Below are 57,671 nucleotides of genomic sequence, written 5' to 3'. Positions count from 1 at the left end.
TTTTTTGGCTTTGGCTGTATTTCGTTTAAAAGGTAGTATTGCAGGTACTGGAACAGTCATTATTGCACTGTTAATAGCACTCTTTTTCTATCAAATGCCGAGTCAAATGGCCTTTGCGTCAATCATTTACGGTTTTTTCTACGGTCTATGGCCAATTTCATGGATCATTATTGGGGCAGTCTTTCTATATAAAATTTCGGTAAAAACAGGTCAGTTTGAGGTGATTCGCTCAAGCATTTTGTCAATTACCGAAGATCAGCGGCTACAAATGTTACTGGTTGGCTTTGCTTTTGGTACTTTCCTTGAAGGGGCTGCCGGTTTTGGTGCTCCTGTCGCAATTACCGCTGCATTACTCGTTGGTTTAGGTTTCAAGCCACTTTACGCTGCTGGTCTATGCTTGATTGTAAATACAGCGCCAGTTGCATTTGGTGCGATGGGTATTCCAATTATTGTGGCAGGGCAGGTTTCTGGTGTAGATACCATGGAAATTAGCCAGATGGTTGGACGTCAGTTGCCGTTTTTAACGCTGATTGTGCTGTTCTGGATTATGGCCATTATGGATGGCTGGCGTGGTGTTAAGGAAACTTGGCCTGCTGTACTGGTTGGTGGTGGCGCTTTTGCGATTGCACAATATCTTACATCTAATTTTATTGGTCCTGAATTACCCGATATTACGGCGGCAATTGCTTCATTGGTCAGCCTGACTGTGTTGTTCCGTTTTTGGAAACCAAAACATATTTTCCGTTTTGAACCTGAAGCTGGTCAAACTCTAGCTCAGCAACCTACAACGATTCAACGTTATAGCATTGGAAAAATTGCTAAGGCTTGGTCTCCATTTGCAATCTTAACGGTTATGGTAACCATCTGGAGTGTTAAGCCGTTTAAAGCATTATTTGCAAAAGATGGCGCACTGGAACATTTAATTTTCAAAATTGAAGTGCCTTACTTGCATAAATTGGTCGAGAAAATGCCACCGATTGTGGCAGAGATGAAGCCATACGAAGCGATTTATAAGTTTGACTGGTTCTCTGCAACAGGTACTGCAATTTTTATTGCTGCAATCATCACTGCTATTTTCTTGAAAATGAAAGCAAGTGAGGCAGTAACGACTTTTGGTGAAACAATCAATGAGTTAAAAACACCAATTTACTCGATTGGTATGGTGTTGGCTTTTGCTTTTATTGCGAACTATTCAGGTTTATCTGCAAGTTTGGCTTTGGCTCTATCGCATACGGGTCATGCGTTTACTTTCTTCTCGCCATTTTTGGGTTGGCTTGGTGTGTTCCTTACGGGCTCAGATACATCTTCAAATGCTTTGTTCTCCGCATTACAAGCGACCACTGCTCAGCAGATTGGTATTCCCGAAGTATTGCTTGTAGCAGCGAATACCAGTGGTGGTGTGACAGGTAAGATGATTTCTCCACAGTCAATTGCAATTGCGTGTGCAGCAGTAGGCTTAGTTGGAAAAGAATCTGACTTGTTCCGTTTCACGGTAAAACATAGCATCATATTCACTGTCTTTGTTGGCATCATTATTACGGTTCAGGCTTATCTGGTTCCGTGGATGATTCCATAACTCCAGTGAAGGAAACGCGATGAGAATCTCAGATCAAGTGGTCATGAAATTGCAGGCATTAATTGAAGAGCGTCACATGAAAAAAGGTGAACGTTTGCCTGCCGAGCGCCAGCTTGCAACTAGCTTAGGAGTTTCTCGTCCTTCTTTGCGTGAAGCGATTCAACAGCTCAATAGTCAAGGTGTGCTTATTAGCCGTCGGGGTGATGGTACTTATATTCAACAGTTACCTGAACAGTGGCCACAGCAACTCATTGTGAACCCGATTAGCAACCTGATTGAAGAAGATCCGTTGTACCGTTTTGATGTGCAAGAGGCGCGGTTATTACTTGAAGGTGGCACGGCATGGTATGCCGCATTGCGCTCAACGCCTGAAGATCGCGCCAAAATCCGTCATTATTTTAATGAAATTAGTCGCCATCAAAATGCGGGTGACTCAGCACAGGCTGCGGTGGCAGATGCTGAGTTTCACTTAGCGATCGCAGAAGCATCTCATAATGTTGTACTGATTCAGATGATGCGTAGCTTGTTTGATTTACTGCAATACAACGTCTTGTTGGGGCGTAAAAAAGTTTATAACGATCCAATAAATAGTGACTTGCTGAGTGAGCAGCATTTTCAGGTCATGGATGCGATCGATCGTAAAGATCCCGAGGCCGCGCGCCAAGCTGTCTGCGGTCATATTGAATTTGTAATTAATCATGTACGTTCTCTGAATGAAGACGAAGCTCGTCAGAAACGTGCAAATCGTTTAAATAGAGTTGATTCAAAATGATTATTTCTTCTGGCAATGATTATCGTGCTGCGGCACAGCGTCGCTTACCCCCGTTTTTATTTCATTACATTGATGGTGGCGCGTATTCGGAACATACCTTAAAGCGTAACGTACAAGATTTGTCAGAAATTGCATTGCGTCAACGTGTGCTCAATGACATGTCAGCGTTAAGTTTAGAGACAAAACTGTTTAATGAAACATTGTCGATGCCGGTTGCATTAGCTCCAGTGGGTTTAACAGGCATGTACGCGCGCCGTGGTGAAGTTCAAGCCGCGATGGCAGCCGATAAAAAAGGTATTCCATTTACGCTTTCAACGGTTTCGGTATGTCCGATTGAAGAAGTTGCACCTGCAATTAACCGCCCAATGTGGTTTCAACTTTATGTATTACGTGACCGTGGTTTTATGCGTAATGCTTTGGAACGTGCAAAAGCGGCGGGCTGCTCAACACTGGTGTTTACTGTAGATATGCCTGTGCCGGGTGCGCGTTATCGTGATGCTCATTCGGGAATGAGTGGACCAAATGCTGCAATGCGCCGTTATATGCAGTCAATGTTCCATCCGCATTGGTCGTGGAATGTCGGCTTAATGGGCCGTCCTCACGACTTGGGCAACATCTCTAAATATTTAGGTAAACCGACTGGGCTTGAAGACTATATTGGCTGGTTAGGCTCGAACTTTGACCCATCGATTTCATGGAAAGATCTTGAGTGGATTCGTGAATTTTGGGATGGCCCAATGGTGATTAAGGGCATTTTAGACCCTGAAGATGCCAAAGATGCTGTGCGGTTCGGTGCAGATGGTATTGTGGTGTCGAATCATGGTGGTCGTCAATTAGATGGCGTGATGTCATCGGCTCGTGCATTGCCTGCAATTGCTGATGCAGTTAAAGGTGATTTGGCGATTTTGGCAGACTCTGGCATTCGTAATGGTCTAGATGTGGTGCGTATGCTGGCACTCGGTGCCGATACAGTTTTACTCGGCCGAGCATTTGTGTATGCCTTGGCAGCAGCAGGTGGGCAAGGGGTGTCGAACTTGCTTGATTTGATTGATAAAGAAATGCGTGTTGCGATGACGCTCACAGGTGCTAAGTCGATTTCGGATATTAATGCGGATTGTTTAGTACAGGCGATGAAGCTCTAACGTTTCCGTCTTAACTTTGATGATATTGGCACGACAGAGCCTTATCGGGAAAAGTTCAATGTAAGTAGCTAATTGACGTTACTTTTTTAAAAAAGTAACCAAAAACCTTTGTTTCGATGACGGTACGTCCTTGCTACCGCATCGAAACGGCAGCATCCCTGCCGCCAACGCGTAGCCACTTTGGTTAAGAAATTAGCTGCTGGTGCTAAGCGTCACTTACAGCCTGCGTAGTATGAGCAAGGTTTTGTTTTTGCAATATAACTTGAAAAATGGATACAGCGAACAGGTTCTGTAAGTGACAATGGTTTTGATCTTGCGTAGCTTTAGTTGCTACTCATGCCAAAACAAAAGTAATGGAATTAGCTACTTTAAATATTATTTTTAAACGGTAAGACGCCGTCGTGTTGGTCTAATTTGATAAATGGATGACCAAAAGGAAACCATCATGCAAACATTTTCTCCTCAAGTAGTGATCGAACGTTTACAAAACATTGTAGGGCATTCGCATGTTTTGACCGATGATCAAAGCACGCGCCAGTACCGTCAAGGTCGTCGTTTTGGTGAGGGAAAAGTGCTTGCTGTGGTAGTGCCGGGGACATTGCTAGAGCAATGGCAGGTGCTTCAAGCTGCCATTGATGCAGACTGTATTGTGATTATGCAGGCGGCCAATACAGGACTCACTGGCGGTTCAACCCCGTATGGCGATGATTATGATCGTCCTGTTTTGGTCATGAGTACCCGCCGATTAAAGGGCATTCAGGTCATTCATGACGGCAAGCAAGTGATCTGCTTACCTGGTGCGACTTTAGACAATTTAGAGCAAATTTTAAAAGGTTATGACCGTGAGCCACATTCAGTGATTGGTTCATCTTGTATTGGTGCATCGGTACTTGGCGGTGTGTGTAATAACTCTGGTGGTGCGTTGGTACGCCGTGGTCCTGCATATACGGAACTGGCGTTATATGCTCAGGTGAATGCCGCTGGTCAACTAGAACTGGTGAACCATTTAGGCGTAAATTTAGGTTCGACTCCCGAAGAAATTTTGACTCGTTTAGAGAAGCAACAATACCAAGCCATAGATATTTTAGATGATGGTGAAAAGCAGGCATCAGACCATCGCTATGCCCACGATGTGACGCAAGTCGATGAAGATTCACCAGCACGTTTTAATGCTGATCCGTCACGTTTGTTTGAAGCATCTGGTTCAGCAGGTAAAGTCTGTGTGTTTGCTGTACGCCTTGATACCTATGAAAAAGTAGAGAGCAATGTCTTTTATATTGGTAGTAACGATGCAGACGATTTAACTGCCATTCGCCGTTATTTACTGACCTCGTTGCCAAGCTTACCGATTGCGGGCGAATATATTCACCGAGATGCTTATTTAATTGGTGAGAAGTACGGAAAAGACACGTTCTTGTTTATTGAGAAATTTGGCACAGCTAATGTTCCAAAAGCCTTCGCGATGAAAGACAAAGTCGATGGCTTCTTAGAACGATTTAAAATTAAAGGCTTAACGGATCATATTTTACAGGCTATTACGTTCTTTTTACCGAGTCATTTGCCTAAGCGTATGACCGAATATCGAGATCGTTATGAGCATCATTTAGTCTTACGTGTTGAAAATAATTCAAAAGCTCAGACCGAGCAGTTTTTAAAAGAATATTTTGCAGTGCATCAGTCAGGTAGCTATTTCGTATGTAGCGAAGAAGAAGGCCGAAAGGCTTTCTTACACCGTTTTGCGATTGCAGGGGCTGCAATTCGTTATCGTGATACACACCGTAGTGAAGTTGAAGATATTGTGGCGCTTGATATTGCGTTACGTCGTAATGACCGTGAATGGGTAGAGCAACTGCCAGCCGAGATGGAAAAGAACATCCTCCATAAACTCTATTATGGGCACTTCTTTTGTCATGTTTTCCATCAGGATTATATTCTGAAAAAGGGCCATGACCCTTTAGAAATGGAACATCAAATGTGGAAGTTGCTCGATGCGCGCCGTGCTGAGTATCCGGCAGAGCATAATGTTGGGCATCTCTACATTGCCAAACCTGCATTAGCCAACTTTTATCAAAAACTTGACCCAACCAATAGCTTTAATGTGGGTATTGGGCATACCTCAAAACTGAAATATTGGGGCAAAACCAAATCTTAATATCGAGAAATAAAAAAAAGGCGCCGAAGCGCCTTTTCTTTTAAATCTGTTTTATGCTGCTTCTGTTGATTTAGCAAGCACTTCTGCAACTGCTTTAGCAACAGTGTAAACATTGTTCATGTTTAAACCCGCCACACAAATACGACCACTACGTACTAAGTAGATTGCATATTCTTCACGCAAAATATCAACTTGCTCAGCAGTTAGACCTGTGTAGCTGAACATACCTTTTTGGTTTACAAGGTAGCTAAAGTCACGGTCTGGTAATGCTTTAGTCAGTTCATCTTTTAAGATGCTACGCATTTTGATAATACGTTCACGCATCTCTTTCACTTCACCTTGCCATTGTTGGTTAAGTTCAGCGTCATTTAACACTTCATCAACTAACCAAGCACCTGTTGTCGGTGGGCTAGAGTAAATACGGCGTACAGTTGCTTTTAACTGACCGAATGTGCACTGAGCAGCTTCTGCATCGTCACAAACGAAAGTTAAGCCGCCAACGCGCTCGCCATATAAAGAGAAGATTTTAGAGAACGAGTTGCTCACAATGAAGTTTAGACCCGCTTGGTCTAAAGCACGGATTGCATACGCATCTTCTTCCATACCATTGCCAAAACCTTGGTAAGCGATGTCTAGGAAAGGAATAAGGTTACGATCTTTTAATACCGCAATCACTTGATCCCATTGCGCTGGGTTTAAGTCAGCACCAGTTGGGTTGTGGCAGCATGGGTGCAACAACACAATGCTTTGCTCAGGCAAAGTTTTAAGTGTAGACAACATACCGTCAAAATCTACACCACGAGTTTCGTTGTCGAAATATGGGTAGAAATGAGTCTTGATGCCAGCGCCATTGAAAATCGCAACGTGGTTATCCCAAGTTGGTTGGCTTACCCAAACGTCTGAATTTGGGAAATAGTTTTTTAAGAAGTCCGCACCAACTTTCAATGCACCTGAACCACCAAGCGTTTGGATGGTTACAGCACGACCCGCTTTAACTGCGGGGCTGTTTGCACCAAATAAAAGTGCTTGAATTGCTTCTCGGTAAGGTTTGAAGCCTTCCATTGGCAAATAAAGTTTGGTTTTACCGTTTTTAGGCTCAATACGCTTTTGCGCCTCAAGAATGGTCTCTAACTGAGGAACAATACTGTCTTCGTTATAATAAAGACCAATACTCAAGTTTACTTTTTCAGAACGAGTATCAGCATTGAACTGTTCCATTAAAGATAAAATTGGGTCGCCTGCGTATGGGGGGATATGTTGAAACATCAAAAAAGTCCTTTCATTCAACAATATGCATAGTGTTCGGTTTTTTCTGTCTCGAAAAATACGCCACAACTATGTCGATGTTCAATAATGTATCAATAAAGCTACCGTGAAGCACCTGATAATTTCACTAATATCGATATTTCCAAGAAGAAACGATAAAAAAGATGTAAAAGAAATTACGGTAAATAGATACTAATTTATAACTCCTGATTTCATTTAAATAGATTGTCTACAATCTTGCTGTAATACATGCCTTGTAGACTAAAGTTTGAAACAAAAGTTTAGCGCCCAAAAAACACTTGAGAAAGAACCATAAAACTATAGATAAATTTATATTAAATCTTTGTTTTATAAATACTAATAGATAGGCGGCGTAATAGTCTAAATATAAGGTGAAATGACAGGTCAAACGATAAAAATTGACCTGATGCGTTCTGTAAAGTGTCAACAATCACCTTGATTTTTTTCATTCATACCGCTATAAAACTCATAATTGATTAAAAATTGTCGACAATATGCAAGATTTGACCTTCGCACCAGAGCCATTACAAAGTCAGGGAAGAACACTGACAGAGAATGTATTTAAACAAATACAGACGGCGATTGTTTTGGGTCAAATTCCGGCAGGTAGCAAAATTTCTGAGCCTGAACTGGCGAGGACTTATGGCATTAGCCGTGGGCCTTTGCGTGAAGCGATTCATCGCCTTGAAGGGCAGCGTTTGGTTGAGCGAACTGCACATGTGGGCGCGCGCGTGGTTTCGCTTTCACTGCAACAGTTCAAAGAGCTTTACCAAATTCGAGCTTCTTTAGAAGGTTTGGCCTGTAATCTTGCTGCACAGCATATTGATAAAAAGCAAATTTTGGCGCTGCGTGATGTTTTGCGTATGCATGCTGAAGATGAAAACTTTAAAGCAGGTAAAGGATATTACTTGCAAGAAGGGCAGGACGATTTTCACTACTGCATTATCAAAAGTAGTGGCAATAAAACCCTAGAAAAAATGCTATGCGATGAGCTTTATCATCTCATCCGTATGTACCGAATTCAGTTTTCAAACACACCCGATCGACCGAGCAAAGCTTGGGACGAACACATCCGTATTTTAGATGCAATTGCAGAAGGCGATGGTGAACTTGCCGAGCTGCTCATGCATCGACATATCAATGCTTCTTACAAAATTATTGAGCAAACACTGCTACAAGCACAAGGAGAACATAACAATGGCTAAACAATCCGCAGGTCAGCTATTTCGCGATGCAGTAGCCCAAGAAAAGCCATTACAAGTGGTTGGAACCATTAACGCCAATCATGCACTTTTGGCAAAACGTGCAGGTTATAAAGCGATTTACTTATCAGGTGGTGGTGTAGCCGCTGGTTCTTTAGGTTTACCTGATTTGGGAATTAGTAACCTTGATGATGTGTTGACAGACGTACGCCGTATTACCGATGTATGTGATCTTCCATTATTAGTCGATGCTGACACAGGTTTTGGTGCTTCTGCATTTAACATTGCCCGTACTACAAAAGCACTGATTAAGTTTGGTGCTGCAGCAATGCACATTGAAGACCAAGTGGGCGCAAAACGTTGTGGTCACCGTCCAAACAAAGCCATTGTGACTCAAGAAGAAATGGTTGACCGTATTAAAGCAGCGGTCGATGCGCGTGGTGATGACAGCTTCGTGATTATGGCGCGTACCGATGCATTGGCAGTAGATGGTTTACAAGCTGCAATTGACCGTGCGGGTGCCTACATTGAAGCGGGTGCAGACATGTTGTTCCCTGAAGCAATTACCGAGCTTGATATGTACAAGCAATTTGCTCAGAAGACTGGCGCACCAATTTTGGCAAACATTACCGAGTTCGGTTCTACACCACTGTTTACCACTGAAGAGTTAGCATCTGCCGATGTAAGCCTTGCGCTTTATCCGCTTTCTGCTTTCCGTGCTATGAACAAAGCAGCCGAAACTGTATATGAAACCTTACGTAAAGAAGGCACACAAAAGAACGTGGTTGATATTATGCAAACGCGTAAAGAGTTGTATGAACGCATTAATTACTATGCGTTTGAAGACTACTTAGACAACGCATTTGCTAAAAAGAAATAAACTAACCCTCTTTTAAAAAAAAAGGGGAAACGATGGTCTTGGCTATCGTGAGGGCGGCATGGATGCCGCTACGTTGGACTGCGATATAGGGATATATCGTCAGCCCAACAAAGGATTTTTGCTTACTTTTCATCCGTGAAAAGTAAGGCGAACCTGAGCAAGTCAAAGCGGTTAAAGCTTTGACGAGGCGCAAGACGAAGTGGTTAATCTCGAAATAAGAAGTGGAAACGGTGCGACTCGGTCGTGCTTAATAAATAAATTCAGATAGATAGGAAAGGAAAATCTTATGAGCTCAAATGAAACAACAACAGGCTTCAAACCAAAAAAATCAGTTGCACTTAGCGGACAAGTTGCAGGCAATACAGCACTTTGTACCGTAGGACGTAGCGGTAACGACTTGCACTACCGTGGCTATGACATTCTTGACCTTGCAGCAGGTAGCCAGTTTGAAGAAGTGGCTCACTTGCTCGTACATGGCAAATTACCAAACAAAGCTGAACTCAAAGCCTATAAAGCAAAATTAAAAGCACTTCGTGGTTTACCGGCAGCACTTAAAATAGCACTTGAACAACTTCCTCCATCTGCACACCCTATGGATGTGATGCGTACAGGTGTTTCAGTTTTAGGTTGTTTAACACCAGAACACGAAGACCATAACGAAGCGGGCGCAAAAGATATTGCTGATAAATTAATGGCAAGCCTAGGCTCAATGTTGCTTTATTGGTACCACTTCAGCAACAACGGTCGTCGTATTGAAGTTGAAACAGATGACGACTCAATTGCAGCGCATTTCTTGCACTTACTTCATGGCGAAAAACCATCTGAAGAATGGATTCAAGCAATGCATACCTCTCTGATTTTGTATGCTGAGCACGAGTTCAACGCATCTACATTTACTTCACGTGTGGTTGCAGGTACAGGTTCAGACATGTACTCGGCAATTACGGGCGGTATTGGTGCACTTCGCGGGCCTAAGCACGGTGGTGCAAACGAAGTTGCATTCGTGATTCAACAACGTTATGACAATGCAGATGAAGCAGAAGCAGACATCCGTAGCCGTGTTGAGAAGAAAGAAGTTGTGATCGGTTTTGGTCACCCAGTCTATACAATTTCTGACCCACGTAACGAAGTGATCAAGAAAGTGGCGCACGACTTAGCACAAGCGCAAGAGAACACCAAAATGTACCTCATCGCTGAGCGCTTAGAAGCAGTGATGAAAGAAGTGAAAAACATGTTCCCGAACCTCGACTGGTTCAGTGCGGTGAGCTATCACTTAATGGGTGTTCCAACTGCAATGTTCACACCATTGTTCGTGATTGCACGTACAGCAGGCTGGTCAGCGCACGTGATTGAACAACGTCAAGACGGCAAAATCATTCGTCCAAGCGCGAACTACACAGGCCCTGAAAACCTCAAATTCAAACCATTGGCGGAGCGTGGTTAATGAACACAAAATACCGTAAACCGCTGGCAGGTACCCAGCTTGAATACTACGACGTGCGTCAAGCCGTTGAAGATATTCAGCTAGGCGCATACGAAAAACTGCCTTACACCTCTAAAGTACTCGCAGAGCAATTGGTACGCCGTGCCGATGCCGAGAACTTAACTGCTTATTTAACGCAGTTAATTGAGCGTCGTCAGGACTTGGACTTTCCTTGGTACCCAGCGCGCGTGGTGTGTCACGACATCTTGGGTCAAACTGCTTTGGTTGACCTTGCAGGCTTGCGTGATGCAATTGCCGACAAAGGCGGTGACCCATCTAAAGTCAATCCAGTTGTACCGACTCAGCTCATTGTCGACCACTCTTTAGCAGTGGAATATGGCGGTGCTGACCCAGACGCTTTTGCAAAAAACCGTGCTGTTGAAGACCGCCGTAACGAAGACCGTTTCCACTTTATTGAGTGGACTAAAACTGCATTTAAAAATGTCGATGTGATCCCTGCGGGGAACGGCATTATGCACCAGATTAACTTAGAGAAAATGTCTCCGGTGATTCAGGCGCGTGATGGCGTGGCATATCCAGACACTTGCGTAGGTACAGATTCACACACTCCACATACAGACGCTTTGGGCGTAATTTCTGTGGGCGTTGGTGGTTTGGAAGCTGAAAACGTGATGTTGGGCCGTGCATCTTGGATGCGTCTACCAGACATTATTGGTGTTGAGTTTGTAGGTCAGCGTCAGGCAGGTATTACTGCAACAGATATCGTACTTGCTTTAACTGAGTTCTTGCGTAAAGAACGTGTGGTTGGTGCATACCTTGAGTTCTTTGGTGAAGGCGCTGACAGCATGTCTGTGGGCGACCGTGCAACCATTTCGAATATGACACCAGAATATGGCGCTACAGCTGCAATGTTCTACATCGACCAAAACACGATTGACTACTTACGCTTAACAGGTCGTGAAGATGCTCAAGTGGCGTTGGTTGAACAATACGCAAAAGAAATTGGCCTTTGGGCTTCTGACATGACCAAAGCAGAGTACCCACGTGTACTACGTTTTGACCTATCAGAAGTAACACGTAACATTGCTGGCCCATCAAACCCACATGCACGTGTTTCAACTGCGGACCTAAAAGAAAAAGGTATTGCGGGTGTTGTTGAAAACCGTTCTGATGGCTTAATGCCAGATGGCGCAATTATTATTGCTGCAATTACTTCATGTACCAACACGTCTAACCCACGTAACACTGTGGCAGCAGGTTTGTTGGCACGTAAAGCAAATGAACTAGGTTTAGTTCGTAAACCTTGGGTGAAATCATCATTTGCACCGGGTTCAAAAGCGGCTGCACTTTACCTTGAAGAAGCGGGTGTTCTAAAAGACTTAGAGCAACTTGGTTTTGGTATTGTGGCTTATGCTTGTACGACGTGTAACGGTATGTCGGGTGCGTTAGATCCAGTCATTCAACAAGAAATTATTGACCGTGATTTGTACGCAACAGCAGTACTTTCTGGTAACCGTAACTTCGATGGCCGTATCCATCCATATGCAAAACAAGCATTCTTGGCATCTCCACCGCTTGTTGTAGCGTATGCAATTGCGGGTACGATTCGTTTTGACATTGAAAAAGATGCGTTAGGTCATGACAAAGAAGGTAACCCGATTTACCTCAAAGACATCTGGCCATCTGACGCTGAAATTGATGCGTTAGTAAAACAAGCTGTGAAGCCTGAACAGTTCCGTAAAGTCTACATTCCAATGTTTGACTTAGGCGTAACCGTAGAGGCCGAAAGTCCACTTTATGACTGGCGTCCACAAAGTACTTACATCCGCCGTCCACCATATTGGGAAGGGGCGTTGGCTGCACCACGTACTTTAGCGAACATGCGTCCACTTGCAATTTTGGGTGACAACATCACCACTGACCATTTGTCGCCTTCAAACGCGATTTTGATGGACTCGGCTGCGGGTGAATATCTTCATAAAATGGGTCTACCAGAAGAAGACTTCAACTCATACGCAACGCACCGTGGTGACCATTTGACTGCACAACGTGCAACATTTGCTAACCCGAAACTCTATAACGAAATGGTAGTTCGTTCAGACGGTACCATTAAGCAAGGTTCAAAAGCGCGTGTAGAGCCAGAAGGCGAAGTCATGCGTATGTGGGAAGCGATTGAAACCTACATGAACCGTAAACAGCCATTAATTATTGTTGCGGGTGCTGACTACGGTCAGGGTTCGAGCCGTGACTGGGCTGCGAAAGGTGTGCGGCTTGCAGGTGTTGAAGCGATTGTAGCAGAAGGTTTTGAGCGTATTCACCGTACCAACTTGGTGGGTATGGGCGTGTTACCACTTGAGTTTAAACCGGGTGTAAACCGCAAGACTTTGAAGCTGGATGGTACAGAGCTTTATAGCGTGATTGGTAATATCGCGCCGCGTTCGACTTTAACTTTAGTGATTGAACGTGCCACAGCGGATGGTAAAGAAGAGATTGTTGAAGTGCCAGTGACTTGCCGTTTAGATACAGAAGAAGAAGTTTCTGTATATGAAGCAGGCGGTGTATTACAACGTTTTGCGCAAGACTTTTTAGAAGGCCAAGTGGCTTAATATTTAGTCTATAACTGATTGAAATTTATTCAGAAGAGCCCTATCTTAATGATGGGGTTTTTATTTTTTAGTGATTGAAATGATTAAAAATATTAAATTGAAGTTTGGTCGAGCACCAGATTTGGAGCAAATGACAGTAAATGCATTACCAATTACTGTATTTGTAGGACCTAATAATTCAGGTAAAAGTCAGATTCTTAGAGAAATACATCAATTTTGTATAAGTGGTAATCAAAATACAAATAATAAGATAATAGATAATATTGAATTAGAAGCAGTCTCAGAAGTTGATGTTAATAATATTATAAATAAAATTAAACAAGAACCAATGATTGGAGAAATGATTCATCAGGATTATATCTTGATTGGTAAAAATGGTGAGAGGCAGCAAGTTCATTTGCAGTCACTTAAAGTGGCATTAGTTAACCCTAGTACATCACTTCACCTATTTTGTAATTCATACTTGAAGTACAGTACTTTGATTCTAAATGGAAGCAATAGAATTAATCTTGTAAATATGCAACCTGCTGGAAATCTTCAAGCTCCTCCTCATACAAGTTTTCAGGTGTTGTTCAGGGATAATGCAAAAAGGGATGAGGTGAGAAGAATTATTCATGAAGCATTTGGTCAATATTTAGTTATAGATCCTACTAATTTAGGTAATCTTTCTTTACGTCTATCTTCAAAAGAACCAGAAAATGAAGTAGAAGAAAGAGGGATTCACGAAGCTGCTGTCAATTTTCATAAAAATGCAATGCCGATAGACTATGCGAGTGATGGAGTTAAGGCTTTCACTGGGATGATTACTGAAATGGTGGCTGGGGATCCATCTATTCTTTTAATGGATGAACCAGAAGCTTTTTTACATCCTTCCTTAGCATTTAATTTGGGCAAAGAAGTTGCTGGGATTATGTCTCATTCTGAAAAGCGCTTATTTGTTGCAACTCATAGTCCTAATTTTATTATGGGGTGTATCCAATCAGGGGCCCCAGTAAATATAGTTCGTTTAACTTATCGCGATAATGTTGCTACTTCTCGAATTCTACCAAATGAAGATATTTTGAGATTGATGCGAAACCCATTATTACGTTCAACTGGTGTATTAAGCGGTCTATTTTATGAGTTTGTAGTTGTTACAGAGTCAGATGCTGATCGTGCGTTTTATCAGGAAATTAATGATAGGCTTTTAAAATTTACTGATTTTGGAATTCCTAATTGTTTATTTCTGAATGCTCAAAATAAACAAACTGTTAAAACTATTATTAAGCCTTTACGCGAGTTGGGTATTCCAGTCGCAGGTGTAGTTGATATAGATATACTTAAGGAAGGTGGAAGTGTTTGGGGGGAGTTTTTAGAAAGTGGTTACCTTCCAGAGCTCGAAAAAAATGCTTTGGCTCATACTAGACAGGCCATTAAGCAAAAATTTGATCAATCTGGTCAAAACATGAAAAGAGATGGTGGGATAAACATTTTAACGGGATCAGATAGAGAAGCACTTTCAAATCTTTTTGAAAAACTTGCAGAATATGGATTATTTGTAGTTCCTTATGGCGAACTCGAGTCTTGGTTAAAAGAGTTGAATATAAGCGGCCATGGACCAAATTGGTTGATAGGAATTTTTGAGGCAATGGGAGAGGACCCCTCTTCTGATAGCTATATTAAACCTAAAGAAGAAGATGTATGGGCATTTATAACTAGCATTAGAAACTGGTTTTTAAATTCTATGCGCAAAGGAATTCCTAATTAAATTTTATTAAGCATATGTAATAATCATAAATATTTCTAATAAAAAAACCCGACATCCTGTCGGGCTTTTTCGTATTTGGTTGCTAGATATGACTCCTGTCGTATCTCACGATCCTGATGCATGAACCTATTATTGTTGTTTTGTGTTCTGGAACATCCTGTTCCTGTATGAACTCATCATAGGAAAAAAGTGGGGAGTCGCCAATCCGCAAAATCCCTAAAAGTTTGTAAGATAAATCGTACAAATAACATTTTTTGCATTTATGCCATCATCATCGGGCGAAATGGACAATTGACAATCACTCTAACTGGGTTATATTTCTGTTTAATATCTATACGATTATAGGAATGCAATCATGGTAACAGCTGGCGAAAAACCCGGAACAGGCTTCTATTTCTGCGCTCAATGTGGCCAGAGAGTGTTTTTAGAAATTAATACAGATCGTTTACCACCATGCACTAAATGCTATTGCACTGAATTTAAACGTTAAGAATAAAATAATATTTGCGTTCGCATTTAACAAAAAGCCCTGTCACCCGATGGGGCTTTTTGTTAATTTAAAAATAAGACTTACATAACAAGACCCGCGATGGGCATGAAAAGGAAACCGTTATGGAAACAATATTAGGTTTATGTATTGGTGTGGGGCTGAGCGCTGCCTGCGGTTTTCGCGTGTTTGTACCGTTGTTGGTCATGAGCATTGCAACGATGATGGGATGGTTTGAGCCATCAAAAGGTTTTGAGTGGTTAGCTTTGCCATCGGTTTGTTTGGCTTTAGCTGTGGCAACGGTGTGTGAAATTGCAGCCTACTACATTCCGTGGGTCGATAATGCCTTAGATACAGTCGCAACCCCTGCCGCCATGATTGCGGGCACACTCACCACGATGGCTGTGAGTAGTGGAGAAATGTCTCAGTTTGCTGCTTGGGCGGCAGCCATTATTGTCGGTGGTGGTACGGCAGGTGTGGTGCAAATGAGTACTGTTGCTGCACGCGGTGTTTCAACTGCAACCACAGGTGGTTTAGGAAATTTTGTAGTCTCAACAGGTGAGTGGATTGGAGCAATCTTACTTTCAGTTTCAGCAATGCTAGTGCCTGCGCTTGTTGTAGTTGTGGTGCTGATTGCGGTTATTTGGGTAGTGCGTTGGATTCGCCATAAAAAACAAGAACAGGCGCATAGCCCGCTATAGGTTAGCGCAAACATCATTTTTAAATGACCATAAAAAAAGCCCAACATCCTGTTGGGCTTTTTCGTATTTGGTTGCTAGATATGACTCCTGTCGTATCTCACGCTCCTAGTGCATGAACCTATTATTGTTGTTTTGTGTTCTGGAACATCCTGTTCCTGTATGACTTCATATTAGGAAAAAAGCGGGGAGTCGCCAATCCGCAAAATCCCTAAAAGTTTGTAGGCTAAAACGTACATTCAGAAATAATTTAACTTTTCAAAGTGAATATGAATAATAGCCACCTTGTTACTTTAAGAAAAAAATCAAATGCGTATTAGAAAATCTTCAAGACTATTAGTTATTAATGAAAATCATCAAATTTTGTTATTTCAATTTACCCATACAAATGATGCCTTAGCTGGACAATCGCATTGGGCAACCGTAGGCGGAGGATTGGAAGAAGGGGAAACCTTCGAGCAAGCAGCTTGCCGAGAACTTTATGAAGAGTTAGGTGTAGTTAGGCAAAATGTAGGCACTCATGTTGCAACACGCAATTTTGAAATGATGCTACCAAGTGCGGAAGTTGTGACTTCTGATGAAAGGCTCTTTATTGTTTTTATTAAAAATGAAGAAGTGAATACAGCAAACTGGTCAGAACACGAAAAGCATGTGATTAGTAAAAGCCGTTGGTGGACGTTTGAAGAGCTAAGCCAAACCGATGAGATTGTTTATCCAAACAATATTCCTCATATTCTTGCAGATAGTCTGCCTGAAATTTTCAAACTATAAATTTTTTCTCAATATTCAGATATAAAAAAAGCCCAACATCCTGTTGGGCTTTTTCGTATTTGGTTGCTAGATATGACTCCTGTCGTATCTCACGCTCCTAGTGCATGAACCTATTATTGTTGTTTTGTGTTCTGGAACATCCTGTTCCTGTATGAACTCATCATAGGAAAAAAGAGGGAAGTCGCCAATCCGCAAAATCCCTAAAAGTTTGTAGGTTAAAACGTACAAGCCATTATTCGTTTTGAGGTAAAGGCCAAAGAATATCTTTGTTTTGCTTGAATTTTTGATACCAATATTGGCTTATAAGCGCTTTGTCATCTCTATCGAAATGATAAACAAATATATCTAAAGCTTCGTTTAATTCGAGGTCATACCGAAATTTGGCAGTAGCTAAATGCGCCTGTATTTCATATAACTGATTAAATTTAGGTAAAGAATCTTCATAAGTTAATAATTGAATTTGTTGAAGGAGTTCTTTTATTTGAAGTTCATACGCATCTAAGATTCTTTCAAGATCAATCGTTACATCTCTGTAGGTGATAAGTCTTTGCTCAAACTCATCCCATGTGTAGTTCATTCTAATAAAAGTTCAAAAGTTGAATGTAAGCACAGCATAGCTTGATTGGTTTGAAAGTTGATGTGATTTTTTAAAAATACAAGCTCAACTAACCAAACAACTTTTGGCCCCTGTGCCACAACAGACTTTAATCTTTTGCGCTGATTTAAAGTAAAACACCATTGCAACACAGAGATAAAGAGCTAAGCCAACGCTTAGCCCAGACTACTTTTGTCACACCGCTGCATGGTGCTTAAAAAAGTAGGGGCAAAGTCCCGTGGGAGAACAGGACTTTGCAAACTGACATGTTCTAGGCGTTGCATGAGCTTAGGGGAGTAAACTTGTTCAAGTCGCTGGTAAATACAGTCACAACTGGATTCGCTATACCCACCTGACAGGCAAATTTTTTCAAACTCCTGCTGAGTCTGCGGGTCGTAAATCGAAACACCGTAGCTACCTAGTATGAAACTTAAAGCCAAAAGAGGTTTATAAATTGTCATATTATTCTCATAAATATTCATTGCTATAAGTAAAATAAAAATATAATTACTTTAAGTTTTAAAATAATTTTTTAAATAAAAATTAATCCTACTAAAAGCACAGGAAAATAAAATAATTAAAATTTTAAAATAAAAATAGTTTATAAATTTAAAAAATAAGGCGTGAAAACCCAAATTTTAAATCAATAAAATAGTTAAATAAGAGAGGAAATAAGTTTGAAAAATGTCATGGTCAACTCCTTAAAAAATGGAGTCCTACCACCAAGTCACCGTCAATTGATTATGGTGGTAGAACGAATAGGGGTTGACAGACTGGACTCGTAGAACCAGCACGCGCGGGGCGTCCCCCATCCGTCCTACCGCAAAGAAAAGGGGACGCAAGGGTCTAACGACTTATAGTAGAACTATAATCCGCCACGAGTTACGGTCTGTCAAAACCGTCTGGCAATGTAGGCCAGCAAGGAGATAATAATCGGTGATTTTAAATACGTCAATTTAATATTTAAAATATTTTTGATTTAATAATAAAACTAAATATTATTTTAAAATGACAATATTATTATTAACTTTTTATTTATATTCGATGAGAAAAAATAATAAATATAGAAATATTTTGCCAGTTCTAAAAAAGAACTTGATTGTTAAGATCTATTTTTGTCGTTTTTACAGAGATAAGAATGGAACGTGTCGTCATAACAGGTATGGGAATCAATTCCTGTATTGGAAATACATTAGAGAAAGTAACCGAGTCCTTAAAAGCAGGCCGCTCAGGCATTCGCTATAACGATGTCTATGCAAAACTGAATTTTCGAAGTCACGTGAGCGCTACTGCCGAAATGGATTTTGAAAACATTGATTCAGAGTTAAAAAAACACATGGGCGTTTGCGCCATGTATGCTTACAACTCAGCGGTCGATGCGCTACAACATGCTGAGCTTGATGTGAGTGATATTGCTAACAACTCAAAATATGGCGTGATTGGAGGAACAGGTGGCAGCTCGACAGCTTCAATTATTGACATGCTACATAGCTTAAAAGAAAAAGGCGCAAGCGAAGTATCACCTGATTTAGCATCACGCTATCTTACAAATACCATTAGTTCTAACTTATCAAATGCTTTCAATCTAAAAGGTGTATCTCAATCTATTGCAAGTGCCTGCGCTACTTCAGCCGACGCAATTGGCTATGCATTTCATCTTATTGCAGCTGGTAAACAAGACTTGATGCTGGCTGGTGGCGGCGAAGAAGACCATTGGTCCCAAACAGCAATATTCGATGCGATGGGTGCATTATGTTCTAAATATAACGATGCACCTGAAACAGCTTCACGCCCATATTCAAAAGATAATGACGGCTTTGTGATCGCTGGCGGCGGTGGCATTGTGGTTTTGGAGTCTTTAAGTCATGCCCAAAAACGCGGAGCAAAAATTTTGGCAGAAGTGATTGGCTATGCTGCCAATAGTGATGGTGTCGACATGGTAGCCCCAAGTGGCGAAGGTGCGACTCGCTGCATTAAGCTAGCACTCGCAGAAGCCAAGCAAAACGGCTCTGAAACGATTGACTATATCAACACGCATGGCACTTCAACGCCAGCAGGCGACATTCCTGAACTATTGGCCATAGAGCGAGCTTTTGGCAGTGAAAAAGTGCCGCCACTGAGTTCGACCAAGTCCATGACTGGGCATAGTTTAGGGGCAGCAGGCGTACACGAAGCGATTTATTCTATTTTAATGCTGCAAAATAACTTTATCGCGCCGAGTATTAATATTACTGAACTGCGCGAAGAAGCTAAAAAGTTCGATATTGTTCAAATGAGTAGAGAAACCGAACTAAAAACAGTCATGAGTAATAGCTTTGGTTTTGGTGGCGTAAATACTTGTCTCGTTTTTAGAAAATGGGAAGGGTAATTTAAACTCAGAATATATGTGGACCTGAGAAAAAGAATAAAATAGGTCATACATACATTTTATAAGGGGTGGGAATTAATTACTTTATGAATAGTGCTCACTCAAAAAGAACTGTCTTGAATCTCAAGCTTATTAATTTTTCTATGTACAGTTGTTTGAAATTACTTGATTTTTTTAAAATTTATAATGGCTTAAATAGTTCTTCGCCAAGTTGTACTAGGTATTAATTATACCGTGCTCAGCTATATCCCTTAAGCATCTACAAATAATTCACAACGCATTAAAATGATCTAATTTTACTTTGGATATACCTACTTAATAAGAAAACAACGTAAAACTGCATATTGAGACTAGTTACATTTTGAAAATGATAATAAATAGACAGTTCTGTATATTTTTAATTAAAATAGGGCTTAAATATAAGTTTGATTGATAATAAAAATGCAGATGAGTGTGTCGAGTATATTGGAACGTTTAGGCCTTGTTTCACAAAATCGTGCTGTTCATATCCAGTTCTCAAATCAGTCTTTAAATCAGCAAGTCTTCTTGCAACGCATTGAGGGCGAACATACGCTTAATCAGGGCAGCGTTGCTGAATTACTATGCCTGTCAACCAACGCACATATTGCATTAAAACAATTTATTGGCTGTCAGGTTGCTATCGATCAGGTGACAGATGCAGGCCAATTTTTTAGAACCACAGGTATTATTACCGAAGCGAGCCAAGGTCAAAGTGACGGCTCACTCACGATTTATAATTTAACTTTAAAAGACCCAACTGCACTCTGGCATAAACGTCGTAATAGCCGCGTGTTTATGAATAAAAGCGTGCGGGATATTAGCGAAATTTTGTTTAAAGAATGGCAGGGCAAAAGTCCTTTATTTGCCTCAAGTCTAACGCTCGATACATCTGGTTTAACGAAAGACTACGATGTACGTCCATTTGTAATGCAGTCAAACGAAAGTGATTATGATTTTTTAACCCGTTTGTGGCGTAGCGAAGGTATTAACTGGTTGGTCGATGAGTCACAGCTTTTAGTCGCCGACCCGAATGCTTCCATTCAGCCACAAGTGCTACGTTTAATTGATGAAAATCAGAATTATAAAGCCCTTGAGCGCCGTAGCCTACGCTACCAACGCAGCAGTGCGACAGAACAGTTCGATACCATTACTCAAGTTAAAGCTGAGCGAAACCTACAGCCGACTTCGGTTCATGTGCAACGCTGGCAAGCCGATGCCTTACAACAAGAAGAAGGCAGTGGCAGCGTACAAGGCACCCAAAAGCACAGCGAACACTATGACAATGCTAGTCTAAACCTTGAAGATGCATGGCACGTTAGCCCCGCGTGGATGCAGGACTTAAAAGGCGAAGACCAAGCCACTGCTTCAGGTAATAGCCAGATTGAACAATTCAATCAGAACATTAATGCTTACCATCATCTGACTTCTAAACAATTTACCGTTTCAGGTAATGTCCGCGATGCACAGGTGGGTTACTGGTTTGAACTGAATGACCATCCGGAACTCGACCAGCATGACAGTGCCGATAAAGAGTTCTTGATCTTAAGCAAGCACTACTACAACCAGAATAATTTACCGAAAGAATTACAACAGCAAATCGAACGCCTATTACCACAAAACAAACTCAAGGCAACTGAACTCGACACGCAAAATCCTGAGCAGCGCCATTTTGCTGAACTCAATGTCGTTCGACGCAATGTTAAAGCTGTACCTGAGTATCACCCGCTAGAGCACCGACCAGCAGCTTATCCGCAGCGCGCTAAAGTAGTAGGACTAGAAGGCGAAAGCATCCATGTTGACCAATGGGGTCGTATTAAAGTCCGCTTCCTGTTTACTCGAACTGACGACCATAGCCATGACGGTGGAGCAGGCAGTAACGACAATGATACCGACTCGGCTTGGGTCGATGTGCTGACCCCATGGGCGGGCGCAGGTTATGGAGCACGCTTCTTGCCTCGCGTGGGCGAGATCGTAGTCATCGACTTCTTTGACGGCAACATTGACCGCCCGTTTGTAGTGGGACGTATTCACGAAGCTGAACGCCACCCAACCCAGTTTGACCAGAAAGGCCAGCTACCTGACACTAAAAAACTCAGCGGCATCCGCTCCGAAGAAGTGGATGGCAAAGGCTTTAACCAACTCCGTTTTGATGACACGACAGGGCAAATCAGTGCCCAACTACAAAGTAGTCATGCAGCTAGCCAGCTCAATTTGGGTAACTTAAGCCATCCAAAAGACAAGGCGGAAAGTGATGGTCGTGGTGAAGGTTTTGAACTTAGAACTGACCAATGGGGCGCGGTAAGAGCAGGCAGTGGTTTACTTATTAGTACCCATAAACAAGACCAAGCTCAAGGTGTCCACCTTGATGCAAATGAGGCCAAACAACAAATCGAAGGTGGGCTTAGCAATGCCAAAGCACTCAGTGAAGTTGCTAAAAATCAGCAAACTGACCCATTAGAACATTTAGAAAACCTAAAATCGTTTATTGAAAAACTTGAGCAGCAAGACAACGCAAAAGCCAAAACTTTCAAAGATGCGATCATGTTGTTGGCGAGTCCAAATAGCATAGCGCTGAGCAGTAATGAAGACATTCACTTAAGTGCAGATGGGCAGCTCAACCAAACTGCGGGCGATAGCATCAACCTATCTACACAAAAGAACCTGATTGCACATGCCCAAAACAAGATTAGCCTTTTTGCAGCGCAAGAAGGTGCAAGACTCTATGCAGGTAAAGGTAAAGTCGAGATACAAGCGCAAGGTGATGGAGCCGATTTAATTGCCCGTAAAGCTGTTCAGGTGATTTCGACTGAAGACAAAATCGAAGCGACCGCATCCAAGGAAATTGTGCTCACCGCAGGCGGCTCTCAAGTCAGAATTACTGGTTCGGGTATTTTTATGACCACAGGCGGTAAGTTTGAAGTGAAGGCTGGGCAGCATTTGTTTATGGGGGGCGGGAGTGCGAATGCTAATGTTCCTGCATTGCCTGTATTAGGTGAGATTAATAAATATAACTTGAGATATTTTTTGCAAGATAAAGATGGCAATAACTTTGCAAATCATAAATATATCGCTTTCTTACCTAATGGAGATATTGTAGAAGGTCGTACGGATGATAAGGGATATACAGATCTATTTAAATCCTACCAACCAGAAGAGATATCACTTCATTTATTTAAAGATGAAAAAATTGATATAGAGTAAAAATAATAATGGCAAAGTATTATCCGTATGTTGTTTTGGAAACAAATGTAAAACCTAGCTTATTGAAATATAGGTTGTATGTTTACAATACTGTAAAAAATAAAGCAGAAACTTCGATACTTTTTACGAATAATGAATTCAAAAAAGTAGGAAATAATCTTTATCAAACAAGATCTGCTGAGATAGATGGTAGTAAGTTAGGTATTGAAAATATAAGAGACTGTGTAATTCTTTTTGACTTATACCGACTAAGTATCAGTGGAAAAGAAGCTTTAGTATTAAGTAATTATATTGTGCCAGATAAGATCGAATCTTATCCTTCTGCAAGTTTTAACCAAAATAATAAGATATCTAAAGTGCAATATAATGAAGCAAGTAAGGTCACTAAAGTCGTTGAAGAGGTTAAGTCTAAAAATACATTCCAGCTCAATTTGAGCAGAGATAGAGTTTTTCAATGCATTGATTCAGGCTGTAGGCCTGGGGAAGCTAAGGATCCATTTTCTAAGATACAGATTGAAGCTGGTTTACAAGCACGTTTAAATGAGCCTTTACCTGACCAATCTGATGCTTCTTTGTGTGGCCCAGCGGCATATTTTTTCTGTCTTATTAATTTAAGCCCGAATAAATATAAGTTCGCAGTTAAACAACTGTGGGAAACAGGAAAGACAAAGATTGGAGATTTAAATATAGAGGCAAATTTAGATGGGTGTCGTCGAGTAAAAAATTATTATAGGAAAAATGGAACTCCTAGGTTACCCCCTATTGATTGGATTACATTAGCTAGTTTACGAGAATCAGAAAATATTGCGCTACGGTTAAAAGATCCTAATCAAGAAGTTGCAGGTATTACATTATGGGGAGAACTAATAAATTGGTTTAAAAAAAGTGGATTTAGTGGGGTGAAAACTTTTCCATTTTATATTAATGGTTATAACCCTAGTTTAATTAGTGAACTTAATCAATATGCTGGAGATGGTTACTATGTGGTTAGTTTGATTTCTGCGAGTTTATTAAGTAGTGGTTCTAGTTCAGGTACGCAAAGTTTTCCCGATCATTGGATTGTTTGGACTGATAAATTAAGACAGACTAATGGTCAACCTGTAACAAATATAACAGATCCATATAAGACGGAAGTTAAATTACAAGCCTTTTCTTGGGGGGAGAATAAACAACAATTAAAATCTAGTCTGTCTCTATATGATTTTGAAAAAGCAGTTTTTTTTGCGTTAATATTAAAAAGGGAATCTTTCTAATGAAATTTAATAAATTAGCTATAATATTTTTAACTTTGAGTATTTGTGGTTGTAGTAAGGATTACAATATTGAACCGAATAAACTTCCGATAGCACATATTGGCCAAGAATATAATCAGACATTAAAAATTACTGGTGGAAGAGTAATACCACAGTCTTTTGAAGTGAAAGATAATTTTCCAAGTGATATGAATATTTCTGTTGAACCAATAGATCAAAATGAAGCGGATGCTTATAATAATTTAAAAATTTCTGGAGTTCCAAAACATAAGGGAACTTTTACTATTAATATATATGCTGGTTTTTATGCTGGTGGTGATGGGGAGTTGGATAAGACCTATGAGTTTGTAGTTAAAGAATAAGATATATGTTTAGATATATCTTATTAGGGTTAATACTAAGTGGTTGTAGCAGAGTTGAAGTCCATCCCAGTAAGTTACCTGATGCCCACGTTGGAAAGTCATATACACAGTTTATTAAAATTACAGGTGGTAAAGTCTCTGAGCAACATTTTGAATTAACTTCTAATATTCCAGAAAATCAGGGAGTTAAAATTGCTCCAGTAGATGATATAGATGGATACAATCATATAAAAATAGAGGGTATTCCTAAATATAAAGGAAGATACAAAATTGTAATAAATGCATATTTTTATGGGCGAGGCGATGACAAGCTAAATAAAACCTATGAATTTGTAGTTAAAGAATAAAAGATATTTTTAATAAGAAGTAGATATGAAAAAGAATTTATTAATTACCATACTAATTTTACTTTTCATCGTTCAGTCTTTATTAAACTATTACTTCTGGAAACTTACAAAAACACCAGAAATTCATGTTCTAGAGAAACCTTTAAAGATATATTCGTTTGAAGGTAAATATTCGAAAAATAGTACTTTGCCAGAAGGTACTGTTTTATATGATGATAGTGACTCTTTAAACAGAAGGGTTATGGTTTATTTCAACTTGCAAGGTGTTGATTTTAAGTTTGAAGAACAAGATCCAGAAATATCTAAACAACCAAGTGAAGTACGCTCTATTAGAAGCACAGAGCTAAGTGATATTTTAAAAACTATTCCTTTAACTAAGAAAGATATTTATTTAATCATTAAACATGATGACAGTATAAATGATTCTGTACGCTCTATTTTATTTAAAAAATACAAAATTGATCCTTCAGAGTATGAAAATAATTAAATAATTCTGCACCCAAAAAGTATAAATTTAAAAAAGTAGAAGAAGCGTAATTTATTACGCTTCTTCTGGCATAAGAAATAATTTTATGCAGCTTGAATTGCTTCTCCACAAAGAGAAACAGTTTCTTGTTTACGTTGATGTAAGTACCAGAACTGCTCTGCAATGGTTTCGGGATGTACTGTGTACGTTTTATCTTGAGCGCCTGATGTCCCATCAACAAAACCATTCACAATCACTTGGCTCACGTAAACATTTGAGTCAGCGAGACTATGAGCAAGTAAGTTGGTGGTTTTATATTGGGCGGCAGCAGTAATTGCTAATGATGAATATTCTTTGGCAACTAAATCTATTCCGACCGCATCGAACGCGAAAATTCCATTTGTCGATAAAATGCTGCCATGATTTTTTTCTAAATCACGTAGGCAAGCTTGTACCGTAGCAATATAGCTCGAAACGCGAATATGAAAGCTTTTGGTGAGCTCCAGTGGAGGGGTTTCTAATATGTTGCCTTCAATATCATGGAAAGCATTCCAATGAATATTTTTAATCTCTCCTAATTGATCTTTAATACGTTTAATAAGATTTGGTATATTTTCAAGAACGGCTAAATCACATGTAAAAGCGTAAGCTTCAATACCATGTGTTTTAAGTTCTAAAATGGCCTTTTCGAGTTTTTCGGCATTTCGTGCCACTAACCCGATTTTATAGCCTTCTTTACCAAATTTATGTGCTACGGCTTTAGAAATACCTGTTCCATAACCAAAGATTATAATATTGTTGTTCATTATAAAGTTCCAAAAACCAATTATTTGGTTAGAAATAGTTTATAATATGTTTTTATAATGTATTCAAGCGAAAAAGTTATCTATAAAAAATAATACTGAAAAGAGCAAAACAGAAAATCTTAAAAGCAGTAATGAGTAAGTTTGGTTTGAATGATCCAGATGGGACAACGATTGATAAAATAACTTTTAATTTGACTTCTCTATCTTCCTATCATAAATTAATTGGAACGATCGTTCCTTTTAAGTCTACTTATGCGAACCAAAGAATTTGAAACTGATGAAATTGCTGATGCTGCAATGCAGGTTTTTTGGCGTCGTGGTTATGCTGCAACTTCAGTTCAAGACTTGGTTGACGGTACGGGATTATCTAGAAGTAGCCTTTACAGCACCTTTCAGAACAAACAAGGGCTTTATCAAAAAGCATTACAACGCTATGAACTTTTAACTACACTTAATAATGTGAAGTTGTTGTCTGGTTTAGGCTCGCCAAAAGCACTGATTCGGCAATTACTGATTAATGTAGTTGAAGATGAGCTGAATGATGCAGAACACAAAGGCTGTCTGGTCGCAAATGCTTGTTTAGAGTTAGCTGGTCATGATGAAGATGTCACTCAATTTGTTGTAAGTAATTTACAGAAACTACAACATGCTTTAGAGAGTTTATTAATTAAAGCTCAACAATCTGGTGAAATCGCTTCTACCCAAAACCCGCGTGCGTTAGCAAGTTTCTTCCTAAACACCATGCAAGGTTTACGTGTTTTAGGCAAAGGCAGCCCGCTTAAACAAAGAAAGCAATCTTTAATGGATGTGGTCGAAGTTGCTTTAAACGTTTTATAAAATTCATTTAAAACTTAACTATTGTTGAGCTGAATAGTTAAGGTTTTTATTTAACTTAAATTGGAATGATCATTCCAATTTAATGATTTTTTAGCTCACATGGGGAACAAATGTCTTCCCATTCTAACCTGATAAAACAAACCTATAGCGATACAGAGCAGAGTAAGTACGCTTTAAAAGAATTTAAGAGTAAAGCTTTATGAATATTCCACGTCATGAAACATCTCATCAGTTAACTGATGAATCCTCTACTCAATTACCGATTTGGAAACTGTTGGCTTTTACAGTGGCAGGCTTTCTGACCATTATGACAGAAACCATGCCAGCAGGCCTTTTGCCCCAAATCAGTCAAGGGTTACATATTTCAGAAGCTTATGCAGGGCAGCTTATAGCAGTGTATGCCTTAGGTTCGGTTTTAGCGGCAATACCGCTTATTAGCCTTACCCGTAGTTGGAACAGGAGACCCTTATTACTCAGTGCTATTGCAGGGTTACTTTTATTTAATGCGATTACTGCCTTATCAAATCATTATATTTTAACGTTAATCGCTCGTTTCATTGCTGGTATGGCGGCGGGCGTTATTTGGGGGCTTTTAGCGGGTTATGTAAGACGCATGGTCCCAGCATCTTATCAAGGTCGAGCTTTAGCAATTGCTGGGGTTGGGCAGCCAATTGCCTTATCGATTGGGGTTCCTTTGGGTGCATGGTTGGGAACGTTGTTTGAGTGGCGTGGCGTATTTTGGATCATGTCTTTACTGGCATTAATTTTATTTGTCTGGATTCGTTTTAGTATTCCTGATTTTGCAGGGCAGTCAGCACAAAAGAGATTACCTATTTTAAAAGTTCTTTTAATGCCAGGCATTAGAGCTATTTTAGCAGTTGTCTTCCTTTGGATATTAGCCCATAGCATTCTTTATACTTATATTTCGCCTTTCTTGGCTTCGACAGGGCAGGCATACAAAGTCGAGACGATACTTTTTGTATTCGGTATTTCTTCAATTGTGGGTATCTTGATTACAGGTATGTTTATCGATCGATCATTAAGAAAAATAACGCTTTTAAGCTTATTCGTATTTGCAATTGCAACAATACTATTAGGTGCTTGTAGTTCTTCGAGTTTTATAGTGATAACTGGCGTAGTGTTATGGGGAATAACTTTTGGCGGCGCTCCAACACTATTACAAACAGCATTAGCAAATACTGCGGGTAATGAAGCAGATGTCGCACAGTCTATGCTGGTCACTATGTTTAACCTTGCTATCGCATTTGGTGGAATGGTTGGCGGGGGATTACTTGAAAGTCTTGGCGCAGCGTCTTTTCCATGGTTTATGCTAGTTTTTGCCCTGATCGCGTTATGTACCGTTTACCATGCTCGTAAACATGGTTTTATTTCTTCATAAAAGATTTTTGCCCTTCATGGTTAAAAAGTGAAGGGTGATTTACTTTTTATAGTCTGGTGCCTGATTGCTAAAAATAGTTAATGATTTGGTAAAATAAACCGAAAAATACGACTAAAATGGAATTTAAATACAACTAATTATTAGTAAATGGTAATAAATTCTTTTAAATCTGCATAATTGCGTAAAAATTCCCAAAAATAGTGAAAATTAGCTTTTCTTAGAAAAACAATCCCGCAGGGTGCTGGCTAAACTATATCTCAAGGGTGTGATAGGGATCGAAAAGAGTAGCATGCACCAAAACGTATAACGTTAGTGTGTACTCACCCAAAAGGTCTCGATTCGGCTTAGGACGCTATAGATCAAAAGTTTATAGGCATAAGGTTCTAACTTACAAAGTTATAATTGTTGAAGTAAACCATAGATGTTTTCCCTTGACACCCTAAAAAATTCTATATAATAAAAACGATACTTTACAAGAATATAATTTATGAATAAGCCCTATCTTTCTGCTTTGCCACATGACAGTCAAATCTCATCTCAATTGAGCAATGCCTACTTCCACGACTCGTGGAGTATTGTGCTTGGTCAGCCCGAACTGAATGTATTTGAGCAGCTTATTAAGCTGTTCCAGCACACTCCAGAGTGGATAGAGTGGTGCATGAATATGCGTAATAAAATTACTTCAAAGATTGGGCTTAAAGATTTAGGAAGCTTTAAGCAAATTGATTCGAATAAAAAAGAAAATGAGTATGTCGCAGGCGACCGAATTGGAATTTTTACCTTGCGTCAACGTACCGAAAGTGAGTTAGTGATTGGAGATGATGACAAGCATTTAAATGTGACTTTATCTGTTTATAAGAATGAAAAGACACAAGTACTGACCATAACTACAGTGGTGCATATTAAAAATTGGCTTGGACGACTTTATATGGTGCCTGTGATTCCTGCACATCGCAAAATAGCGCCAGCAACTTTACAAATATTGGGTTAAAGCATTATTTTTATTTACGATGTTCTCGACTGAAATCATTTATATAATATTTTTATTATCATAATTGCGAGCTGAATAAGATGGAGAATAAAAACCAGTGTCGCCAATGCGCCGTATGTGGAAAGAATTTTCCGTTAAAAGATCTAGTCTCTGGCGAAGTCATTCGGAATGTGATTAGTGAGGAAATTATACAAGATCATCCCGACTGGTCTTCCTCAAGCTTTATTTGCCGAGCTGATCTGGCAGATTATCGAGTTAAATATGTGCAATCACTATTACGTTCTGAAAAAGGGGAGCTATCTACATTAGAACATGAAGTGATTGGAAGTATGCAACGGCATGAGCTGATTAGCCGAAATACTGAATCTGATTTTGATCAGAAGTGGACGTTTGGAGAAAGGCTAGCAGATAAGATTGCGACATTTGGTGGCAGTTGGGCTTTCCTCATTTGCTTTGCTATTTTTTAATAGCTTGGATTATTTTAAATACAGTCGTGATGGTAGTACGTCCTGTCGATCCTTATCCATTTATTTTGCTTAACTTGGTGTTGTCATGCTTAGCTGCAATTCAGGCACCTATTATTATGATGAGCCAGAATCGTCAAGAAGCAAAAGATCGCTTACGTTCTCAACATGACTATCAGATTAATTTAAAAGCTGAGCTTGAGATTCGACACCTGCATGAAAAAATGGATCATCTTTTATCGCATCAGTGGGAAAGGCTTACACATATTCAAGAAATCCAGCTCGATCTTTTAGCTGAAATGAATAAAAAACGATAAAAATTTTCCGAGTTTCACGTGGAACATGAGTAAAGCGTTATAGATTATTTTGCGGTAGATCTGAAATTTCTTTATGATCTGCCGCCATGCTCCATTGCTGTTTCTACGACCATGCCTTTAAACGACCACTTTGTTTACGCTCCGCCACAAGATCCGCTTTCAATTTTATTTGAAGATGACGATTTAATTGTGGTTGATAAACCCGCGGGTCTATTGTCGGTCATGGGTCGTTTACCTGAGCATCATGACAGTGCTTATTTACGGGTGCTAGAAAAGTTCCCTTTAGCTAAGGTCACCCATCGTTTAGACATGGCGACTTCGGGTTTGCTTATGTTTGCCAAGCATCGTGATGCAGAAGTTGCGATAAGTAAAATGTTTCAGGCCAGAACAGTCAAAAAGCACTATATTGCCTTGGTACAAGGCCAAGTCGTACAAGAGGGGAGCGTCGATGTTCCGCTGATTACGGACTGGGAAAATCGCCCGAGACAAATCGTGCATTTTGAGTTGGGCAAACATGCCAAAACCTTATTTCAGCCTCTAGTTTATGATGCCCAAACTGATCAAACTCGTGTTTTATTAGAGCCAGTAACAGGACGTTCGCATCAGCTACGTGTCCACATGATGCATATTGGGCATCCGATTATGGGTGACAAGTTGTATCACCCTGAACCTAAATGTTTTCATTTAAACCGAATGGCACTACATGCCGCATATTTGGCTTTCCAACACCCATTAAATGGAACGAATGTGGTGATTGAATCGAAGGTGCCTTTTTAAAATTTATATAATTAAAAAAATTAATTTGATGCAATTGGGAACGGAATATATACCCAAACTGCAATAAAACTCGGGTATTCTTAATGCCGAATAATATTAATACGGCAACAACAACAAGGGATCATATTATGACTCGTGATTATGAACAATTTCCAGAAGACGATAACGGCAATGTACTTTGGCAAATGGCTGAAGACGGGGATGATTTAACCGATCTACATGAAATTGAATTTTCTATTGCTTTTCAAGATCAGAAAAATGCAGAGCAATGTGCGCTGTATTTGCTTTACCAAGAACAAAAAGTCTCACTTTTCCAAGATGACTCTGTTGAGCCAAATGAATGGGTGATTACGGTCTTTGTCAACATGGAACCAGAGTACTCAGATATTGTTGACTTGGAACAATGGTTTACCAGCATCGCTGAAAAATTTCAGGGCGAATATGATGGATGGGGCTGCATGGCCTATGTCTTTGATGAAGATGACGAAGAAGATGACCTGCTACAATAAGGTCTAAAATAAAGAGTAGGAGATAATCATGAACTTATCTCAAAAACAAATTGCTGTACGGTTTTTAGAGCTTGCCGCTGCTGGTGAAGTCGATGAAGCCTATAGCAATTACACTGCTCCAAACTTCAAGCATCACAACCCTTATTATGCGGGTGATGCAACTTCTTTGAGGGAAGGGCTGCGTGAAAGTGCGGCTGAAACTCCAAACAAAGTCTTTGATGTTCAACATGTGATTGAAGAGGGCAATTTGGTTGCTGTGCATTCTAAACTTGAAATGCAAATGAATGGGTTAACCACCTTGGCTGTGGTCCATATTTGTCTTTTTGAAAATGGAAAAATTGCTGAGTTTTGGGATATTGGCCAAGTACAGCCCGACCCACTCGTCAATGAGAATGGTATGTTCTAATAAAAAAGCCCGAAATAATTCGGGCTTTTTTATTTATGTATGAATTAAAACTTCCACTGTGCCGAAATTGAAGCGTTGAGTGGTTCCCCCGGTTGAACCCATAAATCGCTATAGCTTGAGACATAGTAAGTTTTATCAAACAGGTTGTTCACATTCAGCTGATAGCGTAAGCGGTCAGATGGGGCATAGTAGGCATTTAAGTTTACGAGGGTATAGCTTGGTAAATTAAAGCCATTATCAAGGTTATGTCCACTGCGTTCACCAACATAGGTAAGGTTGGCACCTACACCTGCTTTTGTTGAACCTTCTTGTAGAAACTCATAATTAGTACTTATAGCACCTTGGTGTTTTGGCACATTGCTCAGACGAGCGCCTTTTGGCAAGTCTTGGTCTTTTTCAATTTGCGCATCGGTATAACTATAGTTGGCATTGATGAACCAGCGGTCAGTGATTTGACTATTTAAGTCAAACTCAATTCCTTTACTGCTTACTTCGCCTGCTGCGGTTTGGAAGTTACCGTCGATTGGGTCGGTTGTGAGTACATTTTGCTTTTTCATTTTAAACAAAGCGAGACTCAGCACACTTTGGTCGTTTATTTTATATTTGGTACCGACCTCGTAGCTTTCGCCTTTTTCAGGAGCAAAAGTTTGTCCATTTCGGTTCATACCACTATTCATGGCAAATGAGCGGCCATAGTTGGTGTAAAAAGCCCATTGGTCAGAGGCTTTAAAATTTACTCCGAAACGCGGACTATTTTGATGAAGCGTCTGGTTGCTTTCAGTCTGAGTCAGGTGATTTTTAAAATCTTGTTCGACCTGATCAAAACGGTTGCCAAATAACACACTCCATTGACCATTAAAAAAGATCTGGTCTTGTACATTAAGCGCGAAGTAACGCTGGCGCTCTTTGGTGTTAGTAAACGGAGCTAAGTTCGGTAAATATTTGCCGTATTCAGGTTGGTAGATATCAATTGTGTTAGGCATGCCAGCACTGTGATTACGACGAAGCTGGTTTTGTTTATAGTCGAGTTGACCAAGCTCAGTTGAAAGTAAAATTTCATGACGAGCCCACGAGGTATCAACCTTGCCAAGTAACTCTGTCTGAGCCAGTACGTCTTCACTCGTATAATCACGATAGCGACGTTGACGCTCTAAAGTACGGCCATCTGCTTGCATACGACGAGGTTCGGTTGCAAAGCCGACCATTTGTGCATCTTTATAACTGACTGCACTATTTAGCTTCCAGTCAGAGTTAAACTCGTGACTAAGACGTAATTGGTAAAAGTAATCTTTTATTTTCAAATCGCCATCGTCAGGTTCACCTGTAAAGGTTTTCGGGTCCATCACAAACTCATGATTGACTGTGCTGACACCGCGGTCAAAGGTTCCTTTGTGCTCTGTAAATTCACTATCAAAGTCGAGTTGCGTTTGGTCTGAGATTTTCCATGTGAGCTGTGGTGAAAAGAACCAGCGTTCACTACTGACATGATCACGGAAGCTTAGATTATCTTCGTGAGCGACTGCTACACGATAAGCCAGTTCATCGTTTATAGGGGCAGTGTGTTCCAGACTAATGCGATATTGTTCTTGGGTATTGGTACGTAGATTAACTTCACTTTCACTTTCCCATTGTGGCTTTTTACTGTTGAAGTTGAGCAAACCACCTGTTTCGCCACGGCCATATAAAGCCGCCATCGGCCCTTTTAAAAACTCTAAAGATTCAATGTTCACTACATCTTTTGGAGCACTTATCCCTCGGTTGACACTCAAGCCGTTTCGAATCATAGAGGCACCTAAATTAGGATCGGTACTAAAACCACGGAAAGAGTAGTTATCCCAAAAGCCGCCACCAAAACTATTTTGATGAAAAACCCCGCTCACTAAGCTTAGTGCATCGTCAATCCGTTGAACGTCCTGTTGTTCCATCATTTGTTTTGAAACAAAAGCACGGTTGAAAGGGACATCCAAAACATCGTGAGAAAATTTAGTCGCCGAGCTATTTTGACTCACACCTTCTTGGGTACTTTCAGCTTGAATACGTATGGTCTCAAGTACCGTTGACGTTTCTTCTCCCCAACTGAGTGTCGATATAAACGATAATCCTAACGAAGACAACAATCCTAATTTGTGTTGCATAAATGAGCAGCCATAAAAGACAAAAGGAATTAAATGTAATATTATAACGTTACATTATTTTATTGATTATCGCTATGTCTTTAGAAAAAAATATTGAGCGTTTACAGTCGATTGATGCCTTACGTGGTTTGGTCATCCTAATTATGTTACTCGACCATGTGAGAGAAACTTTCTATTTGCATAAGCAGGTCATAGATCCAATGGACGTCACAGTGACTGAACCTGCATTATTTGGTAGTCGGTTATTGGCACATATTTGTGCGCCCGTTTTTGTACTTTTAACCGGAATTTCTGCATTTTTATTTCAATCAAAAAAACAGGATTTACAGCAAACCCGTGCATTTTTATTGAAGCGCGGTCTATTTTTAATTGTGTTAGAGCTGACATTGGTGAACTTTGCTTGGACAGCGACTTTTCCACCAGATGTTATTTATTTGCAGGTGATATGGGCGATAGGTATTAGCATGGTAGTGTTGGCAGGTTGTGTGAGTTTACCGTTGCCTGTCATTGCTGGCGCAGCTTTAGTGATTATTTTTGGGCACAACTTTTTAGATTCTGTGCATTTTACAAATGGTTTTTTACAGAATGTATGGTTCGTTTTACACGAGCGTGGTTGGATCGAGTTTGCAGGTATAAAGCTCAGAACAAGCTATCCTGTTTTGCCTTGGATTGGTGTTATTTTGCTGGGTTATGTTTTAGGCCAATTCTTTAGTTCAAAATATACTGCAAAGCAAAGAAGCCGCTATTTATTGAGTATCGGACTGGCAAGTATTGGATTATTCGTTTTACTGCGTTTTATCAATATCTATGGTGACCAGCCGTGGCAGCATTTTGAGTCATTACAACTCACTTTAATGAGCTTTTTTAACCTCACCAAGTATCCACCGTCTTTGCTGTTTATTTTGCTGAATGTTGGAATCGGTTTAATTGTGCTGGTTGCTTTTGAACGAATGCAGCAATACTCATTTTTAAAACCATTGGTGGTGTTTGGCTCTGTGCCTATGTTCTTTTATTTACTGCATTTATATGTGTTGAAACTGATGTATGTATTTGCAATAAGTGTATGGGGAGTCAACCATGGCAATTATTTGTCGGTTAACCATGTGTGGATGCTGTGGTTAATCACGATTGTGTTGTCTTTTGCGCTTTATCCTGCTGTTAAATGGTTCTCGAAATTCAAACATCAAAATAAACATATTTCGATTTTAAAATATTTCTAATGTTCAAAATGTGAGTAAAGCGAGTTCAATAGTAGCCTTGCTTTACTTGCTCACATCTAGATATAAAGTTTCTTTAACTTCTTCCATGACCACATAACTATGTGACGATGCCGAAGCGGGGAGTTTCTTTAACAGATCACCCAATAGGCGGCGATAGGCACTCATTTCTTTTAAGCGAGCTTTTACAAGGTAGTCAAATTCACCTGAAATAAGGTGACATTCGAGTACTTCCGGAATCTCGACTAAGTCTCTGGCAACCTGATCAAATACATCGCCTGATTTGGCCGATAGCTTAATTTCTAAAAAGACGAGCAGATTACGGTCTACATAGGCGGGGTTTAGTCGTGCGAAGTAACCCATGATGATTCCATCGCGTTCAAGTCGTTTGACACGCTCTGAACAGGGGGTGGTCGACAGGTTGACTCTCGATGCCAACTCACTAATCGCAATTCGTCCTTCACGCTGCAAAATATCCAGAATCATGCGATCTATACGATCTAAGGGGCGCATAGATATTTCCTCTTTTTTTAAAATTCTTGTGATAAAAACATAAATTTACCTAGATTATAGCCTGAAAAACAGTGAAATAAACTATTGAAGCAGAAATATACTAGTTAAATAAACTGGTGTGCGTGAGGGAATAGAAATGCGCGTAATTGTATTAGGTAGCGGCGTTATCGGAGTGGCAAGTGCCTATTATCTAGCTCAACAAGGAGCTGAGGTCACTGTTCTTGACCGTCAGGCAGGTCCTGCTGAAGAAACAAGCTTTGGTAATGCAGGTCAAATTTCGCCTGGGTATTCGACCCCTTGGGCAGCACCAGGAATTCCTTTTAAAGCTGTGAAGTGGATGTTCCAACACCACGCACCGCTTGCAATTAATTTAGATGGCAGCATGTGGCAGTTACAGTGGATGGCGCAAATGCTAAAAAACTGTAATCCACAAAGTTATGCTGTGAACAAAGAACGTATGATGCGTGTGGCTGAATATAGCCGTGATTGCTTACGTGAACTTAGAAAAGATACAGGCATTAATTACGAAAACCGCGCTAAAGGTACTTTGCAGCTATTCCGTAAAGAAGCACAAATGGAAGCGGTTCAACGCGACATTAGCGTGCTACAAGAATGCGGTGTAAGTTACGAATTATTAAATGGCAACGAACTTGGTCGTGTAGAACCAGCGTTGGCAAATACGCAAGATAAACTCGTTGGTGGTTTACATTTACCAAATGACGAGACAGGCGACTGTTATTTATTTACTAATGCTTTAGCTCAAATTGCTAAAGAGCTGGGGGTTAACTTCCAGTTCAACCAGAACGTAGAAAAATTGATTGTTGAAGGCGATGAAATTAAGGGCGTTCAGGTCAATGGTAAAGTTTTAACTGCTGACCGTTATGTCTTAGCATTTGGTAGCTATTCACGTGATTTCTTGAAACCACTTGATCTACAGTTACCTGTATATCCTGTGAAAGGTTATTCGTTGACGATTCCAATTGTTGACCCTGCTTTTGCTCCACAATCTACTGTGCTTGATGAAACTTACAAAATTGCGATTACTCGTTTTGATCAACGTATTCGTGTGGGTGGAATGGCTGAGTTAAGTGGCTTCAATTTGGGTTTAAATGAAGACCGCCGTGCAACCTTGCAAATGGTGACTCAGGACTTGTTCCCGGGTGGTGATATGGCACAGGCATCTTTCTGGACCGGTTTACGTCCAATGACACCTGACAGTACCCCAATTATTGGTGCGACCCGCTTTAAAAATCTGTTCTTGAATACAGGTCACGGTACTTTAGGTTGGACCATGGCATGTGGTTCAGGAAAATTAATTAGTGACATTGTATTGAATCATAAGACTGAAATCAGTACCGATGGCCTTTCAATTCAGCGTTATTCACACGCGCATGCTGCATAACGGACGTTAGGAAAGTAATCATGCCTCGTCCTATTACCGCAGTGATCCACCGTCAAGCCTTACAAAATAACTTGGCGGTGGTACGCAAGGCTATGCCAAATAGTAAGGTCTTTGCCGTTGTAAAAGCCAATGCTTATGGACATGGAATTGAACGTGTCTATGAAGCATTTAAAGCAGCAGATGGCTTTGCCTTACTTGATCTTGATGAAGCAAAACAAATTCGTGCTCTAGGTTGGACAGGTCCAATTTTGTTGCTCGAAGGGATCTTTTCTCCTCAAGACTTATTCGATTGTGTGCAGTATCAACTCAGTTTCACCATTCATAGTGAAGCGCAAATCGAGTGGGTAGAAAAGCATCCTTATGCGGCTCAATTTGATGTTTGCCTAAAAATGAACAGTGGTATGAACCGTCTTGGTTTTAAACCACAGCACTATGTTCAGGCGTGGGAACGTTTAAATAGCTTGGCAAATGTGTCCAAGATTACGCACATGATGCATTTTTCTGATGCAGATGGTGATCGTTTCGGCCAGCAGGGTATTGATTATCAAATTACTGCCTTTGAAGACATTATTAAAGATTTACCGGGTGAAAGATCGGTAAGTAATAGTGCAGCTATTCTGCGTTATCAAGACCAGCTCAAATCAGATTATGCACGTAGCGGCATCATGCTCTATGGCAGCTCGCCAGACTACCCGACGCATAGTATTGCGGACTGGGGCTTACAACCGACCATGAGCTTACGCAGCGAAATTATTTCCGTTCAGCATTTAGAGCCGAATGAAAGCGTAGGTTATGGCTCAAACTTTGTCGCAGAGCAACCCATAACGATTGGGATTGTTGCTTGTGGCTATGCCGATGGTTATCAACGTATTTCACCAACAGGTACGCCAGTTTTGGTGGACTCTGTCCTCACTCGCACAATTGGCCGCGTTAGCATGGATATGTTGGCAGTCGATTTAACGGGTATTGAGAGCGCCAAAGTCGGCAGTGAAGTCGTGCTTTGGGGCCAATCAAGTACAGGCGTCTTTTTACCTATTGATGATGTCGCAGTTTCATCCGGTACGGTGGGCTATGAACTGATGTGTGCAGTCACCGCCCGTGTTCAATTTATTAATCAGGTATAAGGAAATCCGAATGTCTAATTCAGATATACAAAAGATTAACACTAACGAAGTCATGAGCGCCGTGACTGTTTTTAACAAAGTGGTTTATTTGTCAGGTCAGGTCCCTAAAAAAACCGAGCAAGACGTGGCAGGCCAAACTCGTGAAATTCTTGCAACGATTGATGAACTTTTGGCACTTGCCGATACCGATAAATCTCGTTTGCTTTCTGCGCAGCTCTATTTAAAAAATCTTTCTGACTTTTCAACCGTAAATGCAATTTGGGTTGACTGGTTAAAAGGGTGTGTTGCTCCATCGCGTGCCACAATTCAGGCCGATTTAGTCAATCCAGATTGGTTAATTGAAATTGCCGTGACGGCAGCACAAAAGTAATTCGTTTTTACTCCAAAAATGATGATGTATCTAACAGAAGGAAGATAGATACGGTTTAACCAGTCATTTTTGGTGAACAGATTCAGTGACCTATGGCATACGGTTCGATTTTCGCCATAGGTTGCTGATCTTAACAAAGGAATTCAAAAAGGAATTTTAATATGACAACGGCTCGTCATTCAGATACAGAAAATTCTCCTGATCATCTGCAACGAAAACTGTCTAACCGTCATTTACAACTGATTGCTATTGGCGGTGCAATTGGAACCGGCCTATTTATGGGCTCGGGTAAAACCATCTCCCTCGCAGGTCCTTCAATCCTTTTGATCTATATGATTATTGGAGGCATGTTCTTTTTCATGATGCGTGCAATGGGCGAGTTGCTCCTTGCAAATCTGCACTACAAATCTTTTGTTGATATGGCTCATGACTTGATTGGTCCTTGGGCCGGTTACTATTTGGGTTGGACCTATTGGTTAGGCTGGGTGCTGGTCGGTATTGCGGACCTTTCAGCGGTCATTAACTATTTAGGTTTTTGGCTACCCGATGGCACGAGCTTTTCTCCAATTCAGCAAGCCATGATTAGCGCAGGCTGTGTATTGTTTGTGATGGGTCTTAACCTACTGACAGTACGCCTATTTGGTGAAATTGAATTTTGGTTTGCACTCATTAAGATTTTGGCGATTATTGGCCTGATTGGTGTGGGTGGCTACATGATTTTCAGCCATTTCCAAGCTCCACAAGGTGCTGTAGCAAGCATAAGTAATGTTTGGTCGCATGGCGGTTTATTCCCCAAAGGTACAGAAGGCTTCTTGGCTGGTTTCCAGATTGCTGTCTTTGCTTTTGTCGGGGTTGAACTGATTGGTACAACGGCTGCTGAAACGAAAGATCCAGAGAAGAATTTACCGAAAGCAATTAACGCAATTCCAGTACGTATTATTTTGTTCTATGTATTAGCACTCTTTATTGTGATGTCAGTAACACCTTGGGATCATATTCGTGCAGACAAAAGTCCGTTTGTTGAGTTGTTCTTAAATGCGGGTATTCCGGTTTCTGCCATCATCATGAACTTGGTGGTGCTGTCTTCGGTGATGTCTTCAATGAACAGCGGCGTGTTTTCAACCAGCCGTATGCTGTTTGGTTTATCAAAAGACGGTCAGGCACCGGGTGCATTTGGTCGTTTATCAAAACGCGCAGTACCTTCAAATGGTTTGATTTTCTCTTGTATCTTTATCATGGGTGGGGCAGTACTTCAGTACTTTGTTCCAAACACCATGGAAGCATTTACTCTGGCAAGTTCACTCTGTGTGATTCTATTCATTAGTGTTTGGAGTCTGATCATGGTGTGCTATTTACGCTATCGTAAATTACGTCCTGAATTACATGAAAAATCTACTTTCAAAATGCCGGGTGGCATTTGGATGAGTTATATCGTTTTGGCATTTATGCTTTTCACTTTAGTCATCTTGGCACTTGAGCCAGATACATTGAAAGCACTTTATGTTAGTCCAGTGTGGTTGATCATTTTAGGTGTTACCTATCATGTGCTCTATAAACCACGTTTGAAAAAACTAGGACGCGAACTCGTCAACGATCATTAAGTTTTATTAAAAGCCAATCAATCATGATTGGCTTTTTTTATTTTCTTTCGATTTTTTATCGGAATAATATTGTTTATTTTTAACTCATCAGTGCAATTTGGAGGGTGTTGGAAAAGTACAGATAGCATTATCACATGCTACACTTCGGCTAATCTGGAGAATCCAGATATGTTAATTAAAATTGCCGTGAAGGCAGTACATAAATAATGTGACTTAAAAAAAACAGGACAAACGATTTATCAATTAAGGAAAAATATACTTGAACATCTTGTCCTGAGGTATAGACTCAGCAACCCACGATATATGGTTCGTTTTTCTCCCTATAGGTTGCTGATTTTAAGTTAAGCAAAATATAAAAAGGACTTCTAATATGACAATGGTTCATCATCCAGATGAGGCAGGCTCCCCTGATCATTTACAACGGAAATTAAATAATCGCCATCTACAAATGATTGCAATTGGCGGTGCAATTGGAACCGGCTTATTTATGGGCTCGGGCAAAACCATCTCCCTCGCTGGTCCTTCAATTCTCGTTATCTACATGTTAATTGGTGGCATGTTCTTTTTTCTGATGCGCGCATTGGGTGAACTACTGCTTGCCAACTTACATTACAAATCATTTGTTGATATGGCATATGATTTGATTGGCCCATGGGCTGGTTATTATATAGGTTGGACCTATTGGTTAGGCTGGGTACTTGTCGGTATTGCGGATTTATCTGCGGTCATTAACTATTTAAGTTTCTGGCTGCCCGAAGGCGCCAGTTTCTTACCAATGCAACAGGCCATGATTAGTGCAGGCTGTGTACTATTCATTTTAGGGCTTAACCTTCTTACCGTGAAGTTGTTTGGTGAAGTTGAATTCTGGTTCGCACTCATTAAGATTTTGGCGATTATTGGCCTGATTGGAGTCGGTGGTTACATGGTCCTCACTCATTTTCAAGCTCCACATGGCGAGGTTGTGAGTGTAAGTAATGTGTGGTCGCATGGCGGCATATTTCCAAAAGGCGTAAGCGGATTTTTGGCAGGTTTCCAGATTGCCGTGTTTGCCTTTATTGGTGTTGAGCTGATTGGTACAACAGCTGCTGAAACGAAAGATCCAGAAAAGAACCTACCGAAAGCAATTAACGCGATTCCAGTACGTATTATCCTATTTTATGTGTTGGCACTTTTTGTAGTGATGTCAGTGACTCCTTGGGACCACATCCGTGCAGATAAAAGCCCATTTGTTGAGTTGTTCTTAAATGCAGGTATTCCGGTTTCTGCCATCATCATGAACTTGGTGGTGCTGTCTTCGGTAATGTCTTCAATGAACAGTGGTGTGTTTTCAACCAGCCGTATGCTGTTTGGTTTATCAAAAGATGGTCAAGCGCCAAGTGCATTGGGGCGTTTATCAAAACGTGCCGTACCTTCAAATGGTTTAATCTTCTCATGTATTTTCATTATGGGCGGGGCAGTGCTTCAGTACTTTGTTCCAAATACGATGGAAGCATTTACTTTGGCAAGTTCACTCTGTGTGATTCTCTTTATTAGCGTATGGCTTCTGATCATGGCGTGCTATTTACGTTATCGTAAAACTCGTCCTGAGCTTCACGCAGCATCAACCTTTAAAATGCCGGGTGGCGTTTTGATGGCGTATGTTGTCATCGCATTCTTCTTGTTCACTTTGGTGATTTTGGCACTCGAGCCAGATACCTTAAAAGCATTATATGTCAGTCCATTATGGCTAGTTGTTTTAGGCGTTAGCTATCATGTGTTTTATAAACCGCGCATGAAAAAACTAGGCCAAGAAAGTTTTGATTAATTATTCATAATTTTAAAAAAGCCAATCATCCGTGATTGGCTTTTTTATTTACACTCTCTAATCAACCAACAAATGCTGATATTTATCGGCTTGTTTACGCAAATAATCCCAGACGAGTTTAATGCGCGGTTCATGCTGTAAATCAACAAAAGTCAGCATCCAGAAGGTATGTGTAAAGCGAACTTGCTGCTCTAAAACGACTTCAAGTTCTGGCTTATCATCTGCCAAAAACTTAGGCAAAATCGCAAGACCTGCACCAGCACTCACCGCAATTTGTTGCGCCAAAATACTGCTGCTACGAAAGTTGGCATTAAGCTTTAAGGGTAAACGTTCTAAACAGTACAACTCAGGGCTATAGACCAGATCATCAATATAGTTCACAAAGCGGTGTTGGGTTAAATCTTCTAAACCACGAATGGGTGGGTTTTGCGCTAGATAGTTTTGGCTACCATAAATTTTCAAGCAATAGTCTGATAACCGCGTAATGATGTAGGGACCAGACGTTGGGCGATCAATCGACACCACAATGTCTGCCTCACGGTGTGAGAGCTTAATCATTTTGGGTACTGGAATCAGGTCGATGGTAAGTAGTGGATATTGAATCGAGAACTCAGCCAGTAAACGGGCTAAAAACGCAGTGCCAAAACCCTCAGGTGTGCCAATTCGCACACGACCTTGCAAAGGTTGATGTGGTTTTTCAATTTGTAAGAAAGCTTGTTCCATTTGCTCAACTCGAGGAACTAGTGCCATCCCTTCAAGTGTCAACTCATAACCAGTCGCTTCACGCTTAAACAGCGTTGTACCCAAAGCAAGTTCTAGTGCCTGAATCCGTCTTGCAACCGTACTGTGCTCGACACCAATAATCCGCGCAGCGTTGGTCAGCGTTTTAGTCCGAGCTAAAACCAGAAAAAAATGTAGATGATCCCAATCCACTTTCATTTTTGTTGTAATCCTTGTGCATATTTGCACAACAATCGTGCATGAATTTCCGTTGGTGGTCAAAGTTTTCTTTGCTAGTCTCAATTGAAACTGGAATAAAGAAAATACGATTAAAAAGTATTTTCTAATAATTGAACACAATAAAAATATGGCCTACGGAGAGGTTATGAACACAATCCAAAAAATCGAATTGGAAACCGCTAAATTACTCATTAACGGAAATTTTATCGAATCTGAAACACAGGAATGGCAAGACATTGTTAACCCTGCAACTCAAGAAGTGATTGGTCGTGTACCATTTGCAACGATTCAAGAAGTTGACGCTGCTATTGAGGCTGCACAAGATGCTTTTGCTTCTTGGCGTCAAACCCCAATTCAAACACGTATGCGCATCATGCTTAAGTTACAAGACTTAATCCGTGCCAACATGAAGGAAATTGCACAAGTACTAACGGCTGAACAAGGTAAAACCTTGGCAGACGCAGAAGGTGATATTCAACGTGGCCTAGAAGTAGTGGAACATGCGTGTTCGGTCGGCACTTTGCAAATGGGTGAATATGTTGAAGGTGTAGCACGTGGTGTAGACACTTATACATTGCAGCAACCTTTGGGTGTCTGTGCCGGTATTACGCCGTTTAATTTCCCTGCCATGATTCCACTTTGGATGTTCCCAATGGCAATTGTGTGCGGCAATACCTTTGTTTTAAAACCATCAGAACAAGATCCGTTATCAACCATGATGCTGGTTGAGCTTGCGATTCAAGCAGGCGTTCCAGCAGGTGTGCTCAACGTTGTGCATGGTGGTAAAGAAGTGGTTGATCGTCTATGTACACATAAAGACATTAAAGCGATTTCATTTGTGGGTTCAACTGCTGTTGGAACACATGTTTATAACCTCGCAGGACAACATGGCAAACGTGTGCAATCGATGATGGGTGCAAAAAACCATGTGGCTGTTATGCCAGATGCTAATAAAGAGCAAACCTTAAATGCCTTGGTCGGTGCAGCATTTGGTGCAGCAGGGCAACGCTGTATGGCATTGTCGGTTGCAGTCATGGTGGGTGAAAGTAAACAATGTATTCAAGAGTTAGTTGAAAAAGCGAAAACTTTAAAAGTAAACGCAGGCCATGAGCCAAATACTGACATTGGCCCAGTCATTTCAAAACGTGCTAAAGCGCGTGTGCTGGACTTAATTAATAGCGGTGTTGAGCAAGGGGCAGAGTTGCTACTCGATGGCCGTGATGTTCAAGTTCAAGGCTATGAATCGGGCAACTTTGTAGGTGCAACGATTTTTAGCGGTGTTAATACCGACATGCGTATTTATAAAGAAGAAGTCTTTGGCCCTGTACTTTCCATTATTTGTGTAGACACCCTTGAGGAAGCGATTGCTTTAATCAATGCCAATCCATTTGGTAATGGTGTAGGTCTATTCACACAAAGTGGCGCGATTGCACGTACTTTCCAAAACTTAATTGATGTTGGCCAAGTCGGTATCAACATTCCAATTCCTGTGCCAGTACCTTTCTTTAGTTTTACTGGTTCAAGAGGTTCAAAACTTGGGGATTTGGGACCATACGGCAAACAAGCTGTGCAGTTTTATACCCAAACCAAAACTATTACCAGTCGCTGGTTTGAAGATAGCCATGAAGTTGGTGCAGTAAATACAACCATTAGTTTACGTTAAGGGGATCACGGATGAATATCGCCTTTATCGGCCTAGGCAATATGGGCGGCAGAATGGCCCATAACCTACTGAAAGCCGGACTCAATGTTTATGGATATGACCTCAGTGAAGTTGCTATTCAGCACTTCGCCGAGGCAGGTGGTGTAATCTGCGACAGCCCACAGGCAGCAGCAAAACAAGCTGATGTGGTCATTAGCATGCTGCCTGCGGCCAAGCACGTTAAAGAAGTTTACTTGGGTGAAAATGGTGTATTGGAAGTGCTAAAAGCAGGTAGCTTATGCATTGATAGCAGTACCATTGACCCACAAACCATTAAAGACATTGCTGCTGTTGCAGAGAGCAAAAATATTAAAATCTGTGATGCGCCCGTCTCTGGTGGAACCATTGGTGCTCAAGCCGGAACTCTAACCTTTATGGTGGGTGCCGATGAGCAAACTTTTAATGAAGTGAAACCTGTACTTAGCCACATGGGCAAAAATATTGTTCATTGTGGTGATGTCGGTGCAGGTCAAATTGCCAAAATCTGCAACAACCTGATTTTAGGTATTTCAATGGCTGCTGTTGCAGAAGGTATGGCGCTGGGCGTGAAACTCGGCATCGATCCACAAGCATTGGCGGGCGTCATTAATACTTCAAGCGGTCGGTGCTGGAGCTCGGACGTATGTAACCCATGGCCGCATATTAATGAAAATGCGCCAGCATCTCGAGGCTATCAAGATGGCTTTGCGACTCAGCTGATGCTGAAAGATTTAGGACTCGCTGTAGAGGCCGCGGGCCAAGTCAAACAGCCAGTTGTATTAGGTGGCATGGTGCAGCAGCTCTATCAGCAAATGTGCATGCGCGGGAATGCCAATCTCGATTTTTCGAGCATTATTCAGCAATACCTGCCTCAAGAGGCATAACGGTAAAGCCAAAGGATGGCTTTAAACACATTAAACCCTGTCGTGAATAACAAAAAATCCGGACTGAGGGAAAAGATATGATGGATTATCAAAATGCTGCACAGGCTTTCGATTTGGAAAGTACTGCAAAACAGATGTTATCAGGTTCACTTGATGCCTTAAATGCTTGTTATGAATGCTGTGATCGACATGCAGATGGCGACAAAATTGCGCTGTATTGGCAAGGAAAAGACGGACGAAAAGAGCAATATACCTTCCGTGAATTAAAAGAATGGTCGAGTCAGTTTGCTAACTTTTTAAAATCACAAGGTGTGAAAGCAGGCGACCGTATTTCAGGTCTATTACCAAGAACACCTGAATTGATCGTGACCATTTTTGCAGCTTGGCGCATAGGTGCAGTCTATCAACCACTCTTTACTGCGTTTGGTCCAAAAGCGATTGAGCACCGTATTCAGCTTGCGCAAAGTAAGCTGGTGGTGACTGATATGGGCAACCGTAGCAAGCTTGATGAAATTGAAAATTGCCCTGCAATTGTGACGGTGGCCGACGCACAAGGTACTCCGCTTAATGCAGGCGATTTTAACTTTTGGAATGAAGTGAAGCAGCAGTCCGATCAATGCGATCTGGTTATGCGCAGCATTCAAGATCCTTTCTTGCTCATGTTTACTTCAGGCACTACAGGTCCTGCTAAACCCTTGGAAGTGCCATTAAAAGCACTGATTGCCTTTGGTCGATATATGCAAGATGCCATTGGTTTAACTGAAGAAGACTCGTTTTGGAATATTGCCGATCCGGGTTGGGCGTATGGCCTGTACTATGCGATTACTGGGCCGTTATTCTTGGGTCACGCTACTTTGTTCTATGAAGGTGGTTTCAGCACAGATAGCCTATGCCAAATTGTGAAAGATTATAAAATTAACAACTTGGCAGGTGCTCCGACTGCTTACCGCATGATGATGGCGGCTGATCCAGCACAAATGGCGCCGTTAAAAGGACTATTCCGTGTGGTGAGCAGTGCAGGCGAGCCGCTTAATCCAGAAGTGATTCGTTGGTTTAAACAAGTGCTTGATGCTCCGATTTATGATCACTATGGACAAACCGAAGTAGGCATGGTGGTGTGTAATCATCATGGTTTAAAACATGAAATTCATGCTGGTTCAGCAGGTTTCCCAAGTCCGGGCTACCGTGTTGCGATTGTCAATGAACAAGGTGAAGAGCTTCCAGCGGACACCCCAGGAATTTTAGCGGTCGACATTAGCCAGTCTCCAATGATGTGGTTTGGTGGCTATAAAGAAAGCCGAAAATCGCCATTTGTTGGTCATTACTATTTAACTGGCGACACTGCCGAGTTACATGCCGATGGCAGCATGAGCTTTGTTGGTCGTAGTGATGATGTGATCACCACATCGGGTTATCGGATTGGGCCTTTTGATGTAGAAAGCGCTCTGCTTGAACATGATGCTGTCATTGAGGCCGCAGTGATTGGTGTGCCTGACCCAGACCGTACCGAAGTGGTTAAGGCATTTGTAATTTTAGCTGCCGATGCTCAACCTTCAGATGCACTTGCTGAACAACTCAGCCAATTTGTTAAAAGACGACTTTCTGCACATGCGTACCCACGTTTAGTTGAATTTGTGAGTGAATTACCTAAAACTCCAAGTGGTAAAATTCAGCGCTTTTTATTGCGTAATCAAGAAATTGCTAAACAACAAGCTAAAGCAGGGTAAAGGAAATAACAATGCAATTTACCGAAGAACAATTACTCATTCGTGATATGGCGAAAAGTTTCGCCCAAGAACAAATTAAGCCTAATGCCAGCGATTGGGATCGAGACGGGACATTCCCGAAAGATACCTTAGCTCAAATGGGGCAACTCGGTTTTATGGGTATGCTTGTTTCAGAGCAATGGGGCGGTTCAGACACGGGTAATTTAGCCTATGTACTAGCTCTCGAAGAAGTTGCGGCAGCAGATGGCGCAATCTCAACCATTATGAGCGTACATAACTCGGTTGGCTGTGTGCCTATTTTAAAATTTGGTACCGATGAGCAAAAAGAGCGTTTTTTAAAACCGTTGGCGCAAGGTGAAATGATTGGTGCTTTTGCTTTAACCGAACCACATACTGGCTCAGACGCAGCAGCACTTAAAACTCGTGCGGTTAAGGACGGTGATGATTACATTTTAAATGGAGCCAAGCAGTTTATTACCTCTGGCAACAATGCAGGCGTGATTATTGTGTTTGCAGTGACTGACCCGAGCGCAGGTAAAAAGGGCATTAGCGCATTTTTAGTCCCACGCGATACACCGGGTTACGAAGTGATTCGTGTTGAAGAAAAACTAGGTCTGCACGCTTCAGATACCTGTCAGATTGCTCTGACAGATGTACGTATGCATAAAAGCCTCATGCTAGGCAAAGAAGGTGAGGGCTTGAAAATTGCACTTGCGAATCTAGAGGGTGGTCGTATTGGTATTGCTGCACAAGCAGTGGGTCTGGCACGTGCGGCGCTCGAAGAAGCAACTCGCTATGCTAAAGAGCGTATTACTTTTGGAAAACCAATTTTTGAGCATCAAACCATCGCTTTTCGCCTTGCTAGTATGGCAACTGAAATTGAAGCAGCAAGACAACTGGTTCACTACGCTGCGCGTTTAAAAGAAGCAGGTCAACCGTGTCTCAATGAAGCTTCAATGGCCAAGCTATTTGCTTCAGAAATGACTGAGCGTGTGTGCTCGAGTGCGCTACAAGTGTTTGGCGGCTACGGTTATCTTAGAGACTTCCCAATTGAACGCATTTATCGTGATGCGCGTATTTGTCAAATTTACGAAGGCACAAGTGATATCCAACGTTTAGTGATTGCACGTAGTCTATAAAATCAGAACAAGGAATAAATAATGCAGTGGCAAAGTATTTTATTAGAAAAGCGTAATGGAGTTGGACTGATTACATTAAATCGCCCTCAAGCGCTCAATGCTTTAAACAGCGAATTAATTAGTGAAATTAATCAGGCATTAGATCAGCTCGAAAAAGACCGCGAAATTGGTTGCATGGTATTGGCAGGTTCTGAAAAAGCTTTTGCCGCAGGTGCAGACATTAAAGAAATGGCTGATTTAGCATTTCCTGATATTTATTTTGATGACTTTTTCCATCTTGCAGACCGTATCGCACAGCGCCGTAAACCTCTAATTGCTGCGGTCAGCGGTTATGCATTAGGTGGTGGCTGTGAATTGGCACTTATGTGTGACTTTATTTATTGTGCTGACAACGCCAAGTTTGGCTTACCTGAAGTCACCTTAGGGGTAATTCCGGGTATTGGTGGTACACAACGCTTAACCCATGCTATTGGTAAAGCCAAAGCAATGGAAATGTGTTTTACCGCTCGTCAAATGGGCGCTGTAGAAGCAGAGCAAAGTGGTTTGGTTGCACGTGTGTTTAGCAAAGAAGAATTACTTGAACAAACCTTGCAAGCAGCTGAAAAAATTGCGGCACGATCTTTAACCGCAAATATGATGCTTAAAGAAACCATCAATCGAGCTTTTGAAGTAAATCTGACTGAAGGCTTGCGTTTTGAAAGACGTATGTTCCATTCAATATTTGCAACATTTGACCAAAAAGAAGGAATGCAGGCGTTCGTTGAAAAACGAAAACCAAATTTTAAAAATCAATAAGAGATCAATAAAATGAATACAGAAAATCACTTAATGATTGAGCGACAAGGTAAACTCGGCGTGATTACCTTAGACCGTGTGACTCATCTCAATGCATTGTCGCTAGATATGATTAAAAGTATTGGTGCCCAATTGGAACTGTGGCGAAATGATGCTGCTATTCAGGCAGTTTTAATCAAATCAAATAGCCCAAAAGCCTTCTGTGCAGGTGGTGATATTCGCTATCTCTATGACAGTTATAAAAATGGCACGGCCGACTACAAAGGCTACTTTAGTGCCGAATATAAAATGTTGAATGAACTGCGTGAATATGCAAAGCCAGTCATTGTTGTACTTGATGGCTATGTATTAGGTGGCGGTTTTGGCTTGGCTCAGGCTTGTCACATTGTGGTAAGCAGTGAAAAGTCTAGATTTGCCATGCCTGAAACTGCCATTGGTTTTTTCCCAGACGTTGGAGCAACACACTTCCTGTCTCGACTTGATGATATCGGCGTTTATATGGCAATTACGGGTGAGCAGATCAGCAGTAGCGATGCACTCTATCTCGATTTAATTGACTACCATGTGCCAAGCGAGCAGTTACAAACATTGCAAGAAGCACTTGTTGATACGCCAAGTTTAAGTAAAGAAGGAATTGAGCAAATCATTACTCAATTTATTACTCGTCCTGCCGAAAGTGAGCTCAAACAATTGGCGGAAGGCATTCGTAAACACTTCGGCTTTCAGCATTTAGATGAAATCGAGCAAAGTCTTGAAAATGAAAAAGATGAAAGCTTAAAAACTTGGGCAAGTAAGATGCTCAGTATTTTGCAGCAGCGTTCATTTATTGCCAAACAAACCAGTTTGAAATTACAACATTTAGGCCGTGGGCTTTCTTTACCGCAGTGTATGCAGCTTGAACGTGATTTACAGGATATCTGGTTTGAGCATGGTGATTTTATTGAAGGTGTTCGTGCACTCATTGTCGATAAAGACAAACAACCACAGTGGCAAGAACGTAATTCGAAATTTGAGCCAATTTTAGAAAAATTGAGCTAAACCGCATTACAAAAACATAAAAAGCTTAAGGAGATAAAGCGAGACCTGAAAATGCTTATGGTCAGGGCTGGTCATAAGCATAAAAAAGATAAAACAAAAAAATCTAAAAAGGATATTACGATGCAAACAGTACATGGAAACGGTTCAAATACTAAAAAGTCGTCACATCGATTAGCAGGCATCTCTAGCATGGTCGGCACCACCATTGAGTGGTATGACTTTTTTATTTACGGTGCGGCGGCGGCGCTGATTTTTAATAAATTATTTTTCCCAAATCTAGATGCCCTTACGGGTGTGCTTGCTGCATTTGCCACCTATGCCGTTGGGTTTATTGGGCGACCACTAGGGGGGCTAGTCTTTGGTCATTTTGGTGACAAGATTGGCCGTAAGTCGATGTTGTTGTTAACGCTGATGTTAATGGGGATCCCAACAGTACTGATTGGCTTATTACCGACTTATGAGTCAATTGGTTACTGGGCTGCGATTGGTTTGGTGATCTTACGCTTCATTCAAGGGATGGCAATGGGCGGTGAATGGGGGGGTGCTGTGCTCATGGCCGTTGAACATGCACCTGAAGGCGGTAAGGGCTTTTGGGGAAGTTTACCTCAAGCCAGTACAGGTGGCGGTTTAATGCTAGCCTCAATTGCACTCGGGCTGGTGTCGTTATTACCTGAAGAAGCGCTGTTTAGCTGGGGTTGGCGTTTACCATTTCTTGCCAGCATTATTTTACTGGCAGTAGGTTGGTACATTCGGGTGAAAGTACCAGAGTCACCAGATTTTGAAAAAGTAAAACAGCAGTCTGAAGAAGTTAAAGTTCCTGCTTTACAAGTTTTTAAAAACCATCCGAAGCAACTCATCACTATTATTTTGGCGCGTGCTGCCGAGAACGCATGGTTCTATATTGCTTCAACCTTTACATTGGCTTATACCACTGCACAACTTGGAATTCCACGCCAAGACATTTTGTTTGCTACCATTTGCGGTGCAATAGTCATTCTATTTATGACCCCATTCTGTGGACATTTGTCAGATAAAGTCGGTCAGCGCAATATGTTCATGTTTGGTTTATGCATATTGGCACTTTACTGCTATCCATTTTTCACCATGCTTAACACAAAAGACCCGGTATTAGTCTGGACAGCAATTGTTTTAGCGATTGGCGTTGTGTTCCCAATTATGTATGCGCCGCAAGCTCAGCTTTTTGCCCGTCAATTTCCGGCAGAAATCCGTTATAGCGGAATCTCAATTTCGGTACAGTTGGCTGGGGTACTTGGTGGTGGTTTAGCACCGTTAATTGCGACAAAACTTTTAAGTGTTGGACAGGGTAATCCTTATTTAATTATGATTTATATTGGATCTATGGCTATCGTTGCGATCATATCGACTTCATTTATGCCACGTGATTGGCAGACTAAAACTGATGAGAATTATCATAAGAAAGCAGAATTAAATTTGAAAACCAAAATTACTGATTCTTAATATTAAGTTCGAAACTTTAAATAGAGAAAAGCCCTAATCTTTTGACTAGGGCTTTTGAAATTTAGCGAGTGAAACGAGATTTGGGCTTAAGATCTTCACTTTGCAATGTCACCAATATTCTTAGACTTTGATTTAACCCACTACACTTCAATCAAGCATGCAAACATGGCATATCCATCGATAACCATTGGCGGGCCTGCACGATGAGCACGAAAACCCGCAGCACGTAATAATCGCTCTACCCCAAGAGGTGAGGTGGTAATAAGTTGTTTTGCACCTTGTTCTCTTGCAAAGTCGATCGCTTCTTGCAGAATTGCAATAGAGACTGGGGATGACACTGCTTGATTAGCAGAGGTCGGTGGATTCGAGAAATCTACGGCTGAAAATCTTGATAATTCCCAAATTTCTGGTGAGCAAGGAGTAGGCATTCCATTCATTAATTGAGGAAATATTTCACCTAGTAAATAGGGCTGAGTCGTGGGGAGTAGTCTGGCACAGCCAATAATATTGGATTCTCTATCTTGAGCGACGACGTAAGCTGTATCGATTTTATCAAATTGATCTAGTTCTTCATTATTTGGACAGTTCAACTCCCAACCCAAATGTTCAACAAATACCTTGTAGCGGTAACTTTTAAATTTGGTATATAGGACTTCTGAAAAATTGTTTTGGAATCCAGCAATAACATTCATTACAAGTGCTTCCACTTATTTTTCAGGCGACTTTACTTGACAGCTGGAAAGGTGGTAACTGTAAGAATTTACAGGTTTCTAAGAGAAATTTGGACTTAATTTAGTCTTTGTTTGCGTTGTATTGATTTGAGCATAAATGAACTGTTCCCAAAACAAAGTATCTATTTTTTTTTCGATTAATGTTTCAGTAATATCAAACCCAATATCTGTACCAGATATATCAACAATCATGATATTGCTTCGAGGTAGCCCAATTCGTTTTAAGCTAGCAATTCCATTGTCCTCAATAAATTCCCAGTCCCATCCAGTGCTTAAAGCTGGAGTCAGTGATGTTGCCCATTCAGTAAAACCATAATAGAGAATTTGAGAATCTTCAATTTGTGTTGATTCAACAGTAGATATGAGGTGCTGGAGGGGATAATTCATAAGCTGGATTTCATTCATCCGAATAAAACCATCAGTTGAGATTGAGAAATCAGGGGGGATTGTGACCATGCTACCTGTTCAAGTGACTTGAATTGCAGTTCTGTAGATAAATAACATAAATTATTGCCAACAAAATACTGTTAGGTTTTACAGGTTAACCGTAATCTGGTGATACACAACGTTAAGCTGTTCTTTAGAAAGTACTCCAGACAGCGAGTTTTACATATACAGAAATTGAGCCTTTTATAGCTTCCATATGAGAGTTGCTTGTTTCAAGATTATCAATAGTTTAAGTTTATCATGTGCATTGTAGATAATATCTATCCTATTATTAAAACAATATTTTCGGAGTCATTATAATTATTCTAGGCTATCACTAGATAATAAATGTAAAACTATAGACTGTATCGCTAATAGAAATTATTCTTTAGTTAAATTAATAGAAATATACAAATAAGAATAAATAATAGGCTCTATTTAAAAGTAAAAAATACTCATTTTTGGAATAAAATGCATCCTGTAAATCTGAGGCTTTCAAGCATAATCCGCATATGCAATATAACAACCTTAAAAAGCTTTCTGAAACCAGTTTATCCAGAAAATTTACCATCCTCTCAGGCTCAAAAATGTTGTTAATTGGATTATGAATTCACTATATGCAACTAAATAAAAATGATTTATGCATGAGGTTTAATGAGAGTAAATGGAAAATTGGCAAGAAGATCTACTATCAGCATCTCTGATGGTAAAAAATGAATATCAGCTATTTGAGGTAGTCAAATCTACAGCTTCAAAGCTTGGATTTGATTATTGTGCTTATGGTATGCAGTCGCCATTATCTATTGCTGAACCAAAAACGATTATGTTGAATAATTATCCCGAAGCATGGCAGAAACGTTATGTTAAACAACAATATGTGGTGGTAGATCCAACTGTACAGCATTGTATGCTGTCACTTCAACCTCTTGTCTGGTCGAGCCAATCTGCGAACACACAATCTCAAAAAGATTTTTGGGAAGAGGCACGCTCTTATGGCTTAAATGTTGGTTGGGCGCAGTCAAGCCGTGACTTTATTGGTACAAGGGGGATGTTAACGTTAGCAAGATCCACTGATCAATTATCAGAAAAAGAGCAGAAAGCTCATTATACCAATATGTACTGGCTGTCTCAGACTGTGCATTCCAGTATCGCTAAAATTGTGAATGAAGCAGAATTTGCTCAGTTTAATCTTTATTTAACGAACCGAGAAAAAGAGGTTCTACGTTGGACTGCTGAAGGTAAAACGTCAGCAGAGATTGCGCAGATTCTCGGGGTGACTGAAAGAACAGTAAATTTTCATCTTGGAAATTCAATGCAGAAGCTAAATGTGAATAATAAAATTTCAGCAGCTATTCGAGCGGTGATGTTGGGAATTTTATAGAGGTAGATATATAAATAATCAAGGAGTTTAATATAATAAATAATTATTAGGTTTGTATTTAAACTAAAAAATTTTGTTAAAGTTATTTTTAAATTTAAGAAGATTTTAATTAAAATTAAATTTGTATAGAATGGTTTGTTTGTAAGAGATTTATATTTTTCAATTGAATTTAATGGAGTGGTTGAGTTGTTATAATCTTTTGGTGTTAATAATAAAATAACGAATAAACTTATTTTATAAATAAAAATATTTTTTTAATTAATGCTCTTGTTAGAAAATTGAGTATTCATAATTTATGAGTCCTCCGAAGATGAAATTTATTGATTTATAGGGTTATATATTAGTCACGGTGTTGTGCATAATTTTAAACTATTCAAATGCCAATTGAAGCAGATTTATTTAGGTACTTTATCCTTGTAAATAAAGGCTGTTAGGAGATTTTACCTGAATCTTCTATGGCCATTAAGAAAAGAAAACACACAGTAAATTAGATGCTGAATACGTGATCTACCATCAAGAGATTAACAAAATAAGAATACGAACAGTGCCTATAGTTAGCATGCAAAAACCTTTAGAAGCCTCGTTAAATATTATCGAAATAGAAGCAAAAGATGGGGTGAGATTTAATTTAATTACCAGAGCTCACGATATTAAACTGAATAAAAATAATTTATGAGAGAAATCTAGGGTCTTAATTTTCAATAAATACAAGTCAACCTGTAAACCCTTACAGGTGTAATAAAATACACTCGCACATAAAATATAATGTGAATTTATATTTTAAACAAAAAAGTATATTCATTTTTATTAAAAGCCCCAGCTAGAAACGTAATTTCTGAATTAGCGAGTTTTAAGGGTGAATTATAATTAATCGGAGTAAGTTATGGCTGTAATGGATACGGATAATATCATTGCAACATTGGAATCCCACGCAAATTTAAATGGAGCTAAGGTTGCTTTCGAGTATTTAGGACGCCAATCTGGTGGTATTCAGTCTCTGACGTATGAAGATTTGAATGTGCGGGTTCAACGTCAAGCTCAAATATTAATGAATCTTGTAGACAGTGGCGATCGCGCCGTGTTGCTGTTCGAGCCTGGGCTGGATTTTATTGTATCGTTCTTCGCCTGTCTGAAAGCTAAAATTATCGCAGTACCAGTCAGCTTGCCTTTTAACCGCAACGGTTTTTCTAATATTTTGAATATTATGAATGACTGTGAGCCAAAGATAGTACTCACAACTAAAAAGATTCTTGAGCTATCAGGTCTTATCACATTAAAAGCTCAAAATGAAAATTTAATATTGCATGCCGTTGATGCCGAATTACAGCGTGACTTGGTGGAAAAGGATTTTCCTCACATTGCTGAAGAAGATATCTGCTTCCTTCAATACACTTCTGGGTCAACAGGTTGGCCTAAAGGTGTGATCGTCACACATAAAAATATCATGGCAAACGAAGTCATGATTGCTGAAGCTTTTGGTACACAACCCGATGATATCGGTCTTACATGGCTACCCGTCTATCATGACATGGGATTGATCGGTTCAGTTTTACAGACTGTGTATGTGGGCCTGACCTGCTATGTGATGTCACCGCTGGATTTTATCCGTAAACCTCTTAAGTGGCTGAAATTCATGAGCGAAAAAGGTGTCACGATTAGTGGTGGGCCAAACTTTGCCTATGAACTGTGTCTGCATCGCATCTCGGATGATGAGGCTGCATCGCTTGATCTGAGCCGTGTGCGTGTGATGTTTAACGGTGCCGAGCCAATCAAGGCTAATGTCATGCAGCGTTTCATGGAGAAGTTCAATACTCAGTCGAAATTGAGACTGGATACTTTCTTACCGTGCTATGGCTTGGCAGAAGTTACGCTCTTAGTCAGTGGTGTGACTGGTCCTCTCAATGCTATTTCAATCGATCGTGAAAAGTTGAATGCCAATTTGGTGCAGACCAGTCAAGACCAGACAGCCGTGCAAGTGGTGAGCTGTGGCAAGATCTCCGTACATATTGATTGCCGTATTGTCAATCCGAATACCCACAAAGAGGTAGGGGCTGATGAAGTCGGTGAAATCTGGTTAGCAGGTGAGAGTGTCACTGCGGGTTACTGGCAAAAACCCGAGGTCAATCAGGAAATCTTTGCTGCAACCATCCTTGGCAAAGCAGGCAAGCCTAGTCAAGGGCATTACTTGAGAACGGGTGATATGGGCTTTGTTAAAAATGGAGACCTGTATGTGACTGGTCGCCTTAAGGATGTGATTATTATCCGTGGCAAAAACTATTACCCACAAGATATCGAGTGTTCTGTTGAAACGGCACATCCTGCTGTCCGTAAAGGCTGTGTCGCAGCAGTGAACTTCGGTAATTCTGACGGTGTCACCGTTGTACTTGAGATCAAAAAGAAATCGATAGACAAGACTCTTAATTTTGACGCCATCAGAACTCAGGTTAAAGAGCAAGTGGCGGCTGATATCGGCTTGCCTGTAGAAGGTGTTTATTTGCTGCATCAAGGTCGGATCAATAAGACCACCAGCGGAAAAATCAGAAGAAGAAAAATTAAAGAGCAGATCGAGCGCGGTCAACTGATTTGTTTAACCCATCCAAACCGTAGAACGGTGATGGCCCGAAACTATGTCAAGAACGGCTTAGAAGTCATCCGTGATCGTGAGCAGCGGGGGCAATTGATTCGTTATAGCTCCAATCTACTCAACTCAATGATCAAGGAACGTGAAGTACGCGCGCTCATTTTTAATCGTCTGAAAAGTGCTTTGTTTTAATCCTTACCCTTTAATCATTTGAGCAAAAACTCATGTCACTTACGTCCAATTTGCGGCAGTTTCAATCTGCTGCTCGTCTGGAGCAAATTTTAGGCTCCGTACATGATACCAATAATGATTTTTCTTGGTCCGCTGCCATTGAGCGTGATGAGAAGGAGCAATACCCTCAGCGTGCTGTTGATTTTCTGAATGCCGTGGGCATGAACCGTTTTTATGTACCTTCAGAGCTAGGAGGTCGCATGGAAATTGGTGAAGAGTTGCTATATCTGCATCGTGTGCTGGCACGACGTGATCTAACCATCAATTCGACCTATAGCACGAATGCTTGGTCGGTGATCGTATGGATCGGTGGTAATGCGAACCAATGCCAAAACATCGCTAGTCGAATTTTGAGTGGTGCTGCACCTGCACTGGCTTATAGTGAAAAAGCGCATGGGGCTGACCTGTTATCTAGTGAAGTAACTGCACAATCTGCCGAGAACAAGTACGTTCTAAATGGCGAAAAATGGTCAATCAATCGCGCGACTCTAGGTGACTCTTTAAGTCTGATTGCTAAAACGTCGGATGACCGTGGACCACGTAGCCTGAGTGCATTCTGGCTTGATAAG

Annotated in this window: 49 protein-coding genes and 2 pseudogenes (2 of these 51 cut by a window edge); 41 read left to right on the top strand and 10 right to left on the bottom strand. The window is 40.7% G+C overall.

The genetic code is table 11. The annotated features are described in order from the left end of the window. The 4 genes from lldP to dld all read left to right on the top strand — a co-directional run. Positions 1-1,576 carry the 3' portion of an L-lactate permease gene (gene lldP, locus WA249_RS12285; protein WP_336169049.1) on the top strand. 92 nt of this gene lie to the left of the window's left edge, so the window shows 1,576 of its 1,668 coding nt (coding positions 93-1,668); the start codon falls outside the window, past its left edge; it ends in the stop codon at positions 1,574-1,576. Between the two features lie 19 nt (positions 1,577-1,595). Beyond that, positions 1,596-2,348 carry a transcriptional regulator LldR gene (lldR, locus tag WA249_RS12280; RefSeq protein ID WP_336169047.1) on the top strand — a complete coding sequence of 251 codons (753 nt, stop codon included), beginning with the start codon at positions 1,596-1,598 and terminating at the stop codon, positions 2,346-2,348. Next, a complete protein-coding gene (lldD, locus tag WA249_RS12275; protein ID WP_092710004.1) occupies positions 2,345-3,490 on the top strand; it encodes an FMN-dependent L-lactate dehydrogenase LldD in 1,146 nt (381 codons plus the stop codon). Before lldR ends, lldD begins: the two co-directional genes overlap by 4 nt. A gap of 445 nt (positions 3,491-3,935) precedes the next feature. Next, positions 3,936-5,642 (top strand): D-lactate dehydrogenase, encoded by a 1,707-nt coding sequence (gene dld / locus WA249_RS12270; RefSeq protein ID WP_336169043.1) that lies wholly within the window; start codon positions 3,936-3,938, stop codon positions 5,640-5,642. 51 nt (positions 5,643-5,693) lie between these two features. On the opposite strand, the gene WA249_RS12265 is transcribed toward dld, so the two are convergent. Both WA249_RS12265 and WA249_RS12260 read right to left on the bottom strand, forming a co-directional pair. Beyond that, complete coding sequence (locus tag WA249_RS12265) at positions 5,694-6,908, bottom strand: amino acid aminotransferase (protein WP_336169041.1); 1,215 nt, start codon at positions 6,906-6,908, stop codon at positions 5,694-5,696. 335 nt (positions 6,909-7,243) lie between these two features. Further along, positions 7,244-7,378: a hypothetical protein gene (locus WA249_RS12260; protein ID WP_336169039.1), complete on the bottom strand. Its 135-nt coding sequence runs from the start codon at positions 7,376-7,378 to the stop codon at positions 7,244-7,246. A 45-nt stretch (positions 7,379-7,423) separates the two neighbouring features. Between WA249_RS12260 and WA249_RS12255 the strand changes: the two genes are divergently transcribed. The 8 genes and pseudogenes from WA249_RS12255 to WA249_RS12220 all read left to right on the top strand — a co-directional run bounded on the left by WA249_RS12255 (position 7,424) and on the right by WA249_RS12220 (position 16,764). After that, positions 7,424-8,134 carry a GntR family transcriptional regulator gene (locus tag WA249_RS12255; protein ID WP_016139645.1) on the top strand — a complete coding sequence of 237 codons (711 nt, stop codon included), beginning with the start codon at positions 7,424-7,426 and terminating at the stop codon, positions 8,132-8,134. Next, a complete protein-coding gene (gene prpB, locus WA249_RS12250; RefSeq protein ID WP_004706036.1) occupies positions 8,127-9,011 on the top strand; it encodes a methylisocitrate lyase in 885 nt (294 codons plus the stop codon). Before WA249_RS12255 ends, prpB begins: the two co-directional genes overlap by 8 nt. A 286-nt stretch (positions 9,012-9,297) precedes the next feature. Further along, positions 9,298-10,455 carry a bifunctional 2-methylcitrate synthase/citrate synthase gene (prpC, locus tag WA249_RS12245; RefSeq protein WP_336169037.1) on the top strand — a complete coding sequence of 386 codons (1,158 nt, stop codon included), beginning with the start codon at positions 9,298-9,300 and terminating at the stop codon, positions 10,453-10,455. Further along, positions 10,455-13,061 (top strand): Fe/S-dependent 2-methylisocitrate dehydratase AcnD, encoded by a 2,607-nt coding sequence (gene acnD, locus WA249_RS12240; protein WP_336169035.1) that lies wholly within the window; start codon positions 10,455-10,457, stop codon positions 13,059-13,061. Before prpC ends, acnD begins: the two co-directional genes overlap by 1 nt. Before the next feature lie 79 nt (positions 13,062-13,140). Further along, positions 13,141-14,808 carry an ATP-dependent nuclease gene (locus WA249_RS12235; protein WP_336169033.1) on the top strand — a complete coding sequence of 556 codons (1,668 nt, stop codon included), beginning with the start codon at positions 13,141-13,143 and terminating at the stop codon, positions 14,806-14,808. Between the two features lie 355 nt (positions 14,809-15,163). Beyond that, positions 15,164-15,298: a zinc ribbon-containing protein gene (locus WA249_RS12230; protein ID WP_004640417.1), complete on the top strand. Its 135-nt coding sequence runs from the start codon at positions 15,164-15,166 to the stop codon at positions 15,296-15,298. 122 nt (positions 15,299-15,420) lie between these two features. After that, positions 15,421-15,996, top strand: a complete 576-nt coding sequence (locus WA249_RS12225) for a DUF4126 domain-containing protein (protein WP_336169031.1) — start codon at positions 15,421-15,423, stop codon at positions 15,994-15,996. Positions 15,997-16,262: 266 nt separating this feature from the next. Further along, positions 16,263-16,764 (top strand): annotated as a pseudogene (locus tag WA249_RS12220) (NUDIX hydrolase). A 232-nt stretch (positions 16,765-16,996) separates the two neighbouring features. Here the strand turns inward: WA249_RS12220 and WA249_RS12215 are convergent. Both WA249_RS12215 and WA249_RS12210 read right to left on the bottom strand, forming a co-directional pair. Then, positions 16,997-17,341, bottom strand: a complete 345-nt coding sequence (locus WA249_RS12215; RefSeq protein ID WP_336169029.1) for a hypothetical protein — start codon at positions 17,339-17,341, stop codon at positions 16,997-16,999. Positions 17,342-17,535: 194 nt separating this feature from the next. Then, positions 17,536-17,820 (bottom strand): hypothetical protein, encoded by a 285-nt coding sequence (locus WA249_RS12210; protein ID WP_336169028.1) that lies wholly within the window; start codon positions 17,818-17,820, stop codon positions 17,536-17,538. A gap of 677 nt (positions 17,821-18,497) precedes the next feature. Between WA249_RS12210 and WA249_RS12205 the strand changes: the two genes are divergently transcribed. The 6 genes from WA249_RS12205 to WA249_RS12180 all read left to right on the top strand — a co-directional run bounded on the left by WA249_RS12205 (position 18,498) and on the right by WA249_RS12180 (position 25,398). Beyond that, on the top strand, positions 18,498-19,727 hold the full coding sequence (locus WA249_RS12205; RefSeq protein ID WP_336169026.1) for a beta-ketoacyl synthase N-terminal-like domain-containing protein: 1,230 nt from the start codon (positions 18,498-18,500) through the stop codon (positions 19,725-19,727). 441 nt (positions 19,728-20,168) lie between these two features. After that, the gene (locus WA249_RS12200) at positions 20,169-22,949 is read left to right on the top strand and encodes a DUF2345 domain-containing protein (RefSeq protein ID WP_336169025.1); all 2,781 of its coding nucleotides are present in this window, start codon (positions 20,169-20,171) and stop codon (positions 22,947-22,949) included. Positions 22,950-22,957: 8 nt separating this feature from the next. After that, entirely contained in the window at positions 22,958-24,202 is a 1,245-nt protein-coding gene (locus WA249_RS12195; RefSeq protein WP_336169023.1) for a hypothetical protein, read from the top strand. Then, positions 24,202-24,564 carry a hypothetical protein gene (locus WA249_RS12190; RefSeq protein ID WP_198496910.1) on the top strand — a complete coding sequence of 121 codons (363 nt, stop codon included), beginning with the start codon at positions 24,202-24,204 and terminating at the stop codon, positions 24,562-24,564. The genes WA249_RS12195 and WA249_RS12190 overlap by 1 nt, the downstream gene beginning before the upstream one ends. A 5-nt stretch (positions 24,565-24,569) precedes the next feature. Continuing rightward, on the top strand, positions 24,570-24,911 hold the full coding sequence (locus tag WA249_RS12185; RefSeq protein ID WP_336169020.1) for a hypothetical protein: 342 nt from the start codon (positions 24,570-24,572) through the stop codon (positions 24,909-24,911). 25 nt (positions 24,912-24,936) lie between these two features. Continuing rightward, the gene (locus tag WA249_RS12180; protein ID WP_336169018.1) at positions 24,937-25,398 is read left to right on the top strand and encodes a hypothetical protein; all 462 of its coding nucleotides are present in this window, start codon (positions 24,937-24,939) and stop codon (positions 25,396-25,398) included. Positions 25,399-25,481: 83 nt separating this feature from the next. On the opposite strand, the gene WA249_RS12175 is transcribed toward WA249_RS12180, so the two are convergent. Further along, positions 25,482-26,183, bottom strand: coding sequence for an SDR family NAD(P)-dependent oxidoreductase (locus tag WA249_RS12175; RefSeq protein ID WP_336169016.1), 702 nt, complete (start codon positions 26,181-26,183; stop codon positions 25,482-25,484). Between the two features lie 252 nt (positions 26,184-26,435). Here WA249_RS12175 and WA249_RS12170 point away from each other — a divergent pair, with 252 nt between their 5' ends. From WA249_RS12170 to WA249_RS12140, 7 genes and pseudogenes are all read left to right on the top strand, one after another. Next, positions 26,436-27,020, top strand: a complete 585-nt coding sequence (locus WA249_RS12170) for a TetR/AcrR family transcriptional regulator (RefSeq protein ID WP_336169013.1) — start codon at positions 26,436-26,438, stop codon at positions 27,018-27,020. 199 nt (positions 27,021-27,219) lie between these two features. Continuing rightward, a complete protein-coding gene (locus tag WA249_RS12165; protein ID WP_336169011.1) occupies positions 27,220-28,419 on the top strand; it encodes an MFS transporter in 1,200 nt (399 codons plus the stop codon). A gap of 487 nt (positions 28,420-28,906) precedes the next feature. Further along, positions 28,907-29,410: a DUF2867 domain-containing protein gene (locus tag WA249_RS12160; protein ID WP_336169009.1), complete on the top strand. Its 504-nt coding sequence runs from the start codon at positions 28,907-28,909 to the stop codon at positions 29,408-29,410. A gap of 80 nt (positions 29,411-29,490) precedes the next feature. Next, a pseudogene (locus tag WA249_RS12155) lies at positions 29,491-30,191 on the top strand (DUF1003 domain-containing protein). A 111-nt stretch (positions 30,192-30,302) separates the two neighbouring features. Continuing rightward, a complete protein-coding gene (locus WA249_RS12150) occupies positions 30,303-30,968 on the top strand; it encodes an RluA family pseudouridine synthase (protein ID WP_336169007.1) in 666 nt (221 codons plus the stop codon). Between the two features lie 128 nt (positions 30,969-31,096). Next, on the top strand, positions 31,097-31,477 hold the full coding sequence (locus WA249_RS12145; RefSeq protein ID WP_336169148.1) for a ribonuclease E inhibitor RraB: 381 nt from the start codon (positions 31,097-31,099) through the stop codon (positions 31,475-31,477). Positions 31,478-31,505: 28 nt separating this feature from the next. After that, the gene (locus tag WA249_RS12140; protein WP_336169004.1) at positions 31,506-31,883 is read left to right on the top strand and encodes a nuclear transport factor 2 family protein; all 378 of its coding nucleotides are present in this window, start codon (positions 31,506-31,508) and stop codon (positions 31,881-31,883) included. 44 nt (positions 31,884-31,927) lie between these two features. Here the strand turns inward: WA249_RS12140 and WA249_RS12135 are convergent, their stop codons facing one another. After that, positions 31,928-34,018 carry a TonB-dependent receptor gene (locus WA249_RS12135; RefSeq protein WP_336169002.1) on the bottom strand — a complete coding sequence of 697 codons (2,091 nt, stop codon included), beginning with the start codon at positions 34,016-34,018 and terminating at the stop codon, positions 31,928-31,930. Between the two features lie 74 nt (positions 34,019-34,092). Between WA249_RS12135 and WA249_RS12130 the strand changes: the two genes are divergently transcribed. Further along, positions 34,093-35,238, top strand: coding sequence for a DUF1624 domain-containing protein (locus tag WA249_RS12130; RefSeq protein ID WP_336169001.1), 1,146 nt, complete (start codon positions 34,093-34,095; stop codon positions 35,236-35,238). Between the two features lie 42 nt (positions 35,239-35,280). On the opposite strand, the gene WA249_RS12125 is transcribed toward WA249_RS12130, so the two are convergent. Then, complete coding sequence (locus WA249_RS12125) at positions 35,281-35,748, bottom strand: Lrp/AsnC ligand binding domain-containing protein (RefSeq protein ID WP_003655656.1); 468 nt, start codon at positions 35,746-35,748, stop codon at positions 35,281-35,283. Positions 35,749-35,884: 136 nt separating this feature from the next. Between WA249_RS12125 and WA249_RS12120 the strand changes: the two genes are divergently transcribed. The 5 genes from WA249_RS12120 to WA249_RS12100 all read left to right on the top strand — a co-directional run bounded on the left by WA249_RS12120 (position 35,885) and on the right by WA249_RS12100 (position 42,049). Next, the gene (locus WA249_RS12120) at positions 35,885-37,150 is read left to right on the top strand and encodes a D-amino acid dehydrogenase (protein ID WP_005037548.1); all 1,266 of its coding nucleotides are present in this window, start codon (positions 35,885-35,887) and stop codon (positions 37,148-37,150) included. 20 nt (positions 37,151-37,170) lie between these two features. Then, positions 37,171-38,274, top strand: a complete 1,104-nt coding sequence (gene alr / locus WA249_RS12115) for an alanine racemase (protein WP_336168998.1) — start codon at positions 37,171-37,173, stop codon at positions 38,272-38,274. Positions 38,275-38,284: 10 nt separating this feature from the next. After that, positions 38,285-38,644, top strand: a complete 360-nt coding sequence (locus tag WA249_RS12110) for a RidA family protein (protein WP_336168997.1) — start codon at positions 38,285-38,287, stop codon at positions 38,642-38,644. 161 nt (positions 38,645-38,805) lie between these two features. Further along, entirely contained in the window at positions 38,806-40,245 is a 1,440-nt protein-coding gene (locus WA249_RS12105) for an amino acid permease (protein ID WP_336168995.1), read from the top strand. A 376-nt stretch (positions 40,246-40,621) separates the two neighbouring features. Further along, positions 40,622-42,049, top strand: coding sequence for an amino acid permease (locus tag WA249_RS12100; protein WP_336169146.1), 1,428 nt, complete (start codon positions 40,622-40,624; stop codon positions 42,047-42,049). A gap of 57 nt (positions 42,050-42,106) precedes the next feature. Here the strand turns inward: WA249_RS12100 and WA249_RS12095 are convergent, their stop codons facing one another. Then, positions 42,107-42,988, bottom strand: coding sequence for a LysR family transcriptional regulator (locus WA249_RS12095; RefSeq protein ID WP_217485521.1), 882 nt, complete (start codon positions 42,986-42,988; stop codon positions 42,107-42,109). Between the two features lie 166 nt (positions 42,989-43,154). Here WA249_RS12095 and WA249_RS12090 point away from each other — a divergent pair, with 166 nt between their 5' ends. From WA249_RS12090 to WA249_RS12060, 7 genes are all read left to right on the top strand, one after another. Continuing rightward, complete coding sequence (locus WA249_RS12090; protein WP_336168990.1) at positions 43,155-44,672, top strand: CoA-acylating methylmalonate-semialdehyde dehydrogenase; 1,518 nt, start codon at positions 43,155-43,157, stop codon at positions 44,670-44,672. A gap of 11 nt (positions 44,673-44,683) precedes the next feature. Further along, positions 44,684-45,574 carry a 3-hydroxyisobutyrate dehydrogenase gene (gene mmsB / locus WA249_RS12085; protein WP_336168988.1) on the top strand — a complete coding sequence of 297 codons (891 nt, stop codon included), beginning with the start codon at positions 44,684-44,686 and terminating at the stop codon, positions 45,572-45,574. A gap of 77 nt (positions 45,575-45,651) precedes the next feature. Then, positions 45,652-47,301, top strand: a complete 1,650-nt coding sequence (locus WA249_RS12080) for an AMP-binding protein (RefSeq protein ID WP_336168985.1) — start codon at positions 45,652-45,654, stop codon at positions 47,299-47,301. Positions 47,302-47,312: 11 nt separating this feature from the next. Then, positions 47,313-48,440, top strand: a complete 1,128-nt coding sequence (locus WA249_RS12075) for an acyl-CoA dehydrogenase family protein (protein ID WP_336168983.1) — start codon at positions 47,313-47,315, stop codon at positions 48,438-48,440. A gap of 21 nt (positions 48,441-48,461) precedes the next feature. Next, entirely contained in the window at positions 48,462-49,235 is a 774-nt protein-coding gene (locus tag WA249_RS12070; protein WP_046813271.1) for an enoyl-CoA hydratase, read from the top strand. A gap of 12 nt (positions 49,236-49,247) precedes the next feature. Further along, positions 49,248-50,273: an enoyl-CoA hydratase/isomerase family protein gene (locus WA249_RS12065; RefSeq protein WP_336168979.1), complete on the top strand. Its 1,026-nt coding sequence runs from the start codon at positions 49,248-49,250 to the stop codon at positions 50,271-50,273. A 120-nt stretch (positions 50,274-50,393) separates the two neighbouring features. Further along, positions 50,394-51,752, top strand: coding sequence for an MFS transporter (locus WA249_RS12060; RefSeq protein WP_336168977.1), 1,359 nt, complete (start codon positions 50,394-50,396; stop codon positions 51,750-51,752). A gap of 140 nt (positions 51,753-51,892) precedes the next feature. Here the strand turns inward: WA249_RS12060 and abaI are convergent, their stop codons facing one another. Next, positions 51,893-52,459, bottom strand: a complete 567-nt coding sequence (gene abaI, locus WA249_RS12055) for an acyl-homoserine-lactone synthase AbaI (RefSeq protein WP_336168975.1) — start codon at positions 52,457-52,459, stop codon at positions 51,893-51,895. Between the two features lie 63 nt (positions 52,460-52,522). After that, positions 52,523-52,939, bottom strand: a complete 417-nt coding sequence (locus WA249_RS12050) for a DUF4902 domain-containing protein (RefSeq protein WP_336168972.1) — start codon at positions 52,937-52,939, stop codon at positions 52,523-52,525. Between the two features lie 634 nt (positions 52,940-53,573). Here WA249_RS12050 and abaR point away from each other — a divergent pair. The 3 genes from abaR to WA249_RS12035 form a co-directional block, all read left to right on the top strand. Next, complete coding sequence (gene abaR / locus WA249_RS12045; protein ID WP_336168970.1) at positions 53,574-54,290, top strand: LuxR family transcriptional regulator AbaR; 717 nt, start codon at positions 53,574-53,576, stop codon at positions 54,288-54,290. A gap of 883 nt (positions 54,291-55,173) precedes the next feature. Further along, on the top strand, positions 55,174-57,063 hold the full coding sequence (locus tag WA249_RS12040; protein WP_336168968.1) for a fatty acyl-AMP ligase: 1,890 nt from the start codon (positions 55,174-55,176) through the stop codon (positions 57,061-57,063). A gap of 50 nt (positions 57,064-57,113) precedes the next feature. Beyond that, on the top strand, positions 57,114-57,671 hold the 5' portion of the coding sequence (locus tag WA249_RS12035; protein WP_336169144.1) for an acyl-CoA dehydrogenase. The gene runs 1,218 nt beyond the window's last position; 558 of the gene's 1,776 nt are visible here — the first part of the coding sequence; it begins with the start codon at positions 57,114-57,116; the stop codon falls past the right edge of the window.

This window comes from Acinetobacter sp. 161(2023) (genome assembly GCF_037027805.1).
In the GTDB taxonomy this organism is placed as follows: Bacteria; Pseudomonadota; Gammaproteobacteria; order Pseudomonadales; family Moraxellaceae; genus Acinetobacter.
This window is presented reverse-complemented; position numbering and strand designations above follow the sequence as displayed.

Bases quoted from the DNA above. Each gene is read 5' to 3' on its own strand.
- lldR (WP_336169047.1), top strand. From the start codon at position 1,596: ATGAGAATCTCAGATCAAGTGGTCATGAAATTGCAGGCATTAATTGAA.
- lldD (WP_092710004.1), top strand. From the start codon at position 2,345: ATGATTATTTCTTCTGGCAATGATTATCGTGCTGCGGCACAGCGTCGC.
- dld (WP_336169043.1), top strand. From the start codon at position 3,936: ATGCAAACATTTTCTCCTCAAGTAGTGATCGAACGTTTACAAAACATT.
- WA249_RS12265 (WP_336169041.1), bottom strand. From the start codon at position 6,908: ATGTTTCAACATATCCCCCCATACGCAGGCGACCCAATTTTATCTTTA.
- WA249_RS12260 (WP_336169039.1), bottom strand. From the start codon at position 7,378: ATGAAAAAAATCAAGGTGATTGTTGACACTTTACAGAACGCATCAGGT.
- WA249_RS12255 (WP_016139645.1), top strand. From the start codon at position 7,424: ATGCAAGATTTGACCTTCGCACCAGAGCCATTACAAAGTCAGGGAAGA.
- prpB (WP_004706036.1), top strand. From the start codon at position 8,127: ATGGCTAAACAATCCGCAGGTCAGCTATTTCGCGATGCAGTAGCCCAA.
- prpC (WP_336169037.1), top strand. From the start codon at position 9,298: ATGAGCTCAAATGAAACAACAACAGGCTTCAAACCAAAAAAATCAGTT.
- acnD (WP_336169035.1), top strand. From the start codon at position 10,455: ATGAACACAAAATACCGTAAACCGCTGGCAGGTACCCAGCTTGAATAC.
- WA249_RS12235 (WP_336169033.1), top strand. From the start codon at position 13,141: ATGATTAAAAATATTAAATTGAAGTTTGGTCGAGCACCAGATTTGGAG.
- WA249_RS12230 (WP_004640417.1), top strand. From the start codon at position 15,164: ATGGTAACAGCTGGCGAAAAACCCGGAACAGGCTTCTATTTCTGCGCT.
- WA249_RS12225 (WP_336169031.1), top strand. From the start codon at position 15,421: ATGGAAACAATATTAGGTTTATGTATTGGTGTGGGGCTGAGCGCTGCC.
- WA249_RS12215 (WP_336169029.1), bottom strand. From the start codon at position 17,341: ATGAACTACACATGGGATGAGTTTGAGCAAAGACTTATCACCTACAGA.
- WA249_RS12210 (WP_336169028.1), bottom strand. From the start codon at position 17,820: ATGACAATTTATAAACCTCTTTTGGCTTTAAGTTTCATACTAGGTAGC.
- WA249_RS12205 (WP_336169026.1), top strand. From the start codon at position 18,498: ATGGAACGTGTCGTCATAACAGGTATGGGAATCAATTCCTGTATTGGA.
- WA249_RS12200 (WP_336169025.1), top strand. From the start codon at position 20,169: ATGCAGATGAGTGTGTCGAGTATATTGGAACGTTTAGGCCTTGTTTCA.
- WA249_RS12195 (WP_336169023.1), top strand. From the start codon at position 22,958: ATGGCAAAGTATTATCCGTATGTTGTTTTGGAAACAAATGTAAAACCT.
- WA249_RS12190 (WP_198496910.1), top strand. From the start codon at position 24,202: ATGAAATTTAATAAATTAGCTATAATATTTTTAACTTTGAGTATTTGT.
- WA249_RS12185 (WP_336169020.1), top strand. From the start codon at position 24,570: ATGTTTAGATATATCTTATTAGGGTTAATACTAAGTGGTTGTAGCAGA.
- WA249_RS12180 (WP_336169018.1), top strand. From the start codon at position 24,937: ATGAAAAAGAATTTATTAATTACCATACTAATTTTACTTTTCATCGTT.
- WA249_RS12175 (WP_336169016.1), bottom strand. From the start codon at position 26,183: ATGAACAACAATATTATAATCTTTGGTTATGGAACAGGTATTTCTAAA.
- WA249_RS12170 (WP_336169013.1), top strand. From the start codon at position 26,436: ATGCGAACCAAAGAATTTGAAACTGATGAAATTGCTGATGCTGCAATG.
- WA249_RS12165 (WP_336169011.1), top strand. From the start codon at position 27,220: ATGAATATTCCACGTCATGAAACATCTCATCAGTTAACTGATGAATCC.
- WA249_RS12160 (WP_336169009.1), top strand. From the start codon at position 28,907: ATGAATAAGCCCTATCTTTCTGCTTTGCCACATGACAGTCAAATCTCA.
- WA249_RS12150 (WP_336169007.1), top strand. From the start codon at position 30,303: ATGCCTTTAAACGACCACTTTGTTTACGCTCCGCCACAAGATCCGCTT.
- WA249_RS12145 (WP_336169148.1), top strand. From the start codon at position 31,097: ATGACTCGTGATTATGAACAATTTCCAGAAGACGATAACGGCAATGTA.
- WA249_RS12140 (WP_336169004.1), top strand. From the start codon at position 31,506: ATGAACTTATCTCAAAAACAAATTGCTGTACGGTTTTTAGAGCTTGCC.
- WA249_RS12135 (WP_336169002.1), bottom strand. From the start codon at position 34,018: ATGCAACACAAATTAGGATTGTTGTCTTCGTTAGGATTATCGTTTATA.
- WA249_RS12130 (WP_336169001.1), top strand. From the start codon at position 34,093: ATGTCTTTAGAAAAAAATATTGAGCGTTTACAGTCGATTGATGCCTTA.
- WA249_RS12125 (WP_003655656.1), bottom strand. From the start codon at position 35,748: ATGCGCCCCTTAGATCGTATAGATCGCATGATTCTGGATATTTTGCAG.
- WA249_RS12120 (WP_005037548.1), top strand. From the start codon at position 35,885: ATGCGCGTAATTGTATTAGGTAGCGGCGTTATCGGAGTGGCAAGTGCC.
- alr (WP_336168998.1), top strand. From the start codon at position 37,171: ATGCCTCGTCCTATTACCGCAGTGATCCACCGTCAAGCCTTACAAAAT.
- WA249_RS12110 (WP_336168997.1), top strand. From the start codon at position 38,285: ATGTCTAATTCAGATATACAAAAGATTAACACTAACGAAGTCATGAGC.
- WA249_RS12105 (WP_336168995.1), top strand. From the start codon at position 38,806: ATGACAACGGCTCGTCATTCAGATACAGAAAATTCTCCTGATCATCTG.
- WA249_RS12100 (WP_336169146.1), top strand. From the start codon at position 40,622: ATGGTTCATCATCCAGATGAGGCAGGCTCCCCTGATCATTTACAACGG.
- WA249_RS12095 (WP_217485521.1), bottom strand. From the start codon at position 42,988: ATGAAAGTGGATTGGGATCATCTACATTTTTTTCTGGTTTTAGCTCGG.
- WA249_RS12090 (WP_336168990.1), top strand. From the start codon at position 43,155: ATGAACACAATCCAAAAAATCGAATTGGAAACCGCTAAATTACTCATT.
- mmsB (WP_336168988.1), top strand. From the start codon at position 44,684: ATGAATATCGCCTTTATCGGCCTAGGCAATATGGGCGGCAGAATGGCC.
- WA249_RS12080 (WP_336168985.1), top strand. From the start codon at position 45,652: ATGATGGATTATCAAAATGCTGCACAGGCTTTCGATTTGGAAAGTACT.
- WA249_RS12075 (WP_336168983.1), top strand. From the start codon at position 47,313: ATGCAATTTACCGAAGAACAATTACTCATTCGTGATATGGCGAAAAGT.
- WA249_RS12070 (WP_046813271.1), top strand. From the start codon at position 48,462: ATGCAGTGGCAAAGTATTTTATTAGAAAAGCGTAATGGAGTTGGACTG.
- WA249_RS12065 (WP_336168979.1), top strand. From the start codon at position 49,248: ATGAATACAGAAAATCACTTAATGATTGAGCGACAAGGTAAACTCGGC.
- WA249_RS12060 (WP_336168977.1), top strand. From the start codon at position 50,394: ATGCAAACAGTACATGGAAACGGTTCAAATACTAAAAAGTCGTCACAT.
- WA249_RS12050 (WP_336168972.1), bottom strand. From the start codon at position 52,939: ATGGTCACAATCCCCCCTGATTTCTCAATCTCAACTGATGGTTTTATT.
- abaR (WP_336168970.1), top strand. From the start codon at position 53,574: ATGGAAAATTGGCAAGAAGATCTACTATCAGCATCTCTGATGGTAAAA.
- WA249_RS12040 (WP_336168968.1), top strand. From the start codon at position 55,174: ATGGCTGTAATGGATACGGATAATATCATTGCAACATTGGAATCCCAC.